The organism is Absicoccus porci, from assembly GCF_003725415.1.
Classification (GTDB): Bacteria; Bacillota_I; Bacilli_A; order Erysipelotrichales; family Erysipelotrichaceae; genus Absicoccus; species Absicoccus porci.
Window position 1 is genome coordinate 782,445 of record NZ_RJQC01000001.1, and the last position, 57,671, is coordinate 840,115.

At 37.5% G+C, this 57,671-nt stretch carries 53 protein-coding genes and 1 pseudogene (2 of these 54 cut by a window edge); 4 read left to right on the top strand and 50 right to left on the bottom strand.

Going from position 1 to position 57,671, the window contains the following annotated elements:
• From EDX97_RS03945 to EDX97_RS03995, 10 genes and pseudogenes are all read right to left on the bottom strand, one after another.
• Positions 1–203, bottom strand: the 5' portion of a protein-coding gene (locus EDX97_RS03945) for a competence type IV pilus minor pilin ComGF (RefSeq protein WP_183164257.1). 193 nt of this gene lie to the left of the window's left edge; the window shows 203 of its 396 coding nt (coding positions 1–203); it begins with the start codon at positions 201–203; the stop codon falls past the left edge of the window.
• A 116-nt stretch (positions 204–319) separates the two neighbouring features.
• Positions 320–703 carry a type II secretion system protein gene (locus EDX97_RS03950; protein WP_128519877.1) on the bottom strand — a complete coding sequence of 128 codons (384 nt, stop codon included), beginning with the start codon at positions 701–703 and terminating at the stop codon, positions 320–322.
• On the bottom strand, positions 681–980 hold the full coding sequence (comGC, locus tag EDX97_RS03955) for a competence type IV pilus major pilin ComGC (protein WP_128519878.1): 300 nt from the start codon (positions 978–980) through the stop codon (positions 681–683). The genes EDX97_RS03950 and comGC overlap by 23 nt, the downstream gene beginning before the upstream one ends.
• A 912-nt stretch (positions 981–1,892) precedes the next feature.
• The gene (locus EDX97_RS03965) at positions 1,893–2,876 is read right to left on the bottom strand and encodes an ATPase, T2SS/T4P/T4SS family (RefSeq protein WP_128519880.1); all 984 of its coding nucleotides are present in this window, start codon (positions 2,874–2,876) and stop codon (positions 1,893–1,895) included.
• Positions 2,877–2,925: 49 nt separating this feature from the next.
• The gene (locus tag EDX97_RS03970; protein ID WP_128519881.1) at positions 2,926–3,534 is read right to left on the bottom strand and encodes an MBL fold metallo-hydrolase; all 609 of its coding nucleotides are present in this window, start codon (positions 3,532–3,534) and stop codon (positions 2,926–2,928) included.
• A gap of 39 nt (positions 3,535–3,573) precedes the next feature.
• Positions 3,574–3,723 (bottom strand): 50S ribosomal protein L33, encoded by a 150-nt coding sequence (gene rpmG / locus EDX97_RS03975; protein WP_128519882.1) that lies wholly within the window; start codon positions 3,721–3,723, stop codon positions 3,574–3,576.
• 125 nt (positions 3,724–3,848) lie between these two features.
• The gene (locus EDX97_RS03980; protein WP_128519883.1) at positions 3,849–10,958 is read right to left on the bottom strand and encodes a DUF7507 domain-containing protein; all 7,110 of its coding nucleotides are present in this window, start codon (positions 10,956–10,958) and stop codon (positions 3,849–3,851) included.
• A 689-nt stretch (positions 10,959–11,647) separates the two neighbouring features.
• Complete coding sequence (locus EDX97_RS03985) at positions 11,648–12,766, bottom strand: carcinine hydrolase/isopenicillin-N N-acyltransferase family protein (protein ID WP_128519884.1); 1,119 nt, start codon at positions 12,764–12,766, stop codon at positions 11,648–11,650.
• 110 nt (positions 12,767–12,876) lie between these two features.
• A complete protein-coding gene (locus EDX97_RS03990) occupies positions 12,877–13,878 on the bottom strand; it encodes a response regulator transcription factor (protein WP_128519885.1) in 1,002 nt (333 codons plus the stop codon).
• A gap of 231 nt (positions 13,879–14,109) precedes the next feature.
• Positions 14,110–15,425 (bottom strand): annotated as a pseudogene (locus EDX97_RS03995) (IS1380 family transposase).
• Between the two features lie 668 nt (positions 15,426–16,093).
• Here EDX97_RS03995 and EDX97_RS04000 point away from each other — a divergent pair.
• On the top strand, positions 16,094–16,702 hold the full coding sequence (locus tag EDX97_RS04000; RefSeq protein WP_183164259.1) for a hypothetical protein: 609 nt from the start codon (positions 16,094–16,096) through the stop codon (positions 16,700–16,702).
• Positions 16,703–16,820: 118 nt separating this feature from the next.
• Here the strand turns inward: EDX97_RS04000 and EDX97_RS04005 are convergent, their stop codons facing one another.
• The 3 genes from EDX97_RS04005 to EDX97_RS04015 all read right to left on the bottom strand — a co-directional run bounded on the left by EDX97_RS04005 (position 16,821) and on the right by EDX97_RS04015 (position 20,116).
• On the bottom strand, positions 16,821–18,893 hold the full coding sequence (locus EDX97_RS04005) for a peptidoglycan D,D-transpeptidase FtsI family protein (protein WP_128519887.1): 2,073 nt from the start codon (positions 18,891–18,893) through the stop codon (positions 16,821–16,823).
• Positions 18,894–19,125: 232 nt separating this feature from the next.
• Entirely contained in the window at positions 19,126–19,572 is a 447-nt protein-coding gene (locus tag EDX97_RS04010; RefSeq protein ID WP_128519888.1) for an HD domain-containing protein, read from the bottom strand.
• Between the two features lie 10 nt (positions 19,573–19,582).
• A complete protein-coding gene (locus EDX97_RS04015) occupies positions 19,583–20,116 on the bottom strand; it encodes a guanylate kinase (RefSeq protein ID WP_128519889.1) in 534 nt (177 codons plus the stop codon).
• A gap of 64 nt (positions 20,117–20,180) precedes the next feature.
• Between EDX97_RS04015 and ispG the strand changes: the two genes are divergently transcribed.
• The gene (gene ispG / locus EDX97_RS04020; protein ID WP_128519890.1) at positions 20,181–21,239 is read left to right on the top strand and encodes a flavodoxin-dependent (E)-4-hydroxy-3-methylbut-2-enyl-diphosphate synthase; all 1,059 of its coding nucleotides are present in this window, start codon (positions 20,181–20,183) and stop codon (positions 21,237–21,239) included.
• Between the two features lie 5 nt (positions 21,240–21,244).
• On the opposite strand, the gene EDX97_RS04025 is transcribed toward ispG, so the two are convergent.
• Genes EDX97_RS04025 through EDX97_RS04045 form a run of 5 tightly spaced genes read right to left on the bottom strand, consistent with a single transcriptional unit; the run spans position 21,245 to position 26,166 of the window.
• Complete coding sequence (locus tag EDX97_RS04025) at positions 21,245–21,532, bottom strand: hypothetical protein (RefSeq protein WP_128519891.1); 288 nt, start codon at positions 21,530–21,532, stop codon at positions 21,245–21,247.
• A 10-nt stretch (positions 21,533–21,542) separates the two neighbouring features.
• On the bottom strand, positions 21,543–22,652 hold the full coding sequence (locus EDX97_RS04030; protein ID WP_128519892.1) for a DHHW family protein: 1,110 nt from the start codon (positions 22,650–22,652) through the stop codon (positions 21,543–21,545).
• Positions 22,653–22,661: 9 nt separating this feature from the next.
• Positions 22,662–23,993 (bottom strand): MBOAT family O-acyltransferase, encoded by a 1,332-nt coding sequence (locus EDX97_RS04035; protein ID WP_128519893.1) that lies wholly within the window; start codon positions 23,991–23,993, stop codon positions 22,662–22,664.
• Positions 23,994–23,995: 2 nt separating this feature from the next.
• Positions 23,996–24,841: a deoxyribonuclease IV gene (locus EDX97_RS04040; protein ID WP_128519894.1), complete on the bottom strand. Its 846-nt coding sequence runs from the start codon at positions 24,839–24,841 to the stop codon at positions 23,996–23,998.
• The gene (locus EDX97_RS04045) at positions 24,838–26,166 is read right to left on the bottom strand and encodes a DEAD/DEAH box helicase (RefSeq protein WP_128519895.1); all 1,329 of its coding nucleotides are present in this window, start codon (positions 26,164–26,166) and stop codon (positions 24,838–24,840) included. The genes EDX97_RS04040 and EDX97_RS04045 overlap by 4 nt, the downstream gene beginning before the upstream one ends.
• Positions 26,167–26,244: 78 nt before the next feature.
• Between EDX97_RS04045 and ispH the strand changes: the two genes are divergently transcribed.
• Entirely contained in the window at positions 26,245–27,141 is an 897-nt protein-coding gene (ispH, locus tag EDX97_RS04050; RefSeq protein ID WP_128519896.1) for a 4-hydroxy-3-methylbut-2-enyl diphosphate reductase, read from the top strand.
• On the opposite strand, the gene EDX97_RS04055 is transcribed toward ispH, so the two are convergent.
• The 23 genes from EDX97_RS04055 to fmt all read right to left on the bottom strand — a co-directional run bounded on the left by EDX97_RS04055 (position 27,136) and on the right by fmt (position 50,077).
• Positions 27,136–27,777 (bottom strand): class I SAM-dependent methyltransferase, encoded by a 642-nt coding sequence (locus EDX97_RS04055; RefSeq protein WP_128519897.1) that lies wholly within the window; start codon positions 27,775–27,777, stop codon positions 27,136–27,138. The genes ispH and EDX97_RS04055 overlap by 6 nt on opposite strands.
• Positions 27,774–28,904 (bottom strand): RNA polymerase sigma factor RpoD, encoded by a 1,131-nt coding sequence (gene rpoD, locus EDX97_RS04060; RefSeq protein WP_128519898.1) that lies wholly within the window; start codon positions 28,902–28,904, stop codon positions 27,774–27,776. The genes EDX97_RS04055 and rpoD overlap by 4 nt, the downstream gene beginning before the upstream one ends.
• Positions 28,873–30,645 carry a DNA primase gene (dnaG, locus tag EDX97_RS04065; RefSeq protein ID WP_128519899.1) on the bottom strand — a complete coding sequence of 591 codons (1,773 nt, stop codon included), beginning with the start codon at positions 30,643–30,645 and terminating at the stop codon, positions 28,873–28,875. Before dnaG ends, rpoD begins: the two co-directional genes overlap by 32 nt.
• A 6-nt stretch (positions 30,646–30,651) precedes the next feature.
• The gene (locus tag EDX97_RS04070) at positions 30,652–32,031 is read right to left on the bottom strand and encodes a glycine--tRNA ligase (protein WP_128519900.1); all 1,380 of its coding nucleotides are present in this window, start codon (positions 32,029–32,031) and stop codon (positions 30,652–30,654) included.
• Between the two features lie 54 nt (positions 32,032–32,085).
• Positions 32,086–32,826 (bottom strand): DNA repair protein RecO, encoded by a 741-nt coding sequence (gene recO / locus EDX97_RS04075; RefSeq protein WP_183164260.1) that lies wholly within the window; start codon positions 32,824–32,826, stop codon positions 32,086–32,088.
• The gene (gene era, locus EDX97_RS04080; protein WP_128519902.1) at positions 32,816–33,709 is read right to left on the bottom strand and encodes a GTPase Era; all 894 of its coding nucleotides are present in this window, start codon (positions 33,707–33,709) and stop codon (positions 32,816–32,818) included. The genes recO and era overlap by 11 nt, the downstream gene beginning before the upstream one ends.
• A gap of 13 nt (positions 33,710–33,722) precedes the next feature.
• Positions 33,723–34,067, bottom strand: coding sequence for a diacylglycerol kinase family protein (locus tag EDX97_RS04085; protein WP_128519903.1), 345 nt, complete (start codon positions 34,065–34,067; stop codon positions 33,723–33,725).
• Complete coding sequence (gene ybeY / locus EDX97_RS04090) at positions 34,048–34,503, bottom strand: rRNA maturation RNase YbeY (protein WP_128519904.1); 456 nt, start codon at positions 34,501–34,503, stop codon at positions 34,048–34,050. Before ybeY ends, EDX97_RS04085 begins: the two co-directional genes overlap by 20 nt.
• Positions 34,504–34,544: 41 nt before the next feature.
• Positions 34,545–36,980 carry an FtsX-like permease family protein gene (locus EDX97_RS04095; RefSeq protein WP_221175877.1) on the bottom strand — a complete coding sequence of 812 codons (2,436 nt, stop codon included), beginning with the start codon at positions 36,978–36,980 and terminating at the stop codon, positions 34,545–34,547.
• Positions 36,981–36,985: 5 nt separating this feature from the next.
• Positions 36,986–37,690 (bottom strand): ABC transporter ATP-binding protein, encoded by a 705-nt coding sequence (locus EDX97_RS04100; RefSeq protein ID WP_128519906.1) that lies wholly within the window; start codon positions 37,688–37,690, stop codon positions 36,986–36,988.
• A 141-nt stretch (positions 37,691–37,831) separates the two neighbouring features.
• Positions 37,832–38,389 (bottom strand): DUF3793 family protein, encoded by a 558-nt coding sequence (locus tag EDX97_RS04105; protein ID WP_128519907.1) that lies wholly within the window; start codon positions 38,387–38,389, stop codon positions 37,832–37,834.
• Between the two features lie 84 nt (positions 38,390–38,473).
• A complete protein-coding gene (locus tag EDX97_RS04110; protein ID WP_128519908.1) occupies positions 38,474–39,487 on the bottom strand; it encodes a LacI family DNA-binding transcriptional regulator in 1,014 nt (337 codons plus the stop codon).
• Positions 39,484–40,032, bottom strand: a complete 549-nt coding sequence (locus EDX97_RS04115; RefSeq protein WP_128519909.1) for a hypothetical protein — start codon at positions 40,030–40,032, stop codon at positions 39,484–39,486. The genes EDX97_RS04110 and EDX97_RS04115 overlap by 4 nt, the downstream gene beginning before the upstream one ends.
• Positions 40,032–40,478, bottom strand: coding sequence for a DUF948 domain-containing protein (locus tag EDX97_RS04120; RefSeq protein ID WP_128519910.1), 447 nt, complete (start codon positions 40,476–40,478; stop codon positions 40,032–40,034). Before EDX97_RS04120 ends, EDX97_RS04115 begins: the two co-directional genes overlap by 1 nt.
• A gap of 113 nt (positions 40,479–40,591) precedes the next feature.
• Positions 40,592–41,908 carry a UDP-N-acetylmuramate--L-alanine ligase gene (locus EDX97_RS04125; RefSeq protein WP_128519911.1) on the bottom strand — a complete coding sequence of 439 codons (1,317 nt, stop codon included), beginning with the start codon at positions 41,906–41,908 and terminating at the stop codon, positions 40,592–40,594.
• Positions 41,909–41,919: 11 nt separating this feature from the next.
• The gene (locus tag EDX97_RS04130) at positions 41,920–42,606 is read right to left on the bottom strand and encodes a hypothetical protein (RefSeq protein WP_128519912.1); all 687 of its coding nucleotides are present in this window, start codon (positions 42,604–42,606) and stop codon (positions 41,920–41,922) included.
• Complete coding sequence (locus tag EDX97_RS04135) at positions 42,593–42,937, bottom strand: thioredoxin family protein (RefSeq protein ID WP_183164261.1); 345 nt, start codon at positions 42,935–42,937, stop codon at positions 42,593–42,595. The genes EDX97_RS04130 and EDX97_RS04135 overlap by 14 nt, the downstream gene beginning before the upstream one ends.
• Positions 42,938–42,941: 4 nt before the next feature.
• Positions 42,942–43,574, bottom strand: a complete 633-nt coding sequence (gene trmB / locus EDX97_RS04140) for a tRNA (guanosine(46)-N7)-methyltransferase TrmB (RefSeq protein WP_128519914.1) — start codon at positions 43,572–43,574, stop codon at positions 42,942–42,944.
• A gap of 99 nt (positions 43,575–43,673) precedes the next feature.
• Entirely contained in the window at positions 43,674–45,821 is a 2,148-nt protein-coding gene (gene pnp, locus EDX97_RS04145; RefSeq protein ID WP_128519915.1) for a polyribonucleotide nucleotidyltransferase, read from the bottom strand.
• 85 nt (positions 45,822–45,906) lie between these two features.
• On the bottom strand, positions 45,907–46,173 hold the full coding sequence (gene rpsO / locus EDX97_RS04150) for a 30S ribosomal protein S15 (protein ID WP_128519916.1): 267 nt from the start codon (positions 46,171–46,173) through the stop codon (positions 45,907–45,909).
• Positions 46,174–46,255: 82 nt separating this feature from the next.
• Positions 46,256–47,329, bottom strand: coding sequence for a radical SAM family heme chaperone HemW (gene hemW, locus EDX97_RS04155; protein ID WP_128519917.1), 1,074 nt, complete (start codon positions 47,327–47,329; stop codon positions 46,256–46,258).
• Positions 47,329–49,131 (bottom strand): translation elongation factor 4, encoded by a 1,803-nt coding sequence (gene lepA / locus EDX97_RS04160; RefSeq protein WP_128519918.1) that lies wholly within the window; start codon positions 49,129–49,131, stop codon positions 47,329–47,331. The genes hemW and lepA overlap by 1 nt, the downstream gene beginning before the upstream one ends.
• A 10-nt stretch (positions 49,132–49,141) precedes the next feature.
• On the bottom strand, positions 49,142–50,077 hold the full coding sequence (fmt, locus tag EDX97_RS04165; RefSeq protein WP_128519919.1) for a methionyl-tRNA formyltransferase: 936 nt from the start codon (positions 50,075–50,077) through the stop codon (positions 49,142–49,144).
• A gap of 113 nt (positions 50,078–50,190) precedes the next feature.
• Between fmt and rpsT the strand changes: the two genes are divergently transcribed.
• Complete coding sequence (gene rpsT / locus EDX97_RS04170; protein WP_128519920.1) at positions 50,191–50,454, top strand: 30S ribosomal protein S20; 264 nt, start codon at positions 50,191–50,193, stop codon at positions 50,452–50,454.
• 30 nt (positions 50,455–50,484) lie between these two features.
• Here rpsT and holA read toward each other — a convergent pair whose 3' ends face one another.
• From holA to alaS, 9 genes are all read right to left on the bottom strand, one after another.
• Positions 50,485–51,423, bottom strand: a complete 939-nt coding sequence (holA, locus tag EDX97_RS04175; protein ID WP_128519921.1) for a DNA polymerase III subunit delta — start codon at positions 51,421–51,423, stop codon at positions 50,485–50,487.
• Positions 51,420–53,306 (bottom strand): MBL fold metallo-hydrolase, encoded by a 1,887-nt coding sequence (locus EDX97_RS04180; RefSeq protein ID WP_128519922.1) that lies wholly within the window; start codon positions 53,304–53,306, stop codon positions 51,420–51,422. The genes holA and EDX97_RS04180 overlap by 4 nt, the downstream gene beginning before the upstream one ends.
• A complete protein-coding gene (locus EDX97_RS04185) occupies positions 53,303–53,785 on the bottom strand; it encodes a ComEA family DNA-binding protein (protein ID WP_128519923.1) in 483 nt (160 codons plus the stop codon). Before EDX97_RS04185 ends, EDX97_RS04180 begins: the two co-directional genes overlap by 4 nt.
• 48 nt (positions 53,786–53,833) lie before the next feature.
• Positions 53,834–54,313: a transcription elongation factor GreA gene (gene greA / locus EDX97_RS04190; RefSeq protein WP_128519924.1), complete on the bottom strand. Its 480-nt coding sequence runs from the start codon at positions 54,311–54,313 to the stop codon at positions 53,834–53,836.
• A gap of 43 nt (positions 54,314–54,356) precedes the next feature.
• A complete protein-coding gene (gene mltG, locus EDX97_RS04195) occupies positions 54,357–55,436 on the bottom strand; it encodes an endolytic transglycosylase MltG (protein ID WP_128519925.1) in 1,080 nt (359 codons plus the stop codon).
• Positions 55,429–55,683 carry a DUF1292 domain-containing protein gene (locus EDX97_RS04200; RefSeq protein ID WP_128519926.1) on the bottom strand — a complete coding sequence of 85 codons (255 nt, stop codon included), beginning with the start codon at positions 55,681–55,683 and terminating at the stop codon, positions 55,429–55,431. Before EDX97_RS04200 ends, mltG begins: the two co-directional genes overlap by 8 nt.
• Positions 55,684–55,723: 40 nt before the next feature.
• Positions 55,724–56,149 (bottom strand): Holliday junction resolvase RuvX, encoded by a 426-nt coding sequence (gene ruvX / locus EDX97_RS04205; protein ID WP_128519927.1) that lies wholly within the window; start codon positions 56,147–56,149, stop codon positions 55,724–55,726.
• Positions 56,149–56,400, bottom strand: a complete 252-nt coding sequence (locus tag EDX97_RS04210) for an IreB family regulatory phosphoprotein (RefSeq protein ID WP_128519928.1) — start codon at positions 56,398–56,400, stop codon at positions 56,149–56,151. The genes ruvX and EDX97_RS04210 overlap by 1 nt, the downstream gene beginning before the upstream one ends.
• A gap of 65 nt (positions 56,401–56,465) precedes the next feature.
• Positions 56,466–57,671: the end of an alanine--tRNA ligase gene (gene alaS / locus EDX97_RS04215; RefSeq protein ID WP_128519929.1), read on the bottom strand. Its footprint extends 1,422 nt past the window's final position; only the last 1,206 of its 2,628 coding nucleotides appear in the window; its start codon lies off the right edge, out of view; it ends in the stop codon at positions 56,466–56,468.

The following is a 57,671-nucleotide window of genomic DNA, read 5'->3' on the forward strand; positions in this document are numbered from 1 at the left end:
ATACCTTCTTGTACATGGCAAGTGGCTAAAGCACAGCGTTGTCGTAACTGAAGGATAGCAACTTCTATCTGAATGGTTTGGCGAGATGTATACATATGATACACACTCAGAATCAAAACAAACGCCAACATACTTACTAATAGCGATACATACAAAGACAATAAAGCTTCAATCAGCGTAAAACCATTTCGTTTCGATTTCATCATCGATCCTGCTTTCTGCATTGGATTTGGCTAAACCCGCCATCATTACCACCAACAATACACAAATGGTTACAATCAAAAAAGCCAAGAGAGCTTCGGCCAAAGTGAAACCATTTTTATTCAAGGCGACCACGTCCAGATCCCAATTGAAAAATCAAACGACTCGATGTTTTTCCTTGATAACAGGTAATGGTTAACGCATTCGAGATATTTCCTTTCGCATTGTAGTGATAGGTAGCCGACTCACAAGATACACTAGATGGATAACGAAGCGAATGTCCATCGAAAGAAACCGAATGATCCGACCAAATTACGGATACTTCCCGTTTTTCACGCATGGCTCTTTCTTGCATGAGGATGCTTTGATCCAACATTTGTTTCATAAACAAACGCAAACTCGGACGATAGGGTCTTACTTGTATGGCCAGGATACAAAAAATCATCAATACAAATAGAGTTTGTAGCATAGTAAATCCATTATTGGGCTTTCGCATCTCCATTCACGATCACCACCTGCTTGCCATTGGGACATGTATCTTGTCCTTTTTTGAGATAGCCACCCGAAATTAGATCCGATACAGAAGTCGGTGTTTTATCGTGATCAATTTCATACAATAGGATTTGCGAGTTCACAATATCCAATAAGGCATTACATCCTTTGGCACGAATAATTTTTTCTTTTTGCTGGATATTAGGTAAAGTAATCAATAAAAGAACCGCAACAATCAACATGACAATCATCATTTCTAATACCGTAAACGCATTTTTCTTTTTCATGCAACCTCCTAGAACGTCTGTAATAAATTTAACGGTAATAATAAAACTTGATAGAAAACCAACACCAAGATAGCCACACTAGTATAAGAAAACAATTGAACAAATAAAATATATTTTTTGATGTGTGCTTGTATGTCATATAATCTACGCGATTGATAGATGGGTAAAATATGTAGCAAATTGGAACTGTTCATTCCCAATTGAATACAACGCATAAATAATGGATCCTTTCCAAATTCGCTATGAAGTGCATCCAACAAGGATACCCCTTTTTCTAATTGCGATTGAATATGTATCGCATTGGTCTTGGTTGCTTTCATTTTGGTCATCGTTTGAATGCATACTTGAGTCGAACAACCATTTTCTAATAGAGCACACCATATTAAAGAAAACGAATAATAATCAATGGATCGAAACAAGGGCAATGTTTCGATTTTATTCTGTAGGAATGGAATCCAATGTCGACAAATAAAACCAAGAATCAATAAAAGTAACAGCACAAATAAAAAGGTATAGCCAATCTGAAGCGCACGGACCAATCCCATGGATGTAGAGGAGGAATCATAAGTCAACAAAGACGGTATGATCGTTTGTGAAAAGAAGAGAATGAGTCCATAGGAAAAAAGAAAGAGAAAGGTTGGATAGGCCAGTGCGCGTAGAACTTTTGTCGTTAATTCAGATTGAACTGTATCTAAAGCATCCGCACAACGGATGGCTTTATCAAAAGGCAGTGATTGGCATAAAATATGTAAGGTTTGAAAATATGGTTCTTTGGTATTGACACACAACATGTCAACCAATGATTTTCCTTGAGCCAAACCAGCTAATATTTTTTTGTGTTCTTTAAAACTTAATTCAATCATGGTTGCCGTATCCAAACCATGTTGATTCAATAACGCAAATTGTTTGATTTCATCCTTTGAGATCTTGTATGTCCAATTCGGCTTGTTTGTCAGTGATATCTCCTTGGATAAGAGCTTTGCGAATGGCTTGATCCAAAGTGATATGCGTCGGTGAATAGGCATCGTTTTCCAAGACATAGCGCAGTTCCTTTCCTGTCAGCAATTCATAAATACATTGTTTGGAAGAAGCAGAAGACATATATAATCGTTGGGCTAAGATGGCTGTTAGCGTTGTTTTTAACTCGTATTTGGCAATACCAAAATCCATCATACGTGAAATACTTTCTTTTCCATTTTTGGCATGTAACGTTGTAAAGACCATATGTCCCGTCAACGCCGCGCGTATGACCATCTTCGCTGTATAACTATTACGCGTTTCTCCAATCAAAATCACATCGGGATCGTGTCGTAATAATTCTTCGATTCCGCATTCATACGTAAATCCTTGAGATGGATTGATTTCCAATTGTAGATAGGATGGATCGTCAATTTCAATGGGATCTTCTAAGCTCACCACTTTATAACGTTTATTTAGAGCAATTTCATGTAGAATGGCATGCAAGGTAGTGGTCTTTCCTGAATTGGTGGGTCCTACACATAAAACCAAACCTTGACGAATGGTTGTTAATTGATGTAAGAACTGTCGTTGTGATACATCCAACGTTAAATCTTCAATTTTCAGATCCATTTGCGTATGAAGCAAGCGCAAAACACCTGTTTGGATATCGTGATTGTAGATGACACTGAATCGACAAAAAATATCATGATAGACAAATTGTCCACTTTGCGGTATCCATGGATTGGTCAAATCAAAACGAGCATGAAATTTCAAGAATTCAAAAAAAGCAGGTTTCCATACATTTTGATAAATATCTATTAATCCTTGCATCGTACGTAATTGAATATGTAACTGTCCATGACTACAAGTAAAATGAATATCACTGGCTCGTTTATCAAGGGCTAATTGAATCAATGCATCTAATAGTTCTTCCATGTACTCTAATACGGACAGAAAAAAAAGAAGTACAAAATATGTACTTCCATTATTCCATCATGGAATTCCATTGTTTTTCATGTTCCAGGGTCGATGCCGGTCCATGTCCAGGATATACGATATAGTTGATATAGAGTTTCTTTAGGGTATGAAGCGATTCATTCATTTGTGAATACGAACCAGTTGGCATGTCTACCCTTCCACAAGAACCCATAAATAGTGTATCTCCCGAAAACATATACTGATCAATCAAAAATACACAAGAACCTCGTGTATGTCCTGGTGTATGAAGAACTTCCAATTCAAAGGCACCAATTTTACATTTTGGCAGTGTTAGAGCCGTTGGTGAAACTTTGCATCGAAAAGGCATACCAAAGTAAGATGATACGTTCAATTTGTCATCATCAAAGAAATCAAATTCACTGGAATACACATAAACAGGTACGGGATGTTTTTCTAAAATACTGGGAATTCCACCAATATGATCAAAATGTGCATGGGTCAATGCGATGGCATCCAATACGGCATTCTCAGATTTTAAAATGGCATCCAAATCATCAAATGGTCCACCCGGATCAATAACCAGTGCATGTCCTTCATTAATCAAAACATAGCAATTGGTATCGATGGGACCAAGCATACGTGTAATTACTTTCATAACGTTCACATATATAAAAAAGACCGAAAACGGTCTTTTTTATCTTTTCTCCTTATGTTCAGTCATTTTATTGCATTTTGGACAATATTTTTTGATTGTCATGCGATCAGGATGTTTCTTTTTATTACGAGTACCAATGTAGTTTTCTTCTCCACATACAGAACACTTAAAAGTAATACGATCTCTCATTCGTCTCACACCTTTCCACGTTAACGATAGAATTGTATCAAAATTGCTTTCATTGTGCAAGAACAATTCATCATACATTGAAAAAGTGGGTCAAACCCACTTTTTCATTCGAATCAAAACAATGATTATTCATCGTCTCTTCTTCGTTTTAGACTCATCAGTAATCCGGCAGCAGCTAACATCGCAGCGGCATATGTGCCTCCAAAAGTAGCTACACCTGTATTTGTCGTGTCGTTATTCTTGGTTTCTTTTGTCACTTTCGCAGGTGTTAATACTTTATCGGATGTATGTCCTGGAACGATGATTGGATCATCGCCTTTTGATGTTTTTGCGGTTGCGGTTACATCATTCACAACCGAACCTTTGACTTGATCTGCTTCGGTTACAATATAACTTGTTGTCCATGTCTTCGATTCACCTGGTTGTAAGGATTCGATCGACCAAATATCCTTTGTGAGAGGATCTTCTACCTTAATATCACGCAACTCAACATTACCATCATTTTCGGCTTTTATACGATATGTGATTGTTTCACCCTTTGTATAACCGTCTTTATTTTGTGGTGTGCTTGTTGTTGTCTTCGTTAAGGTCAGATGAGGCTGACTCTTTTCCGTTTCATTCATTACTTCACCTGGAGTCACATCTGGTTTATCACCAGTCGAATCTCTACCATCCGCGGTAGCTACATTAACGACTTTTCCTTTGGCTATATCTTCCGCTTTCACTGTATATTGCGTATCGAATGTTTTGGACTCACCTGGCTTTAATGTACCAGCTTTCCAATGATTATCAGTTAATTCATCATCCACTGTCACATTTTCAATCGTAACATTACCATTATTGGTTACCGTAACCGTGTAATGAATCGTTTCATTTAATTTAACTGGATGATCTTTATCGGATGTCTTTTCAACGATTAAGCTTGGTTTCGCCGTTTCTACTGGTGTATCCACTTCATCTTTTACTGGATCATTGCCATCAGAAGTAGCTGTAGCCACATTCTTGATATGACCAGCACGTACGTCTTTATCCGTAACAACATACGTTGTATCAAAGGATTTTTCTTCCCCAGCACCTAATTCATCAACAGTTTCATTCAATCCTGTTAAGTCATCAGTAACATTTACATTCTTCGCTACCGTTGTACCAGTATTCTTAACCGTAATCTTATACGAAATCGTTTCACCATTTCGATATAATTGACCATCCTTAGGTGTACTTGTAACCGTCTTCGAAATTTCTAATCGATCAAATTGATCTTCCTTATCATGACCATCAAAGTCTTTACCACCATCGAATTTTGCCGTAACAACATTCTTATACTCTTTGGCATCTACATCTTCTTTTGTTACAACATGGGTCGCCGTTGTCTTAACGGTTGCTCCTGGTGCAACATTTGTAAATACCTTTTCACCTGTAATTTGAACGTCATCTTGTTCAACAATCGTAATGGTTTTTGCCTTGTCGTAAATATTCGTTACTTCAATCGTGAATGTAATCGTATCGCCGACTTTATATGTCTTTGAATCGTGTTTCTTCGTTACAACTAAATCCGAAGGAACATCTTTATCCGTAACGGTCAATTTACCTTTATTTAATGTGATGATGTAGTTCTTATCTTTGAAGTTCTTTTCCTTCTTGTATGTAATGTCATTATCTGATGAACCAACATACATTTGCGAACCTGTTGCCTTGATATCACTGACTTCACCTTCGACAAAGCCATCGCCACATACTGTCACTTTTGAGTTGGTTAATGGCGTACCATCATAGGTCTTGCTATCACTTTCTGATGTTAAAGTAACCTTTCGAGGATTCACAGTTAATGTTCCATTTTTCGTCTCGATATTCGAGAACTGATCCGTTACATCTTCGTCACCCTTCAGGATCTTGACAGATGCAATCTTGTTTTCTGTACTACCAACATCTGTGATACTGCCTTCTGTTGTCACTTTTACAGTGAATCCATCTGGCAATCCAGTGACTTTATAACCATCTTGACTTAATGCTTTGCCATCATACGTCTTTTCATTACTCTTAGCTGTAACAGTAATTTTATCGGTATTTGGCGTAATCGTTAATGTACCTTCATTTTTGGTGATTTCGTAATTCCTTTCTTTGAAACCATCATGTGTATCATACGCAATCGTATTCGTTGTAGAACCAACCTTTGTGATTGATCCAGTCGCACGAATATTATCAGCTTCACCTTCGACAAAACCATCACCTGTTACTGTAACATCAGATGATTTCAATGCCGTTCCATCATATGCCTTGCTTGCACTATCCGATGTCAAGTTCACTTTACGTTTGTTGACAGTTAATGTTCCATTTTTCGTCTCGATATTCGAGAACTGATCCGTTACATCTTCGTCACCCTTCAGGATCTTGACAGATGCAATCTTGTTTTCTGTACTACCAACATCTGTGATACTGCCTTCTGTTGTCACTTTTACAGTGAATCCATCTGGCAATCCAGTGACTTTATAACCATCTTGACTTAATGCTTTGCCATCATACGTCTTTTCATTACTCTTAGCTGTGACAGTAATTTTATCGGTATTTGGCGTAATCGTTAATGTACCTTCATTTTTGGTGATTTCGTAATTCCTTTCTTTGAAACCATCATGTGTATCATACGCAATCGTATTCGTTGTAGAACCAACCTTTGTGATTGATCCAGTCGCACGAATATTATCAGCTTCACCTTCGACAAAACCATCACCTGTTACTGTAACATCAGATGATTTCAATGCCGTTCCATCATATGCCTTGCTTGCACTATCCGATGTCAAGTTCACTTTACGTTTGTTGACAGTTAATGTTCCATTTTTCGTCTCGATATTCGAGAACTGATCCGTTACATCTTCGTCACCCTTCAGGATCTTGACAGATGCAATCTTGTTTTCTGTACTACCAACATCTGTGATACTGCCTTCTGTTGTCACTTTTACAGTGAATCCATCTGGCAATCCAGTGACTTTATAACCATCTTGACTTAATGCTTTGCCATCATACGTCTTTTCATTACTCTTAGCTGTGACAGTAATTTTATCGGTATTTGGCGTAATCGTTAATGTACCTTCGTTTTTGGTGATTTCGTAATTACTTTCTTTGAAACCATCATGCGTTGTATAGGTAATCGTATTGGCTACATTACCAACCTCTGTTATAGATCCAATGGCTTTAATATCACTAACTTCGCCCTCGACAAAGCCATCGCCGCCTACAGTAACATCTGGTTTAGTTAATTCTTTACCATCATATGCCTTGCTGGCACTCTCAGATATTAGGGTCACATGCCGTTTCGTAATCGTTAATATACCATTTTTTTGTACAATATTCGCAAATTGATCCGTTACATCCTTGCCATCGCTATCTTTGATTACAACCGTTTGAATCACATTATTGATTTCACCAAAATCTGTGATACTACCGCTTGTTGTCACTTTTGCTGTAAATCCATCTGGTAATCCCTTTACCTTATAGTTTGATTCAGTCAAAGGGGTACCATCATAAATCTTGGATGCATTGTGCGCCGTAACCACGATTTCATCTATATTTTGTGTAATCGTTAATGTACCTTCTTTGATATTGATATCGTAGTTCTCTTTATCAAAGTCACTATTTTCTGTATAGGTAATCGTATTCTTGGTAGAACCTACTTTGGTGATCGAACCCGTCGCTTTAATATTTGAAACTTCATCATCAACGAATCCAGCCCCACTTACTGTCACATCTGGTTTCGTGAGTGCCTTACCGTCGTATTTCTTTGTGGCACTTTCGGAAGTTAAAGTCACCTGACGTTTTGTCACCAACAAATGACCATCACTGACTTGAATCGAAATCGAATACTTATTCAAATCATTGCCAGTTACTTCAAAATCACCAGCCGTCAAGCCCATCGCATACGTGCCGGCTTTTTTACCAGTAGCTGCTTTTGCTTGGGCAGCCGATTCATCCAATGTCAATCCAGAAGGTAGACCCGAAGTAGCTTTTCCATCTACCGTATAAGATAATGTATAACCACTAGCAGAATGACTCTTTCCATCATAGACATGAGATGCCTCATTTCCAGTGACTTGGATCACGAGTGATTTTTTCTTTTTCCATTGTGCATACAAGTCGTTATCACTTGTATTGTCGACCAAAATAGTTTCACCGGCTTGGATTGATTTTCCACTACTATCTTTCCAGCCATCAAAGTAATATCCATTTGGAACTGCAAATCCAGCTTCTGTATTGGTATAGGCCTTGAACGATACGTTGTTTTCTAATTCATCCGAATTATTGATCGTTTGTTTTTTTGTTAATTCAACACCATCTGGATAATTCGAATGATACGTCAAACTTGTTGTCTTGGCAGGATCGCCATAGATTGCATACAACGTCATATTACCAGTCACTTCTATTTTATCGCCTGGATAATAAGTAGTGCCAGATCCGTTTTTATCTGTTGCCCAATATAAGAATGATTTCTTATTTGGTGCCGTCAAGCCTTTGCCCGATTGAATGTCTGCATACGTTCCATTTACATAGTGTTTAGGATCGGTAACGCTTCCGCCACCACCATTCGCATCATAGGTGATCGTATACTTTTGCGTACTTAGATAATGTGGATACAACACAAGATCACTATAGAGTTGAGTATCCAAATTAAAGGTCGTGTAGTTATTGCCATCTTTGGTTGCCCAACCAATCCATTCCGTATTTTCTGGAATCATGATAATGGTGCCAGATCCTTCCGATAGAATATTTCCATCTGCATCTTTTACCGTTGGTAAAAGCGAAGGATTGATTTTTTCTCCATACTGGACATCGATTGGAATTGTCATTCCATCACCACTCATTGTCGTATGAATGGTTGCCGTATACGTCGGTGCTGCCCATTTTGCATACAGGGTCAACCCCGCTGCTGGCATCACCGAATGGAAATCAAATTTTTGTGTCGTTTCGGGATCTTTATACCATCCCTGGAAAGTAAAACTATCTGGAATTCCCGAAGGACGAGCTGGTGTATAGTTCGCAAACGAATTTAATGATTGTTCATACAGAACGGATTCCTCTCTCGATACACCATTATAGTTATAGAATGCCAATTCATAACTATTTCTTGTATACCGCACATAAAGATCTTGTCTGCTTCCACGTACCGATTGACCTGCACTGGTATTTGTCCATGAACCATTACTTCCTAAACGATATTGGGAAACCGTAAATCCCGTATATTTATTCGTGAACGTAAAGCTTCCATTACCTGCCTGCGTAGAATTGGTAGGTGTCGTATAGGAGCCATTTAAATTTTGTTTGTAATGGTGAATGGTACGTACTGCAGAGTAATCCTCTTTTGTTAGCGTTAATGTTTGATTTCCGTTTCCATCCGTTGTATGTGTCAGCTTGTCAAAAATAAACGCATCCAAGAAAGTAAGTATAGTATTATCACTCTCTTGCCAACATTTTCCATTACCTGGTGATGGCCAGCTATATCCATTCTGTTCCAATGTCTGGCCATATAAACCGGTAAAGGTATAAAGCGTCGTAGTACCACCCCAAAAAGACCGTTCTTGGAAATGGATGGTCATCGAAACACGATCGTAATAAACATTTAATACGGTTGTCCCATCACCATTGATACTAACGGACGTGGATTTCGATGCATTGTAACGGAAACCCGTATAGTCTTGATTTCGATCCGAATAAGATGGAGAAACCACATCTCCGGTTTGGCCTGTACGTGTTTCGGAATTTTCGTAATCATAGGTCTTACTGCTATCGGTTGCATCCTTACTATCATTGATGGATTGTTTCCAATAGATGACTGTATAAGATGTATCCGTATTGGCAGACCATACGGCATAGATCGTTTGATTATCACTCATCATTTGTCCAAAATGATAGTTTACGGATCCACCCTCTGTGGTCGACCACCCTTTAAATGTATAACCTGGACGCGTTGGATCGTTTGGTTTTTGGGTTTGTTTTCCAGCGGCTACAAATTCCGGTTCGATATATGAAGCATTATCTCCGGTTGAAAAATATAAATAATGACCTTTTTCAATTTTCGGATATAATGTCACATTGTGATCCGATAAAGTTACCTCAGTAACTGCGTTGGTCAACGCTTTATCTGTATACCAACCAGTTACGGATTCTTCTGATCCCAATGGTACCGAAACATCGGAAGTCGTAATGACATCACCAGGTGCTCCCTCTTTGGTATTGAAAACACGACCTGTCTTATCTGTAAAGAATACATATAACTTTTGTGAAAAGACAGGATATACGTCAACTGTCGAAGTCTTCTCAACCGTGACCGGTTTCGTAATATCAAAGTTGGCTTCACTCGCACCTTGACTGGTTGCCCATCCTTTAAAAATATTACCTTCTTTTTCTGGTGTTTCTGGTGCTGTTAAAATTTCACCATTTTTCACCTTTTGAGTAGAATATACATCACCATTGGCATCGTGGAATTGATACGTCGCCACGGCAGGATCTTCATCCTCCGTTCCAATACCAGTAATTACATAGATAGAAAAGGCATTGGCTTGAAAAGTTGCGCCTTGTGCGGAAGCATTCTGAGATACGGTTTGAACGGTACCATTGTCTTCTTGATGGACAACGGTAAAATCTTTACCCTTCAAACTCTCATTTAATTGCATGTTTACTTGTACACCCTGTCCATCTTTTGGCTCGATTTCTTTGCCCGAAGAATCATAGAATGTAATATCTACACCAATCGCATCTTCTACTTTTTCATTTCCTGTAATCGTTTGTTTCGCAATTTGTGTTGCTTTCGTACTCGATACAGGCGTGATTGTCATTGTCGTGCCTTCCGGGAATATTCCTTCCACCGCACTGACATGAACCGTTATTTTCCCTGCACTCTTCGAAAAATTTTGTGCGGGATAGGATACTTTTTCTTCTTCATTGCTTGTTGTGTTTGTATCCTCTTCATTGGTTGCTGTTTGGGTTGTTGGTTCTTCCTGTGGGGTTGTCTCAACTTCCGTTGTTGCCTGTGGTTCTGTTGTCGTTTGTTCAGACGGAGATGTATCTGTCTTTTGTGGAACATTCGATTCAGTTGTTTGATTCGCCTCCTCGGTCGATGGCGTTTCTGCCGTTGTTGGTTGTTCTTTAATATCTTCTCCATACGTTGGTGTAACGGAAGAAGTGAACGTTGAAACGACCATACCGAAAACGATCAAAACACTGAGCAGTTTTTTAATACCTTTCTGCATCAGTAGTCCTCCCTCTTAAAATTGTTGTTCAAAAAATAATACAAAAATACGCTCTTTCATTGAATGATTGTTCTGTTCTTTTTTACTGAATCTGAAATAGGATACACTTCGAATTTTTGGTTTTCTTTCGATATCTTTCTATTGTGTATTTTGCATACACCATATGGGGTTGATTCTATTTTTTTTACAATTCATTGATTTAATTTCATTTTTAATTTTGATTTACAGCTATTTTTTTGCCGATGTGATCAACCAATTTTTTTCACTTCATTGTGTTCTTATTTATTGTTTCTATTTTACTTAACGATATCTTCTCTGTTCATTTGTTATTGCAATCCATTGGATGCTCTATATCTGAATTCGAAATCGTAACCTGCCGATTCTCTTTCATCGCTCCTTTCTCTTTTTCGTATATATAATTGCGGTAGGAATTTGTACTTTATTTATTTTCACTTATTATTTTAGCATACATTGATTTTTTTGATAAATATTTTGGCTAAATTCACCATAAATGTTGCTAGATAAGTAAATGACATCATATATGTCAATATTAGATCTATGATTGAGTTGTAAAGAAGGTTGAGGTGCCTGTTATGACTCAAAGATCCAGATTGATCGATAGGATATCCAGTATTCCCTCAAGAAACTTTACAAAATGCCGTTTGGTTCGCTATTCTTCTCTAATTGCCTCAAAGTTTTCTTATACCTTTTAATGAATCATAACTCCACTTGTTTCTAAAATCTCTTTTTAAAGCGATTTGTGCAGTAGCGTTAAAATCAGAAAATGGATTAAGAGCAGAAATATTTTCATATACAACAGACCATTGTGTATTACTTGTCGCATCGTCTCCAGGAAGCTGTGCGCTTGCTTTTAAAGCTTCCCAGACCTCATCATTTCCACAATTATTATTGTGTTTGTCTATGATATCCAACACAGCATTATACCTGTCTTTTCCATGTCCATAGATGCCATTTTTCTTTCCCGGTGCAACTTTATCTATATAGTTTATAAAGAAATTCGTAGCACACTGTAATTCTTCTTTGTGTCCATAGCTTTTAACTTCATATATAGATTTAAACGTTCGATTTCCAGATTCATCATCATAAATATATTCAACAACACGGCAGTTGCCATCTGCATCAAGTATAAAGAAATGATAATCTCTCCCTCCTGTGGCATACATATTATATCTTTCTAATATTCTTACAGCATGATCCGCACTATCTGCTTCATCTAATACAGCTCTAATCGCCAATGTTGTCGCAATCGTAGACTTATTATCATCATGCTCAAATACTGGCTCACTATCAAGAGTCAGGACGGCTATAGAAACTCCTGCACTGTTTATCCCATCCAAACAAATAAAAGGAGCCGCTAAACATGCATATTTTTCATAGTTATTGTCCAAATGATTTGCATGAATATTATCTAATGCTGCAAAGGCAACAGAAGAATGCATGCCTTTTGGATGGCACTTAACAAGCATACACGAAGTATCATTTTTAAAATCATAGTTTCTGCCCATTCTGACGGTGTTATTATCTACCATTTTAAAAGCAGTACATCCAAAAGAATTAAAATCAATTTTTCCAGGAATTCCCATTGCTTCTCTGAAAATAGCGGCACTTACTATTTGGTCATTCAATATTGGATGCTCCGAATGATTATACGTGCTAATCTCATTAATAATCTGAATCAAATTGTATTCATACCTTATGTCCATTTGAAACAAATTATAGTTAGCATAATCCGTTACAGGCTTAATGCTGTTGACCGTAGATTTACGTTCATCATCTAATTTCAACATAATACCCCCTATAAATATCAAATTTTGTTGGTGATTTCTGTATAAAAAAATTTTATCATATTGACTTCTTCAACGTAATCTCCGTTTCGATACCAAAAAGTATATTCTGCCTATTTCAGCATATGATTTTTTAATTCATCCCTCTTTTTTATATTCAGTTTCACATAAATCCTGCTCAGATAAGTTTTAACCGTATTTGGTGAAAATCCCAGATAATCGGCGATTTCCTGGTTATTCCAGTCACGGCTTGCCAGCATGGCAATCGAAAATTCCACGGTGGATAATGCGTCCGTTACTGAATTTTCTGACATCGGATTGTGGATTGCCATCCATCCCCTGCTAAATGCAATGACTTTATCAGATAATTTGTTATACAGTTCTGAATCTTCCTTGCGGATACATGACTCAAGAAGTCCCTGCAGCAAACCATGATGTTCAATAAAAGGTTCCAGAAATTCGTCTTCTTTCGCCATATTCCATGCCACCATCAATGCATCTTTTGCTTTCTGCTGATATTTCAGATTCATTTGACACATTGCAATCATACAATACAGATAAATCATACTAATAGGATATGTACCATTCCTGAACATTAGTACCGCCTCACAAATTCCAAGTGCTCTTCCATACTCTCCTTTTAAATATGCCATGTGGGCTGTTACATAAGCAGAAAACATCTTAATTCCAGGCGGCAATGTTGGTGCATAAAGCCCCACATCCGGAAGTTCATTTACAGGAAGATGTAAAAGTACAGAAGACATATATCCCGCAAATACACTGATAGCCCTATTCTCAGCGGATGAAGGATTTTTCATTTCTTTTTCAAGACATTCCTGAATCTCCCTCATCCCTTTTCTGGAAGCAACTGCTCTGCCAAGTGTCATATTAGAATATACATATAACAGGCAGGATGACATCTTCAGTTTTATATTATGGCTCACCAGGTAACGTTCTGCTATATGACTGCATTTTTCTGCCTGTCCGGTAAAATAATAATATTCAGCACGTGCAATCTCCTGAAAATCCCTGTCTTCAAAACCAGCTACTATCTTATTCGCTTCACCCGGTTGAAACGATGAATTGATCAACGGAAGGATACTATACTCACTCATGATTATGCACCTCCAACAATTTCTTACAAATAACTTTTATACTCAGCATAAGATTATCTCCTTTCCGAATATTTTACCTGAATTATTCATGAGCATATAAAAATGCTCAATACTGCAAAGCCTTGAAACAGTTTCCTTGAATTCAATCGAATCATCCCCAAAAATGTACAGACTACCCCCTGTGAAGCTTGATTAAGTTACTTTGGAACTGTCAAGGTACGTTAATAGTTTCTATTCCAACTGTACAAACAGCTGATGGATATTTGCCAATGTCCTGTAGAACTCCTTTTTATAAGGACAGCTGCTATACAGTTTAAATATGATAGATCTTGCTGAATGGATTGCCCTTGCAGCAATCTTTATTAGCTTTAAGCGAATGGTGTCCACCTGTTGCTTCCGCATACTGGCTGGCAGTACCAGTCGCTTGAACCAATTGAATAGGTTGTAGGCAAGCATATGAAGTCTCATACGGTTTGCATTTACTATTTTGGAATGACTGCTGACAGCAGCAAAGTCAAATCCACTTTTGCTTTTCTTAATGAAGTTTTCCATCTTTCCCCTACCACAATAAAACTGGATGATCTGATAAGGTTCCATATCCATGTTTGTAACAAAAAAGTGTACATGTGTGTCAGCTGTCCGTATGGTTTCTCAATTTTGAAAACTACACGTCTTGGATATTTCCATGAACCTGCCTGATACATAAATTCGCCATAAGTTAATGCATAGCTGATCTGATCCTTTTGAGTGGTTTGGTACAAATCTTCCTATTTGTCTGAAGCCAGGGCAATGAGTGCGAGATTCTGTTTTAAACGGATAGCATAGGAGCAGCCATTACTCTCACAGGTTTCATAAAGTTTTGGGGAAGAGAATCCGCTGTCGCCACGAAGATAAGTTTTAATGCCCCTTTCCAGGTATTCCTGAAAAATAGATTCCATAAATTTATCTGCCCCATTGCTGCAATGGAGCGTTCCATCTCGGAGTTCCGCTTTTAATCAGGTCTCCAGTCAGTCCGTCATAGCATAGTAATGGATGATATCCATGTGCCTGATAATGGAAGTTGAATCCTTCTCCTTCCTGCCTGCCATAAGTACCAAAAAGAGTGCTGTCTAAATCCAGAAGCACATGCTCCGGGCATTTTATGGAATAAATGATATCCCTAAGATTTTTATCAATGTCATTAAACTGTACCAGAGTATCTTCATCCATACGGTTGAAAAATCTTGATAATGTTGGCTACGATGCCAGACTTTCTTTATCAAGAATGACATTGAAAACAGGATCCAGAGTCAGTTCATCCGCACAGTCATCCTGAAAATATGCAGAGATGATCTGATAGATCATCTGTAATAAGTTTTCATGGTCTTTGTGAAACCGGATAGACTTATCATTGGTTTAAACTTTTTTTTGATCAGCTTTGTAAAGCCGATCTTTGCAGCGAATTCTTTTATCAAAAGAAGACCTGCATCGGAGGATAGATCACCTCCATCAAAATTTATTTTAATTTGCCTATTGCTTTGAAGTGAAAAGGGGTTTACAAAATAAATATATATAATTGCGATTGGAATTTGTACTTTATTTATTTTACCTATTATTTTAGCATACATTGATTATTTTGATAAATATTTTGGCTAAATTCACCATAAATGTTGCTAGATAAGTAAATGACATCATATATGTCAATATTAGATCTATGATTGAGTTGTAAAGAAGGTTGAGGTGCCTGTTATGACTCAAAGATCCAGATTGATCGATAGGATATCCAGTATTCCCGAAAATAGAATTCATCCTGTATACGATGAGATTTATCTGATATTGAAACAAAATCTTACAGATGATGATAAACCAATTACCATTGTTTGCTGTCCTCATNTCAATATTAGATCTATGATTGAGTTGTAAAGAAGGTTGAGGTGCCTGTTATGACTCAAAGATCCAGATTGATCGATAGGATATCCAGTATTCCCGAAAATAGAATTCATCCTGTATACGATGAGATTTATCTGATATTGAAACAAAATCTTACAGATGATGATAAACCAATTACCATTGTTTGCTGTCCTCATAAGAGTTTCAGCATGAATACAAATACGTTTTTTTTCATAACCGCATACCAGAAAATCTGTGGCTCCAATTTTTTGACTATGAATTGTCCGGTATGGCGCTTCGACATGAAGCACATTTTCTTGGCTTGAGCATTCACACTTGTTTTCGCATGCGGCATAAACTTTATGCTGCTGTTAGTGAACTTGCCAAAAAAAGAGTAACTGGCAAAGTGCAATTGGATGCTGCTTATTCCGGAATTAGCCATCATAAAGTTTGTATCGTATCCGCTATAGACAGTCAGGATAACATGTTCTTGAATATCGTCGGTCTAGGTGTGGAGACCTTTGAAAAATATAAGGACTGTAAATACAAATTTGATGATCCTGAACTCATCGTTGCTGATTCTAAACCATGCATTCGCTTGTTTGCGAATGATCTAGGTGTAGAGATCGATCAAATCAAAACAGATCCTAGAGGCACACGATATACAACAGATCTGGGCAATCATCTAGGAGATCTCAATCAACTGGATGCAGAGATCACATCCTTGATAGCCCGAACCCATGGTTGTGCTACAAGGTATTTTCAACAATACCTTGATTTCATCACGTATCGAAAGAAAACCATGTACGATATCGATAGAGATAAAGTTGCCAAATATGTATTTGATGATATACGGCAGACAAAAGCATATAAAGAGGAAGAGCTTGTATATGCAGAACTGCCAATTTCACTGAAGGATGCCTATAATGAATATCGTTATGGAACATTTGCTTAAAACAGTCTAGCAACAAATAAAGTTAATTTAGCGAATATTTTTGTGCATATCTTTCTTTTTGTCTATCTCTATACTCTAAAAAAGCACAGCTTCCATAATGGAAAGTTGTGCTCTTTTTTTATGATGCCGGATATAATTCAAAATACTTTTCTAATACAGTAGGAACCACATCATACGTACATGTATTTTCCGATACGCTTTGTAAGTTGACAGATGATGTTGGTGCTACACACGCAAACGATACCGTTGGATTTTCATATGGTGCATACCCTACAAAGTCGACTGTTGTCCATTGATTGACCTCGGCTGTACCAGTCTTACCAGCAACTTCTACATCCATATTCTGTAGATCATCACTTGCATTACCCTCCGAAACAACCGCTCGGAAACCTTGTTGGACACGATTCAAATACGCCTTGTTCTTTTCAGGTAACGTGCTCTTTAAGACACCTCCACCTGTTTGAATGACTTGATCACTATTGACTTCTTTGATGTATTTCATCAAACTTGGCTGATACATCTTACCACCTGTCGCAATGGTTGATACATATTCCATCAACTGTACGGGTGTATACATATCCATCTGACCAATCGCATAGTTTAGAAGCATACCTGGTTCAAAGCCAACACCCATGTACCCACTCACTTCATCAGGTACATCCAGACCGGTCTTATTGCCTAAACCAAACATCGAATAATACGATCGCATCTTGTTCAAGGTACCGGTGACATCATTGATATGGAGTGATTCACCTTCCTTATACGTATCTCCACCGAGTCGAATCGCAATGTTGGCCATATAAACGTTACTTGATACAGCCAATGCCTGAATATCATCGACCGGACCATGATCTTCATAACTACTGAATTCCTGACCACCAATATTCATTGTCTGGTCAACGGTGATCTCGCCCGGTTTCACAGCGCCTTCACTCAAACCCATATAAACCGTTGCGCCTTTCACACTTGAACCCGGATTGGCTAAAGATGCATAACAACCCGAAGCAAAATAGGTCATTTTTCCAGAATCCAAATCTTTCTGATAACCCGACATTGCCAGTACTGATCCTGAATTTGGATCCATCATACACATAAATAGCGTTGAGAAATTCTCACGATTGGGCGAACCACCTTTTTCTTGTAGGACAGATTTCACGGTTTCATCTAATTTTTGCTGCAAATCAATATCAATGGATAAATACACATCATCCCCCTTGACAGCAGATTGTACAACCGTTTTCTTAGCCAAACCATTGGAATCATATGTGATCTTTGATACTTGCGCTTGACCGGATAAGACATCATTGTATTCATACTCTAATCCAGATTTACCAACCGTCGCATTGTATTGGAAACCTCTCTGCAAATAATAATTCGCATTTTCCGAAGGTAAACCTTGAGTACTTGTGGAAACCGTTCCTAATACATCCGATAATGTTTCACCATATGGATATTCTCGTTTCCAACCACCAAAGTCCACATCAAAGCCAGGAAAATCACTCTTATGCTCAACTAAATATGCGACATCATCATCCCCTACATCTTCCAAGATTACATTTTCTTGTCCAGTAGAAGCATTTTCCGTCATTCGTTGATAAATAACCGCAATCTTTAATTGCTTCGCCGACATTTCCTTGATTTGTTTCTTGCCAATTCGTTTCATCAAAATCTGATGTCGCCGTGTTTCTGCATTGGTTCCCCACAATCCAGATTTATATGCATTCAACTCTGATTTCGTCAATAAATTATTGGCAGCATATTCTGAATTCGAAGGGGATAAAAACGATTTCCACGTAATATAGGCTTCCTTTTTATCGGTTTCTGAAAAATCATCGGTATCAATATTAAATACTTCGACCAAACGTTTCGCATATAATTTATAATCTTCACTCGACATATTTTTGGGTGATGTATAAACAATATTATGGCTAACAACCGTTTTCGCTAATACACGCCCTTTACAGTCATAAATCTGACCACGCGGTGCATTCACATATTGACGAATCGATGTATAGTCATCCTTTTTCTGTACATAATCATTGTATGAAAACACTTGAATATAGATCAAGCGAATAAAAACCACCAAAAATATAACCACAATAAAAGAAGATAATAAGAGAATACGGTGGGATATTTCTTCATCCATGCCACGTATCTTACGTAAATGGCTTGGTTTTCGCAAATGCGGCATACCACTACCTCCTCTACTTTGTCTATTATACACAAAACAATCATGGCACACCAATTAAAAAGTCCTCACATCATTTAACATGTAAGGACCTCTTATATAATGAATCGATTTCTACTATAATCCAATTTCATTTCTATCCCCTTTCTGGTATTGAAGTAGTTGAACTACTTATAGTATATACAAGAACAGAATAGGATCATACATATCGGCTTCTTTTGCCTAAAAATTGGCATTATCGTGATAAATAATCCGATGCTGGTTGATACTTGGTGGCAATCCGATGTCGAATCGCTTCTTTTTCTTGGCTGGTGAGTGATACCCCACGAAACCGGCTGACATCCATATTATGTTTTAAATCGGCCAACTTTACCTTTTTCGCAATCGGATTAGACTTCAAATTCTTTACATACGACATATACGGTACATGTTTATCATGTGTTAATAATTCAACCGCATCGGCGACTTCGCGCGGAAACATCTTGCGAATCGCTTCTATGGTCACATTGGCATCTTCGACCGTATCATGTAAAAGAGCCGTACAACAAGTGTATTCATCATTCATTTGTTCCGCCAAATGATACGAATGAAAAATATACGGCTTGCCCGCTTTATCTAATTGATCCTTATGTGCTTTGTACGCAACCATTAATGCCTTTCTTGTTAACTCCGTATAAATCACGATCTTCCTCCTAGACTTTTATTATACGCTTTTTCTTGATTTTTTTCACAACATCTTCTACCGTATCGTTTTCTTCGATTGGAATTAAAATGATCCGATTCCGCAAAGAATTCAATTGTGCAAAAGCTTCTTCATCTTTGCATCGACGTTTTTCGATATTTTCTTTTCGTTGTTTCAATCGTTTAATTGCCAATTCTTTTGAAATGCATAATTCAAACACCATGCAATCTGGATCCATTTCTACTATCTTTTTAACACCCGTCGGATCTAAAATAACAACCGCCTTCTCTTGTTGATAATCCCTTTTCAAAGATCCATAATAGGCATCATTAAAATACGTCCATTCAAAAAAGAAATCTTGATGGATCATTTGTTTAAATTCCTCTTCTGAGATAAAATGATAATCTTTTCCATTCACTTCCTGTTCTCTTTTCGGTCGGGTCGTATATGTAATGATCCGATGATATCCGTATTTTTCTTGAAGAACATTCGCAATGGTTGTCTTACCACTACCAGAATAACCACATAAAACGATCAGGGACATAAAACCACCTTTCCTTAACTTTCTATCTAAAACTATGTATACTAAAAAAGAAATGAGGTAAATTATGAAACGAACAGAAACTCTTCAAGTTCATGTGAAAGATTTAGCCATTGGCGGCAACAATCACGTTGTGATTCAATCAATGTGCAACATCAAAACCGAAAAAGCCGATGAAGTCATCACCCAAATTCGTCAACTCGAATCTTTGGGATGTGAACTCATTCGTGTTAGTTGTATGGACATGAACGATGCCAAAGCCATCAAAACCATTGTTCAAAACATTCATATTCCTTTGGTTGCCGATATTCACTTTGACTATAAACTCGCCCTTGCCTGTATTGAGGCCGGTGCCAATAAAATTCGTTTAAATCCAGGAAATATTGGTAAGAAAGAAAATGTCGAAAAAGTCGTAGAAGCTTGTAAAAAATATCATGTTCCCATTCGGATTGGCATCAATGGTGGTTCTTTAGAAAAAGACATCCACGAAAAATATGGAAAACCAACTGCACAAGGTATGGTTGAAAGTGCCATGCGCCATGTCAAGATCTTAGAAGAACATGATTTCTATAATACCGTACTGTCTTTTAAATCCAGTGATCCACTTCTTTGTATTGAAGCCTATCGTTTAGCTAGTGAAACCTTTCCCTATCCTTTACATCTAGGTGTAACCGAAGCCGGTACGGCACTGACCAGTGCCATTAAATCCTCTTTGGCCTTAGGCAATTTATTACTGGATGGCATTGGCAATACCATTCGGATATCCGTCAATGGTGATCCAGGTCAAGAAATCATCATGGCCAAAGAACTTTTAAAAGACTGTCATTTAATTCATCATGTGCCCAATTTGATTGCGTGTCCTACTTGTGGTCGTACCCAATGGAATATGGAACCCGTTGTCAATGAAATGGAAGACTATTTAAAAACCGTTCATAAAAATGTCACCGTTGCGATCATGGGATGTGCCGTCAATGGTCCCGGTGAAGCAAAACACGCAGATATTGCGATTGCCGGTGGAAAAAATGAAGGCCTATTGATCAAAAAAGGTGAAATCATCGAAAAGATACCGCAAGATCAAATGGTTCAACGTTTAAAACAAGAAATTGATGCATTTAAAGAGGACTAGATCATCTAGTCCTCTTTCTTTTGGGCATATTGCACCATTAAATACGAATGATAACCAATACAAGCAATATACGCCACACTCAATAAAATCAATAAGATAAAATGATTCGATGTCGCACTTTGTACATATGTATGACCTGCATAGGCCAAACCCAAAGCCACAACGACCATTAGGGCAATATCTGTCTTCACATTTTTTTGACCTTCATCCGTTAATTGAATGGCTTTTAAGCTCATGCCATATACTACTGCCGCCAATGCATATAAAATCACTACAAAAATATAAATTCGCATACTCTTCCTCCTACTCCAAGCAATCTGCCAATGAATCATCCTCAATGAATGTATTTACATTATAGACATACATCATCGAATCAATTTGATCTTGTTCGATCAATTGATGCAAATTTCCATAATAATAGCGCGGATCCACCACAGTGATGGATTTATAATATGGAATTAAGAAAGGAATCAAGGCATTCGCATAACTATCTTTGATCAACAACAGATGTCCCGTGGCATTTGTATCCATTTCCAATCGAACCAAAGCATGATTGCCATTGCCAAATACAGCATATTGATCATTGGATGCGATGGCTTTGGAATGATACCACGTACGAGATTGCGTTCCATCATCTTCATTGGTCACTAAATAATCGGGTTGATTTTTAGGCACAAAAATATGAATAGAATCCGTGATGCCCACGCTACCTGTTGTATGAGACAGTGTACCATGAAACGAATTAGAAACAAGCATTTGTTTATAATCTGATTTTTTTGTTTCTGGATACAAAGCTTGGAATGCATAAAATGCACCTAAACTCGTCCAATGATGATCGGTTTTATAGTAAATATATTCTTGTGCATGTTTTTTCAATCGTTTACGAACATCAACGGTTTGAATAGAGGTATCCAATTTCTTATCAATGCGATCCGTCATCGCATTTTGATCATACGAGATTGCTGCTGGATCGATCTTATCTTTTTGGATGGATAAAGCTGTTGGTGCTAACACAAACGAAGTTGGAATACCTGTATTCTGCGCTAGTGTATTGATGGCTTTGATATTGCGATTGATCTGTGACCAGTACGGCTTGGCGCTATCCTGAATCAATTGTCCTTTCGCAAGAAAGACATCATTGATTTTTTTATTTTGGGTTGCTTTCAAAAAAAGATAACGACCATGGATCCATACATTCCGACCTACAAATTGATCCGCAAACCACGTACTGATTGAAGATTGATATTGTCCATCCCATACATTTTGCCATGACCAAGTCGGAAATTGCTGCAACGATCGATTTTCAATCGTAGATTCCTTGGTATCTGGCCAAAGTAGATTGATTACCAACATCAAACAAAGAACAACGACAAAACATGTTCCCCATCGTTTCGCAAATTGTTTCTGTTTCATTTCTCTCTCCTAAAAAGCTGCATACAAAAAGGTTTGATAGGTACTACCAACCATCATACAAACACAAACAATAAAACTCAAACCATAGAAACCAACCATCCACCAGGTATTGACTTTATGAATACATACATGCTCGATATGATCCCAATACGGTAGCATAAAAATAAAACAAGCCACATACAGAAGCCAATGCGAACGAAAGATAAAGGCATCCATCCCTTGGATCCAAGAAACTTGTCCAATATGAAACATCAAAGCCAATAGATGCAAAGCATGAGAAAGACTCGGACTAAAGAAGAAGACCCAGCCAATCATCACCAAAACAAACGTATACAAGTGGCCAATCAATGGATGATCCTTTAAATACGGTTTCAAATAATAATGTTCCAATAATAAAAGAGCACCATAATACAATCCCCATACAATGAAAGTCCAATTGGCACCATGCCAAAAACCAGTACAAAACCAAACAATCCATATATTGCGGATATAATGACTTCGATTACCGCCTAAGGGAATATACAAATAATCCCGAAACCAGGTGGATAAAGAAATATGCCAACGACGCCAAAAATCCTGAATGCTGGAAGCGATATACGGATGGCGAAAATTCGGTTGAATATGAAAACCTAACATTTCACTCAAACCAATGGCCATATCACTATACCCACTAAAATCAAAATAGATCTGAAACGTATACGTTAATGCCAGTAACCAGGCTCCAAAAAGTGAAGTCGTTGTTTGCAAACTCGTAAAGGCCAATGCCAAAGAATCCGCAAAAATCACTTTTTTGACCAATCCTTTTAAAAACCGAATACTTCCCTGACCAATATTTGTCCATTGAATCGTACGATCTTGGAGTTGATTGATCATCTCGTGATACGGTACGATGGGTCCCATACTAATCTTACCAAAGTAGCTTACATAGACGGTATAATCTAATAAATTGTGACTTGCTGGCGTACGTGTTTCATATACATCGACCAAATAGGATATTTCACTAAAAGTAAAAAAGGATAAACCAATCGGTATGCTCGATGGCTGGATTCCAAAGAAAAAATGCGTATATTTAAAAGCCATCAATACCAATAGATCCACTACGATGCCACTGATGAGAACTGATTTTTTCTTTTCTGACTGTTCCATCCAAAGACCCGTCAAATAGTTCCATACAATGGATAAGATCAACACACCAATGTGGGTAAAATTCGCCCAACCATAAAAAAACAAACTAAAAATGACAAGCCATATATTTCTTTTTTTCATGTCTTTGGTCAAATATTGACTGATAAAAGCCAAAGGAAAAAAACCAAAGAGAAAGAATAACGTTTGAAATCCCATAGTTATTCCTTTCGTAACGCCACAATCTCTTCTTTATACGGTGGCTGCCCTTCGATATAGGGCGTTTCCAATATTTTGGTGATATCTTTTAACTTTGGATGATGAACGATGGCATGCAAACAATCCAACCCAATATATCCTTTACCAATATTGGCATGTCGATCCTTATGCGCGCCTCTTTCATTCTTGGAATCATTGATATGCATACAGGCTAATTGATCCAATCCCAAAATAGCATCAAATTGCTCTAAAATCGAATCAAAAGAGCGGACATCATAGCCCGCATCATGAATATGACACGTATCCAAACAAATCTTGATACGTTCTTGTTTATGGATACCTGCTCGAATTTGGGCCAATTGCTCAAATGTAGACCCCAATTCGGATCCTTTACCAGCCATGGTTTCTAAAGCGATACAAACGGAAGAATCATCCGCATCCAATACCACATTTAATCGATCAATCACCGATTGAATGGCTACTTCCACATCGGCTTTTAAACTAGCCCCTGGATGCAAGACCAAAATGGTAGCACCAAAAGCTTGGACACGCAGCATCTCTTTAGCAAGAAATTCTTGACCAAACTGTGCCGTTTCTGGTTTGATCGTATTCGCTAAATTAATCAGATAAGGAGCATGGACGATGACCCGTTGCGGATCCCATCCATTTTCTTTCATCAATTGATGGGCGGAATCAATCTTTAAGGCTTCAATGGGTTTGCGTCTTGTATTACTTGGCGCACCCGTATAGATCATACAGGCATTGGCACCATAAGAGAGTGATTCCTGAATGGATCCATAAAAATAATCCGGTGCTTTCATGCCTACATGACTGCCCAAATAAATCATGAACGATTCGCCTTCTCTCGCTGTTTCTGTTTTGCCCGTTCCTTTTTCTGTCTCTGAATATCTTTTTGAATCATTTGACGCTTTCTCTTTCGCTTCAAACGATCAATTTCCTGTTTTTGTTTCTTCTTATAGCCCGGTTTGACCTTTTGTTTTTTACGATGAACAATTCGTTCAATTTCTTCATCAAATTCATCTTTTTGATGCGGTTTCTTTTTCGGAAAATAAGGTTTTAATTCTACCCATTGTCCTTTTTTCACATCTTCATGATGAAATTTTACTTCTTTAGATAAGGTTTGAATGGCTTTTGCATCTTTGTCTTGGTATAAAGCAATACAAATACCATCTCGATTGGCTCTTCCCGTACGACCGGCTCGATGAATATAATATTTCAAGTCTTTGGGGAAACCACACGAAATGACATGGGTCACGCCATCAAGATCAATCCCTCGTGCCGCAATATCAGTTGCCACAATATATGATTTTTTCTGGGCATTGATCAAACGGATGGATTTCAACCGTTCCCGTGATTCCATCGAACCATGAATTTCAACAAGATCATAATCATGCGCACGTAAAACCTTCGCAAGTTCTTCTGCTTCTTCATTGGTATTCGCAAAAATCAAACACACATAGGGTTGAATAGCCGGTAAAATATCCAGTAGTTTCTCGCTATATGTTTTATGTTTACATGGCACCAAAATATGTTTCACATTGGCTTGGAAATTTTCTTTTTCATCGATTTGGATCATGTACGGATCATGAAGATATTTCTTTAAGAATGGTTTTAAAGCTTCAGGTACAGTGGCTGAAAAAACCATCAACTGGATCTTTTTGTTCATATGCGAAAGAATCGTATCAATATCTTCTAAAAAGCCAAATTCCAAGGTCATATCGGCTTCATCGATAACCATGACTTTTGCGGTATCGAGACGTAAGATCTTATCTTGTAGAAAGACATCTTTCATCCGTCCGGGTGTTCCAATCACAATATGAGGTAATAGCGTACTCGTTTTCTTTTCACTGCCACCAGTTACTAATTTAACGCGCATGCCTAAGACATCGGTTAATTTTTTGCAGCGTTCATACAATTGATAGGCAAGTTCTCGCGTAGGTGTAGAAATGACGGCTTGTACCTCATTTTTATTTGGATCAATTTGTTCCATGATGGGCATAAAAAACGCATGAGTTTTTCCAGAACCTGTAGATGATATACCAATCACATCACGTGTTTTATTTGACATATTTAAGATTTCACTTTGAATGGGGGTCAATTCTTTAAAATGTTCGATTTCCATGATACGTTGTACAATTGTGCTGTATGTCATGTTGAACCTCCTTTAAAACGTGTCTATCGTAACACACAAAAACTTTGAAAACAAATCACGAGTTCGTATAATAAAAGTATGCGAATCATTAAAGTAAAACCACAAGGATATTGTGGTGGTGTATTGAAAGCTATCGACATGGCTAAGCAAGCTCGAAAACAATATCCGGATGAAAAAATTACGATATTAGGTAATTTAGTGCACAATGCCTATGTCAAAAAAGCCCTAGAACAAGAGAATATTCAAACGATTGAAGATTCTTCGAAAACGCGTCTTGAATTATTGGATGCAATTCATGAAGGCATCGTTATTTTTACAGCCCATGGAATTCATCCGCAAGTAAAAGAAAAAGCTATCCAAAAAGGCTTGCATGTGATTGATGCAAGTTGTCCTTTTGTGTTACAGACACAAAAAATCGTCCAACAAAAACTACAAGAAGGATTCGATGTGTTATATATTGGTAAATATCGACATCCAGAAGCAGAATCCATTTATACATTGAGTGCAGCGGTCCATTTGGTCCAGAATACAAAAATTCCCAATATTACGAACCCTCATATTTTTGTGACTAATCAAACAACCATGTCCATTGAAGATATTGACCTTATTTTTCAAGCTATCAAAGCCAAATATCCACAGGCCGTATTTCATGATGAAATCTGTAATGCGACACGCATTCGTCAACAAGCCATCTTAGACTTAAAAGATCAAGCAGTGGATGCTTTGATTGTTGTGGGTGATCCGTCCAGCAACAATACGCAAAAGCTATTGGAAATTGGTAAAAGTGCCAAAATTCCTTTGCGCATGAAAGTACAAACATTTAAAGATATTGATTTGAAAATTTTACATTCTTGTTCTACCATTGCCGTAACTTCCGGTGCAAGCACACCACCCTATTTGACCAATCAAGTCATTGCATATCTACAAGGTAAAATCACCAAAAAAGAAGAGATACAAATAGGAAAGATCCTATAATGTATCTCTTTTTTGTAGAATTTCTAGTTCTTTTTCGAACTCTTTTCGTTTTTTTGGAACCCGAAGGAAAAGTTGTTGATACTTCATCTCTTGTTTTTGCAGATAGGATACATAGTCTTGTGAAGATTCTACCTGATAGCCATAGCGAATTTGAAAATCCGATAAAACTTGTTCGGATTGCGTATAGGTACACGCAAGGATGGGATAATAGTGTTTATCATAAACCATCTTTTCTTTTTCTATGGTAAAACCATGCGAAATCAGAAACTTACGAACTAGCTCCGTATCCGAATGAGGAGAAATCAAGAAATGCATACCCCGATGCAAGGTTGCCTTTTCTAAGATATCGATGATCGTATGACCACCCATTCCAGCAATCACCACTATATCAACATCTTCTGGTAAACCAACCATACCATCTAATAATAAACATTGGATCTGCTCTTCTAGATGAGCAGATTTGACTTCCGCTTGTGCCCGAGCCAAAGGCTTTGGCGCAATATCACACGCATAGGCCTTTGTTACCTTGTGCTGTTTGATCGATTCGATACATACGTACCCATGATCACAGCCAATATCCGCTAACACATTTCCTTCTACCCAATCAACCACATGCTCCAAACGTTTTGAAATCATGATTTCATGAAATCTTTCAAACGTTTTGCACGATTTGGTTTTTTCAATTTACGAATCGCCTTGGCTTCAATTTGACGAATACGTTCACGGGTTACATTGAATTCCTTACCAACTTCTTCCAATGTACGGGTACGACCATCTTCCAAACCAAACCGTAAGCGCAATACCTTTTCTTCTCGTTCGGTCAAACCTTGCAAGATATTATCGATTTCATCTTTTAATAACTGATTGTTTGTATAATCATCTGGCGATAAGGTTTCTTTATCTTCAATGAAGTCACCCAAATGAGAATCGTCTTCTTCACCAATTGGTGTCTCTAAGGATACGGGATCCAAAGCAATCTTTTGAATTTCACGAACCTTGTCGGCGGTAATGTTTTCCATCTTTTCAGCAATTTCTTCTGGTAATGGATCACGGCCTAAATCTTGAACCAATTGACGTTGAATACGCGTTAACTTATTGATGGTTTCCACCATATGTACGGGAATACGAATCGTACGTGCCTGATCGGCAATCGCACGCGTAATACTTTGACGAATCCACCATGTTGCATAGGTAGAAAATTTAAAACCTTTTTTATAATCAAATTTGTCGACGGCTTTGATCAAGCCACAATTGCCTTCTTGGATCAAATCCAAGAACAACATGCCACGACCGACATATTTTTTCGCAATCGAGACAACCAAACGTAAGTTGGAAGAAATCAAAATTTGTTTGGCTTCTTCATCCCCTTCTTGGATTCGTTTGGCAATGATTGGTTCTTCCTTTGGATCCAAAAGCGGAATTTGACCAATTTCCTTTAAGTACATTTTCACAGGATCATTGATCTTTGAATGTGATGAGTTCGCAAACGTTTTTTCCAATTGAGAAATGTCTTCGCTGACAGAATCATCATTTTCGTCTTCTACGGGTTCTAATTCATCTTGGGAATCATCAATGAACTGAATATCGTTAGCATCACACCAATCAAAAAGATCATCCATCTCTTCATCGGTTAATTTCAAATCATTGATCGCATCCATGAACTCATTTTGCGAAATGTCTTCATTGTTTTCATTGGCCTTCAATAAATATGCTTTACTTTCGTCAACGGATTTAAATGCTTTCATTTTGCTTTTCGTTGCCATAACTTATCCTCCCTTGTTCATGTAACAATCGTTGTTTATCGACTGACAGTTTGGCTTTTTCGATGGGATCGGCCACCGTTTTGATCTTCGCGTTGATCGCATCGATCCGTTCTTGCAGAGTGCATAGTTTGATCTTTTTCATACTATCGTTAAAATACGCTTGGTCAAAAGCAGTTTTTCGATAGGGGTCATTCCATATCTGCATCAAAAACGAGCGAATTTCTTCATCGGTAATCTGTGCCATTAATTGATCCATGTCCAATCGATCATAGGTTCGATAGACATCATAAATATATAACGATAATTTCTGGCATTTCGGATCTTTAAAAAAGCCAATTTCATCACGAAATCGCTGACATGCCGATTTGCTCAATAATATACAATTGACTATTGCACGTTCTGCGATATCTCGTCCCGACATGGGTTGTGTGAGATGGATAGGCATTGAACGTTGTTTTTTTCTTTTTGGCTGCACAGGCTGTTTGACCATCGTATGAAAATCAAAGCCTGTTTTTTGTTTCAATTGTGCCAAATAAGTTTCTTTTTCAAAAGAATTGGCCATTTTTTCAATGGCTTCAAAAATTTCTAGCGCATAGGCCTTTCTATCTTCGTAGTTATCCAGATTATATTTAGTCAATAAATAATCAAAAAGAAAATCAATAAAAGAAATGGTTCGGGACACAAAAGCGGATAATTCGGCTTTTCCCCCTTGATCAAAGATTTCATCGGGATCCTTATTGGTATGGTTTTGAACAACCACGATCTCCATGTTCTGAGCAAGCGCTTTTTTACCAAATTTGTACGTGGCATTTTGACCGGCAGAATCTCCATCGTAACAAATGGTCACTGGTACCCGCAATCGTTGAATCAATTCCAGTTGTTCTGTCGTACATGCCGTGCCTAAACAAGCAATACTTTCATGGATATCGGCTTTTTCAAAAGCCAACACATCCATGGCTCCTTCTACCAAAATAACACGATGGGCTTTGTGCGCAAACGTTTTGGCACGATGATAATTAAAGATCACGTGGCCTTTTTCATACAGTTTGGTTTGCGGACTATTGATATATTTGGGCTCATCTCCTGTATTGGTTAATTTACGAGCCGTAAAACCAATCGGATGGCCATTCGCATCGTGAATCGGAATCACAAATCGATCATGAAATAAGGCGTGTCCATTTTGTATCAAACCTAATTCTTTTAAAGTTTTGGCATCGTATTGTTTCGCATCAAAATACTTTTGCGAAGCCTGGATATCCGGAGCATATCCAATCTCAAAACGATATAAAACATCTTCATTGAGCTTACGACGATGCAAATAGTCCAAAGCAAGCATACCTGCTTCGCTTTTTAGTTCATACTGCATATATGAAATATAAGCCTGCAAGATATCATAATAGGATTGGTTGGGATCGGCTTTAGGCTTATAGGCACTTGTCGGCATCGTCAATGGATAACCAATCATTTCGGCTACTTTCGCAACTGCTTCCGGAAAAGAAATATTCTCTATTTTCTGTACGAATCCAAATACATCACCACCGGCACCACATACAAAACATTTAAAGATTTGTTTGTCCGTAGAAATCGAAAGACTTGGATCATGATCATCATGAAACGGACATAGCGCCTCATAGTTTTTTCCTTTTTTCGATAGCGACAAATACCGCGACATGATATCTACGATATCGGCTTGTGCACGTATCGCTTTTAAATCTTGTTCATTGATCCAACGCAATCCCATCACCTACTATAATTGAATACGCTTTGTGATATAGGTTTCCAATTCCGTCAATGGAATTCGAACTTGTTCCATCGTATCACGATCACGAATCGTTACACATTGATCTTCTTGTGTATCAAAATCAACGGTTACACAGAATGGTGTTCCAATCGCATCTTGACGACGATATCGTTTACCGATGCTTCCCGTTTCATCATAGGTACAGCTGCATACATCGCATAATTGTTTAAAGACATCCATAGCTGGTTCTTTTAATTTCTTAGATAATGGTAAAATAGCCACTTTATATGGGGCTAAGAATGGATGTAACTTCAATACCGTACGATCTTCTTTTTCTAAATGTTCGATTTCGTAAGCTTCTGACATGACAGCCAAGATCAATCGTTCAACACCAACACTTGGTTCAATAACATATGGAATATATTTTTCATTGGTTTGTGGATCAAAATATTCTAGCGATTGTTTACTATGTTCTTGATGGGCTTTTAAGTCAAAATCCGTACGATCGGCAATGCCCCATAGTTCACCCCAACCAATTGGATCATGGAAGTTGTATTCAATATCACTTGTACCATTGGAATAATGCGCTAATTCTTCTGGATCATGGGCACGCAAACGAATATTCTTTTCATCCAAGCCTAAATCCTTTAAGAATTGTACACAGGCTTTACAATAGTAATCAAACCATTCTTTATCCGTTCCTGGTTTACAGAAGAATTCCAATTCCATCTGTTCAAATTCACGCGTACGGAAAATGAAATTTCCTGGAGTAATCTCATTACGGAATGATTTACCAATTTGGCCAATGCCAAATGGAATCTTTTTACGCATGGAACGTTGCACATTTTTGAAATTCACAAAGATACCTTGTGCGGTTTCTGGACGCAAATAAATGGTATTTTTAGCATCTTCCAAAACACCTTGGTATGTTTTGAACATCAAATTAAATTGACGAATCCCTGTAAAGTTTTTAGCTCCACATTTTGGACAGGTAATATCATGATCTTTGATAAATTGTTCCATTTCTTCATTGGACATACCTGCTGCACTGACTTCATTGTGTGTAGCTTCTTCAATCAATTGATCCGCACGGAAACGGGATTTACATTCTTTACAATCCATCAAAGGATCACTAAAACCACCAACATGACCACTGGCTACCCATACTTCTGGGTTCATCAGAATGGCTGATTGAATTCCGACATTATTTGGATCTTCATGGATGAAACGTTTCCACCATGCTTTTTTAATATTATCTTTGAGCTCGATTCCTAACGGACCGAAATCCCATGTATTGGACAAGCCACCATAGATCTCTGATCCTTGGTAAACGAATCCGGCATTTTTCATGTGTGCTACCACATCATTAAATGACAATCCACTCATTATTAGTCTCCATTTCTATTTGTACCATGACAAAAAAAGGTACAAAGATGTACCTTAATAGTATATACCAATTTCATCCGAAATTGAAGTTAAAAATCGTAAGCTTGGTAGTTTTAAATTTAAATGATATCCAATCCAAGAAGCCCATTGGATAAAATCAGATAATGTCAATGTATACAGTTCACAAAAGGATGCATAGGCCGTTGGCTGCACATGAAATAAGGAATGAATCTGAATTAAATCCGCTTTGGATTTTTTACCCACATGCGATGGATTACAATATGAACATAGAAAACCACCTTGTTTGATGGATAGCGCTTCAATATGATCGGTTCGCTCACATTTCACACAATGATCCACACAAGGATCAATACCTTGATAGTGAATGATTTCTTTTAAACAAAGACAGGCATACGTATATCCATTGGTATGGGTATTAAATGCTTGCCAACAAGTGTTCACCAAATTCATAAATGATGTATGAATCGGGCCTAAATGCACCAGATCATTGAGAACCTGACACGTAGTCTGTATTTCGAGATCTTCCAAAATATGGAAGTAAAAGCGTTTGGTTGTTCCATACAGCAACAAAGGAAAACGATTGGCTTTTTCATCGATGGTGATATGTACCCAACTATATGGTTGACATATTACACGATTTTTGGATTGCAGCGATTGTACGCCACGTGCTCGTATGCGTAAAATTTCCTGAGATGTCAATACCGTGACAATAGCATCTTTTTCCCGATATTCTTCATTTTTTAAAACCAAGGCATCGATGTCTCTAGTCGTCATCAAATTCATCCAATCCGAATGCTTTGATCTTATCTTCGTGGTTTCGCCAATTTTGTTCGACACGAACGTATAATTCCAATTCCACACGCTGTCCCAATAAGTCACTTAATTCTTTTTGGGCTGCCAAACGAATGGAACGAATCATTCTTCCCTGCTTACCAATCAAAATACCCTTTTGACTTTTCTTATCGACGATTACCAACATTTGAAGATGATAACCATTTGGTTTTTGTTCACTTTTTTCTAATAAAACCGCTACACTATGAGGAATTTCTTCATGCGTACGCAACAGGATCTTTTCACGAACAATTTCACACATGCGAAAATTCAAATCATGATCACTTGTCATTTCTTCTGGAAATAAGGCCGGTCCTTCTTTTAGATACGATTTCATGACTTTTAAAACCTCCATCAAATTATCTGCTTTTTTCGCACTGATTGGAATGATTTCATCAAAATCATAAACCTTTGACCAATTTAAACAAACTTCCATGAGTTTTTCTTTGTTCATTTGATCAATTTTATTAATCAATAAGATGACTGGTTTATGAAGAGCTTGAATGCGTTCTAAAATAAACGTATCTCCGGCACCATAGTTTTCATTTCCATCGACGATCCATGCCAAGACATCACAATCTTCCATCGCCGAATACGCATTCTTATTTAGGACGCGGCCCAATTGTTGCTGGGGTTTATGGATACCGGGTGTATCCACAAACACATATTGCGCATCGGGCTTAGTCAAAATACCCGCAATATTATTTCGTGTCGTATTGGGCTTATCCGACATGATGGCAATTTTTTCTTTCAGTAATTGATTCATCAATGTGCTTTTGCCTGCATTAGGACGACCAACGATCGCAATAAATCCTGATTTATACATATAGTATTACCTCCTAGAAAATTTTAGGAACAAAGATCATGAGTCCTGTGATGGCTGCACAAATACTGATGATCAATACCCCAAAAGCAGCCATATCTTTGATGCGCTTGGCTCGTGGATCACGTTTTAAACTAATATAATCCACACATCGTTCAATACAAGAATTGGTCACTTCGGCTGCAATCACAAGACCAATACACCAAATGACTTTGAGCCATTCTTCTTGATTCAAATGAAAGAGAAAACCACATAGGATGACGATCAAACCAAAAATCATTTGGTAACGAATACTGCGATCTTTCAAACACGTTAAAAAGCCACAATAGGCATAGTAAAATCTACCGAGAAACCATTTCATCCAAAATCACATCCTGTAATCCAAACATTTCTTTTTCATCTTCAGGCGTCATATGATCATATCCCATCAAATGCAACAGTCCATGACAAAATAAGAAACAAGCTTCACGACGAATCGAATGTCCATATTCTTTTGCTTGCGAACGAATGGCATCGACATTGATAAAGATATCGCCCAGTTCGTATTGATCTTCTTGTGTATAGGCATCGTCCAGATCATCTTGCAAGGCAAAACTAATTACATCGGTTGCCCGATCGATGTTTCGATAGTCTCGATTGATTTCATGAATTCGTTCAGGCGTCACATAAATCACCGATAAAGACCAATCACCGGGTCGATGTAATACCTCACAAGCTTTTTCTAAGATGGCTTGATAATCTTTTTTAAACCGATACATCATCGGATCTTTTGCTTCATTGATAAAAATAATTTCCATACATAGAGAGTATATCATAAAAAGGGACATTCTCCTGTCCCTTAGCTATTATTTTTTAATACCGAATCCATCGGTATTTTACGGATACGTTGGATATCCAGCATCATCACGAACAGATAGCCAACAAAAACCAAAAGTATCATATAGATCTTTCCGTAGGTGCTTAATACAAATGCGAACCAACCATCCATCCTTTGCATCATTGCTTTCCAAATCCAGATCATAAGCCATTCACTCATGAACGTGCTCACCAGAACAGAAAGGAATACGACAATGGTTGTAGGAACAATGTAGATCTTCACAATTTCCTTGGTGGTATACCCCAATATCTTGGTCATCGAAATCGCTTTTTCATTTCGTTCAATAATCAGTTTTGTCAACAAATACAATAAGATGACTGCACATCCCGTACATAGATATTGGAAATACTTCATAAAAGAACCCATGGAATGATCGAGTTGTTTCGCAACTTTTATGACATCTTTTTTCGTGATGGTTGTCGCTATCGAATCACGATCGATCTCATTTATTTTTTTATTAGAGAACCATCCTTTTGCATATTCATCAAACATAGATCTAAATTGGGTATTGGACATAAAAATAGCCAAAGAGCCGGAATAATTATAGATACCAGCAACTTTTAATTTGTAGGTGGAAGAATCATATTTACCGTGTAAAGTGATTGTATCACCTACCTGAACGTCATATTTATCATGAATGCTTTGACTGATCAATATTTGATGTCTTTTTAATTGTTTGATTTGTTTCGATTTTACATAGGAACTATTCGGCTGTACGCCAAATACGGATACATCTTCTCGAAAAGAATCGGTTTTATATTCCAGTGTCTTTTGGAAAAAAGATTCAGCGGACGCAACATGGGTCTGTATATTTTCATCGTTTAATATGGTTTCATTTTTTGCCAGCATCAAAGAAGAAACATTGTTTTGATAATACGACAAGGTGTCTGGTAAACCAATGGCTATGGAGAGCATGAGCATTACGAAGAAAATACCAATAAATAAAATCAAATAAGCTGGGATATTTTGTAGGAAAACACGCGCACGGATACGATGCATGAACGAACCATGACGCAAAGGGATGGTATGGGGTTGTTTGGCTTTGCTTAAATCATTTCTTAAAAAGGATAAAGGCGACAACTGCAGCTTTTTATGGATCATACATCCATCAATCACCAACATCAAACACAAAGGGACGGCCGTCGTCTGGATAAACGCATCCCATGAAAACAATGTATGATACGTTGGTAGACTGTAACTGTTGTAATATAACTGGACCACTACATTTTTTAAGATTGTATAGCCTAAAAGATTTCCGATGCAACAAGCAAATAACATCACCAGCATGGGCATGATCATAAAATGGTTCCATAGTTCTTTTTTCGTATAACCCAATGACCGTAATGTACCAATTACGGAAGCTTCTTTTGTGATGGTACTGCTGATGGTGATAGCAAAGATAAAAGCCATCACCACAATCAATATATAGAGAATCATCCCACACATAGCACGGTCAGATCCCATATCTTCTTGCGTGAATTGAATGGCTTGATTGATATAAGCCGGTAAAAAATCTTCGATTTTATTATTGTTTGTTTCGGTTTGTGTTATCAATGCTGCTAAAAAGTCATACGCTGCCTTCGAATTCGATCCTTTTTGGTTGGTAAACTTGTATGCGTAATTATAATGTATTGTCGTATCAATGGAAGCAAAAGCACGGTTAGTGACCAGTCCTACGTCGAAGGTCAACGCATCAAACATAACATCACTATTTTTTTGAAAAAGTGCCGTATAATCGACATTAGCTACTAAACCACTTACGATAAAAGTTTGATGGCCAATTTTCAAAGTATCACCGACTTTTATACCCGCATTATCTGCATGCATGCGATCAATCGCAATTTCATTATTCTTTTTTGGAAGGGAGCCTTCCATTACACAAGCCCTATTAATAGATTTTCGAATGGTATAAATACGAATGGTACTCGATTTATGATTTATTTTTTCGGTTGTTTCTTTAAAGAAATTAGGATATATCTTTACTTTTTGTGACATAAAAGCAGAATCATTCAAATCGTATTCATCAATTGCTTTCTGATATTCCGAATCAATTTCTTGCTCGGCTTGTTTGTAAGCGGCTTGTCGATCGGCTTCAGGAATTGTGGCATCTATTTTTTTATAAGCTTGTTTTTGATAATAAGCTTTTATATCCGCTTTTTCTCCGCTCGCAATCTTTTTTTGTAACACAGCACTAGCTTTCTTTTTCAATTCAAAATGGCCATCTTCTAAATGATAGATGGATTGACTGTTTTTTGCGGTAGCTAATATACTGCCATTAGTCACATATATAGCCGATACAAAACCAATGGTCAAGATCATAAATACACTCACTACAAGATATTTTTTCCATTCCGTTCGCAATTCTCGTACGATGCGTTTTTGTAAGGGATTTCTCATGACCATCACCATTCCAATTCAGCTGCAGTTACTTTTTCATGATTGACCGTATCACTACGTATCTGACCATCATGCAAATGAACGATATGATCTGCCATTGGACAAATGGCTTCATTATGGGTGACCATCAATATGGTGTTCCCATATCGAGCATTGATTGTTTCGATCAATGCAAGAATTTCTTTAGATGTATGATAATCCAAAGCACCAGTTGGTTCATCACATAATAATAAACTAGGATTTTTAACAATTGCACGCCCAATGGATACACGTTGTTGTTGACCGCCGGATAATTGATTGGGAAATTTGTCTCGATGATCCCATAAACCAAGAATTTGGATCAATTCACGAACGTCCAATGGATCATCGGCAATATAGGCTCCCGTTTCAATATTTTCTGTGACGGTTAGATTGGGAATCAAATGATACATTTGGAATACATAACCGACATATTTCCTTCGATATTGGGTCAAATGCTTATCATCCATCGTTTCTAATACGGTATTGCCAATTTGGATAGTTCCGCAATCGGCTGTATCAATGCCACCAATGATATTGAGAAGGGTTGATTTTCCAGAACCGGAAGGACCTAACAACACACAAAATTTACTTTTATTCAAAGAAAAACTAACTTCTTTTAATACTTGTTGTAAAGAATCGCCATTCCCATATTCTTTACATAAACCTTCAACCTTTAAAAACGCGTTCATCCTTTTCCCTTTCCTTCTTTTTGCTTCATTGTAAGATATGGTGCTTGATGAAAAACAAACCATTTACAATAAGCAATACAATAAATAAACTGATTAGACCAAACTCAAAAGATTCTATTGTCATCGTAAACCGATGCATGTTTATCGCCTCTTTTCATCGGATACAATAGCCGATTGCATGGCAATGCCATGTTGTACCATTGTTCGATACGATGTCATACATTGATGGATTTGATCAAATTGTCGTTTGGCTTTTTGTACATCACCATACACTTTCCAACAACCAATCCATTTACATTCTCTTTTTTCAATAAAACCAATCACATCTTCAATGGGATATCCTAAAAAGATACCTACTTCATGAGGAAAACTACTGTCTTCTTGGAGTCGATGCACCAAATGAGCCACACAATGAGTGGGTTGTTTATTGGTGTATCCATATTGTTCTAATACATGTTCTACTTGTTTATCGGATAAGATTTTTTCAATGTCTTTGGAACGATAGACATAAACAAGTACACGATCATTTAGAATGCGTATCGGAACCAACCGAATTCCTTTAGGTACTAAAATACGGTTCAGTCGTACACAATCTTCCACTAACGATTGGTGATCGTGATAGGGACAGTTAAATAAGCTACCGGCTTTGATCCCTGCGAGTGTCGGCGCTGCCTGATGCATGATATCGATTTCTGACATAATCTCTCCTATTAGTGTTAACTAACTATATGTTAGCAGGAACTAACTATAGAATCAAAAAAAAGCCGAATCCAACGATTCGACTTACTTCACAGAACTTCGTTTCAAGAAACTATAGGTCATCTCAATTTCTTTATTTAATGGTTGTTTCTTATCTTTATCTTCTACCAACATCTTCGTCAATAAACGCATCGCTACAGCACCCATATCATATTCAGGAATATTATAGGATGAAATATGCGGACGAACCATGTTTAGATATTTATTATTCAGAACACAAATCAGTTCATAATCATCGGGTACTTTATACCCGGCTTCACTAGACGCATTCAATACCGCAATGGCTTGTGAATCACGCAAGGTGATGACCATTTGACTTGGTTTCATCTGCTTGAAATGCTCTGTTAAGAAGACATACGAAGATTTATATGAATCATCGTAAGAAATGTATTTTTCAAATTTCTTTCCCTTTTCTTCATATGCTTTATCAATTCCATTTTTTAATTGCTCCATCATGGAAAGATTCAGCTTATCTTCTACTAAGGCAATATCCTCAATTCCTTTTTCGAAACACGTATTGACTAGATCATAGGCCATTTGTTCAAAATCAACATAGACATTTCCAACATTGGCAATATTCGTTTTCGGAATCTTGCTGCCAACAATGACCATAGGAATTTGATATTCATTTAAAACTTCCAATTCATCTTCAGAAAAATTGTCATTAAATAAGATAACACCATCTACTCTAGATTTAATAATAGATTCAATGACATCTTGCATCTTAGAAATGCCCTTGGATGTTGTATGAAACATAATATTGTAATTATAAATCTTTGCCACATCCATCAAACCATTTAAAATCTTTGCATGATAAGGGAACATTTTTTCGCCCATAACGATGGATACGGTCGTTGTTTTGGATAAAGCCAGTCCTTGTGCAATCGCATTGGGTTTATAGCCTAATTTCTCAATGGCTTTTTGAACACGGATCCGCGTATCTTCACGAACAACATTACTGTCGTTGATTACCCGGGATACCGTGGCCAAAGATACATCCGCCTCTTTTGCGACATCGTATATCGTTATTCTTTTCATTCGCTACCTTCGTCTTTCTTATCAAAAAATTTCTGGATACCACCAAATACAGCTTTATTGAACTTATCCGTTAGCTCTTCGGCTGCATCGACACCTTTCTTTAATCCTTCGCTTTCACGAACAATATCCAATCGTTTATCAGCCTTATCAACCAAATCGGCAATCTTATCATTAGACATTAAGATATCGGTTGTTGTTTTAAAACCATCCACGATCAAACCCGTTGCTCCTTCAATCAAATCTTTGCTGGCAGCAATGGTTTGTTTGAAATTATCACTATTGGATACTTCTACCGCTTTCTTACGTGTTGTATCTACGATATTTAAGACATTATCTTTTGCATTCGTCAGATTTTCTTTGATCTTTTCCGGATCCGAATTTTCCTTTAAGATTTGTCGCAGATCATCAAAAACATCTTTGATTTGTTTCTTTCCTTCATCGACGACTTTTTCGTTTTCTTCATTATCTTCTTCGCGGAACGAATCCAATTCTTTTAATGACTTTTCTTCGAGTTCATCGACTACATTTTTCTTTTCTTCTGCCATTATTCTTCCTCCTGACTATGATACACTGGAAATTCACGGCGATCTTCTCTTTTCTCATTGACTTTCTCAACGACCGTGTCCTTTACATCATTGGCCACTGACTTCACTTTTTCCACATTTTCTTTGATGGTACCATCTGCTTTTTTGTCAGCTAACCATTCCTTTACTTGCTTCGATCCTTTATCCAAGGATTTTGCTGTTTCGACAACGACTTCACGTGCCTTCGCATTGACATCATCCACACTCTTTGACACATTCTCGATGGTCTCCAATGGGGTATCTAATTTACGTACCTGTTCATTGACGATGGCAAGCGTTTTATCAAATTCTTTCAAAGTTTCGATGACCTTTTTAAATAAAATGGCTAAATACACAAGAGCAACAACGCCAGCAACGGGTAAAAGATATCGAAATAATTGAGCAATAGCTCCTAATAATTGATCCATTGTCACATCATCACCTCGAATGCATTATAACACTTTATTTTTGGTCTATCCACCGTAAATGAAAAATTTTTTCATAATTCTGAAAGCTCTTTCGAACAAAAAAAAGAAGAGGACTAATCCTCTTCCAAACGTTTCTTTAACATATCTTTTAATAAATAGATATCTTTACTTGACATAAATAAGTAAACAGCTGGTCCCATGGTTTCTAAGACTTCAGCAGAAGGTTCATCAACATCCAACAAGCGTCCCTTTGGACACAAGGCCAATAAATCTTGAATCGTTACGGTAATATCTGGTGTTTCACGAATTGCATTTTTAGGGAAATCACACAATACAACTTCATCGGCCATATTTAAACTATCGGCAAATCCCTGCAAGAAATACTGTAAACGACTATATCGATCCGGTTTATACAAAGCAATCACTTTCTTGCCTGGATATTTTTTACGAGCAGCATCAATCATATAGCGAATGGCCGTTGGATGATGGGCATAGTCATCGACTAAAACGGAGTCTTTTACTTCTTCAATGACGCTTCGACGAGCAATACCTTTAAATGTTTCCAAACCATCAACGATATCTTCCACTTTCATACCTAAAGTGTGGGCCATCGCAAAGCATCCCAATGCATCTTGTAAGAAAGTCGAAGACGTTTCATGTAAAGAAATGTGGGCAATCTCTTTTCCTTCATGTTTTACATCAAAATGCATACCAAATGGACCTTGTTCAATATGAATGGCTTGATAATCGTTGCCATCCTTAAGACCATAAGTAACTGTTGGTACTTTATACTTTAAGGTTGGTAGCCAAGGATCGTCACCATAATAAACGATCTTCTTTTGAACTTGATCGGCAAATTGTTGAAAGGCGGATACATAATCATCCATATCTTTATAGTAATCGATATGATCCAATTCCACATTGGTGATCAATGCATAATCGGGATGATAGCACAAGAAATGTCGCTTAAATTCACAAGATTCAAACACAAAATATTCACTGCCCTTCGGCATATGGCCATGTCCATCCCCAATCAAGTAACCCGTTTTCGCATAACGCGGAAGGATCCATCCTAAAAGTCCCGTTGTCGTGCTTTTTCCATGTGTTCCTGCTACACTGATGGATTCATAATTTTTCGCAAATTCGCCAAGAAAGTCAAAGTACCAATAGGCTTGTACATTTGGATTTTCTTGAGCTGCTTTAATTTCTGGATTGGTTTGATCAAAGGCACCACCCATGATCACTATATCGCCATCATGAATATTCTTGGCATCAAAAGAGCCAAATGGAATACCGCGTTCGGTTAATCCATCTTGCGTAAAAATATATTTATCGATATCTGAACCAGTAACGGGATATCCTTCATCGTGTAAAATACAAGCTAATGCCGCCATTCCAGTTCCTTTGATTCCTACAAAATGATATGCCATACTTTCACCCCTTAGTTTTTCGAAGCAAAAAGCTTCTCTTGTTTTGGCTTTTCTTCATCTGTTTTTTCTAAGATGTCATCTAACGCAATCGCTTCGGTTGCATCGTTTACTTTTTGACCAACCGTATCGGGATCCTTGCGTGGAATCTCATTTTCTTTTCGATAACTTGGAATGTCTTGGCCAAACATTGGAGAAATGACTTGTTCCAAAGCCGAAGAAACGACTGGTTTTTCCAATTCCACCGCATTATGGATCTTATCGTAATCTTTTTTATCATCGGAGGTATTGCCAAAGATTGGACTCATAATACTTTGATAATTATATTCTGGTTGTTTTTTCCGTACTGGTTTTGCATCTTGATTCAATTTACTGCGATCAAAATGATACGGTTTTTTATATGTTGGACTCGTATCTTTCTTTTGTACTTTTTGAATATCTAAAGAACCAAATTGTGTCGCTTTTTTCTCAGGTACAGGATCCAAAACAACATCCGCTAAAGAAATCGGATTGGGTTGTTGCACAGGTTGTGGCTCCACTGGTTTTTTTGGTTCTGCTGGTGCTTCCGGTTTCACGACCATTGGTTGTGGAGCAGGCTCCTCGACTTTTTTGGGTTCTTCCTTTTCCTCTTCCATTTCTTCTTGATCCACATCAATATCTTCATCAAAAATAGATTTCATTAAATTCTTAAATTTTGGCATTTCCATACTCCTTTTCCACCGTCATCGCTACATAATCCATCACTTCTTGTTCGGTTTTTCGAAATGGTGTGACATATCGACTGATTTCATGACCATCTCGATAAGCAATAAAACTTGGGACGCTCATCACTCCAAGGTCTCTACATAAATCAGATAATTCATCTCGTTCTACTTTATAAAAGGATACATTCGCAAATTTTGGTTGGATATGTGCAATGATCGTATCCATTCCTACACAATCGGAACATCCAAATCCTGTGAATAAAAAAACCGAAATCGAATCTTGCAGCATGACTTTCACATAATCTTCATTTGTATGTACCGGCTTCATTATATCACCGTTTCCAAACACAACGATAAATTGGTTGTCCTTTTGCGATAAATTTTTCTTCGTATTCGGTTTGTACATCTTCTGGATGTGGTTCCTTACGGTAATCCACATTCACATCAATCATCTGAAAACCCGCATTCTGAAATTCAAGTAAAGAATATGCAAACAGTTTCGCATTGTCTGTTTTCATTTGAATTTGCCCATCCAAAGCTAACACTTCTTTATATTGTTCTAAGAAACGTGTATTCGATAAGCGCCGTTTTGCATATCGTTTTTTTGGCCATGGATCCGAAAAATTCAAATGAATGACATCGATTTCCTGTTTGTCAAACCATTCATTCAAAGCTTGTGCATCACCACGAATTAAACATAACTTGCCTTTTTCGGTGTCGGTATCATATTTTTTAGCTGCAACACCGGCTGCACTATCATTTTTTTCAATAGCGACAAATCCCTCTTGTGGATAGAGCTTTGACATACCTAAAGAATAATTGCCTTTGCCACAACCAATTTCTACATGAAGAACCTCGGTATCTAAGAATTGCTTCCATTTCCCTTTATATTGTTCTGGCACTTTGATACGACATTGCGCCTGCTCTAAATATTCAACAGCCCATGGGATCTTTCGCATTCGCATGATGAGTCCTCCTTATACACGAGGCTTATTTTATCATAACTAACGATGAAAACAAACTGAATCACTCCGTAAAAAAAGACTTGTATGTTTCAACAAGTCTTATGCCTCTTCTTTCTTTGGCTGATCTTCGGTTTTTGGTTTTGGCAATAATGCCTTCGCACTTACATTGATACGACCTTTTCGATCAATTTCCGTTACTTTGACATCAATGGTATCGCCAATCTTCAATACATCTTCAACTTTATCAATATGATGATGACTGATCTTAGAAATGTGAAGCAAGCCATCGGTATTGCCAAACAAGTTAACAAATGCACCAAATTTTTCAATACGAACCACTTTGGCTGTGTACACATCTCCGACCTTGGCAACTCGTACGATATTATTGATCATTTCTTTCGCTTTATCGATAGCAGCTTGATCCATATGATAGATTACGACATGACCATCATCATCGATATCAATCTTCACATCATCGCATTTTTCGATGATTTCATTGATCATCTTTCCACCTGGACCAATGACATCTTTGATCTTTTCTGGATCAATTTTCATTGTACCCATTTTTGGTGCATACGGACTCAATTCCTTACGAGGCTCTGGAATGGCTGCCAACATATTATCAAGAATTTCTAAACGTGCTTTATGAGCTTGTGCTAACGCTTCTTTAAAAATATCTCGAGTAATACCTGTTGTTTTGATATCCATTTGTAGTGCTGTAATACCATTTTTGGTTCCAGCTACTTTAAAGTCCATATCACCAAAGTGATCTTCCATACCTTGGATATCGGTCAATACCGTATATTTTCCGGTTTCGTCATCCATGATCAATCCCATTGCAATACCTGCGACTGGTGCTTTGATTGGAACGCCAGCTGCCATCAATGACATCGTACCGGCACAAATACTTGCTTGTGAAGATGATCCATTACTTTCCATGACATCAGCAACCGTACGAATCGTGTATGGGAATTCTTCTTCCGAAGGTAATACTTGTTTTAGAGCACGTTCACCCAATGCACCATGACCAATTTCACGACGTCCAGGACTGCCCATACGGCCCGTTTCACCGACACAATAAGGTGGGAAATTATATTGATGCATGAATCGTTTGGATTCATTGGTTGTTAGGTCATCAATGATCTGATTTTCATTTAAAGCACCCAATGTGGTAGTGGATAATACTTGTGTTTCACCACGTGTAAACAGAGCCGAACCGTGAACACGAGGCAACAAATCTACTTGTGAATTCAATGGACGAATCTCATCAATTTTACGACCATCGGGACGAACCTTATCTTCAATGATCAAACGACGAACCTCATCCGCTTCAATACCATGACAAATTTCACGTGCTTGCTTAACGGCATTGGCTTGTTCTTTTTCCGATGCATATTCTTTGGCTTCGATCATCGCTGCAGCTTCATCGGTCAATTCATCAATTTTATTGTATCGATCCAATTTTTCTTTAATGGATACAGCTTCACGAATCTTGGCTTCAAAGCCTTCACGTACAGCGGCATCGACTTCTGGATCCACCTTGTACAATTCGATTTCTCGTTTTGGTTTGCCGCAAGCTTGAATGACTTCTTCTTCAAATGCGCACAATTTCTTTACTTGTTCATGTCCAAACATCAGAGCAGCCAACATATCTTCTTCACTGACTTCTTTGGCTCCGGCTTCGACCATATTTAATGCTTTAGCTGTTCCAGCAACCGTTAAGTCAATATCACTTTGTTCTTGTTGCGCAACTGTTGGATTGGCAATAAATTCACCATTGACACGACCAACATGCACACCAGCAATTGGACCATTGAATGGAATATCCGAAATACACAAAGCTAAACTAGCACCAAGCATAGCTGCCATTTCGCTTGGATAATCAGGATCCACACTCAATACCGTATTGACAACTTGTACTTCATTACGGAATCCTTCTGCAAATAAAGGACGAATGGGACGATCAATCATACGTGCTGTTAATGTCGCATGTTCACTTGGACGTCCTTCTCTTCGTAAAAATCCGCCTGGAATTCTTCCAACCGAATATAATTTTTCTTCAAAACTTACTGTTAGTGGGAAAAAGTCAATACCTTCCTTGGCTTGATGACTCGCACAAGCTGTGGATAATGTAACCGTATCGCCATAACGAACGATAACAGCGCCATCCGCTTGCTTAGCGATTTCCCCTGTTTCGACTGTGATCCCCCGACCACAGAAATCAAAATGAAACTCTTGTTTCGCCATATTTTTTATTTTCACCTCATTTAACCTAATGAATCGTATCATAGAAATCTAAAAAAAGATAGAAAAAAAAGCAATCGCCAAGCGATTACTTTCTTAATCCTAATTCAGCAATAAGTTTTTTATAACGATCCAAATCCTTACGTTGTAAGTAAGCCAATAAGTTTTTACGACGTCCAACCTTTTTCATCAAACCACGTTGTGAATGATAATCATGTTTGTGTTCTTTGAAATGTTCTGTCAAACGATTGATTTCTGCGGTTAAAATCGCAACTTGAACTTCTGGAGAACCTGTATCTCCTTCATGAATCGCATACTTTTTGATAATTGCATCTTTTTCTGATTTCAGTAACATAATATCCTCCTCGTACTGTCCTTTTCTACCAAGCAAAGGGTCGGATGTTCCCTGTTCCTAGTACAAAAGCAAAACTATAATATCATGAATCTTCTAAGAATTCAACCAAGATTGTGTTTAATATTTCTAAGCCAGAAGGTGTACAAACACATCGGCCATTCCGAATTTTTAATTGTTTCGCATACTTCTTTAAGACGCGTTGATATTCTTTTTCAAAATCACGCTGATATTTTTGATTCCATGTTTGTATGTCCAATCCGAAAGCCGTACGCAAACTCATCATAATGGCTTCAAATGGCGGATTGGATTCCACATATTCCCGTATCGATCCATTTTGGATATAGGCTTGTAACGATTGGTTCTGATCATATCGTTTGCCATGGATTCGTCCCGAAGCGCCACAACCAATCCCAAGAAAATCGGAATCATCCCAATAACATAAATTATGTCGAGAATACATACCTTCTTTACAATACGAACTAATTTCATATTGTTCATATCCTGTTTGGGTCAAATCTTGTCGAATCCTTTCATACATATCGGCTTCTAAATCTGGATCACATGGTTGCACGCCTTGTTTACCAAAAATCGAATTGGGTTCTATCTGCAAGGAATAAATCGATAAATGAGGAAGATCCAGCTTTAGAAAGATATCAATATCTTTTTGTAGATCTTTCAATGTTTGATGAGGTAAACCATACATCAAATCAATAGATATATTATGGATACCATTGTCTCTACATTGTTGGATACATCGAAAGATATCTTCTAGTGTATGTTTTCTGCCTAATGCATGCAAGATATCCAATTGAAACGATTGAACCCCTAAACTGATACGATTGATACCTAAATTAGCGTATAATCGTATTTTTTCTTGGGTCAATGTTTCTGGATTGCATTCTATTGTCCATTCATACGATTGAGCAAGATAGGGAATGAATTTTTCCGCTATTCTTACTAACATATCATTGGCTAAACTGCTGGGTGTTCCTCCACCAAAATATAATGTATCAATAGACGAAAAAGACAATGCGTCAATTTCTTCCAGGATACGAGTAAACCATTGTTTCTGGATAGAAGCATTGGTTTTATATCGATAAAAATCGCAATACGCACAAATGGATTCACAGAATGGAATATGCACATATACATGCATTAGTCATCATCCATGGAAAGAACAGCCATGAAAGCTTCCTGTGGAATTTCGACCGAGCCAACCATCTTCATTCGTTTCTTTCCTTCTTTTTGTTTTTCCAGCAATTTCTTCTTACGCGAAATATCACCACCATAGCATTTCGCTAATACATTCTTACGTAAAGCTTTGATGTTGGTACGCGCAATCACTTTACCACCAATTGCCGCTTGGACGGGAATTTCAAATTGTTGGCGCGGAATCAATTCCTTCAACTTGATGGCCATTGCATTACCACGATTAAACGCAAAATCTTTATAAACAATGGTAGATAAGGCATCCACCACTTGACCATTCAACAAGATATCCATCTTGACTAGATTCGATGGTCGATATCCAATGAGTTCATAATCCAAAGAGGCATAGCCTTTGGTAGCACTTTTCATCTTATCGAAGAAATCAAAGATGATTTCACTCAATGGTAATTCATACACCAGTTGCATACGAATATCATCTAATACTTGTAGATCCACATATTCCCCACGTTTTTTCTGGCATAATTCCATCATAGGTCCTACATATTCATTAGGTACTAGAATTTCAGCGCGAACATAAGGTTCCTCGATACGATTGATCTTTTGTGCTGGTGGTAATGCGCTTGGATTATCGATGGGTTCCATCGTACCATCCGTTTTATAAACATGATAAATAACCGAAGGACTGGTGGCAATCAGTTGCAGATTGTATTCGCGTTCTAGACGTTCTTCCACCACATCCATATGAAGCAAGCCTAAGAAGCCACATCGAAAGCCAAATCCCAACGCTTGAGAGGTTTCGGGTTCAAAATGAAGCGAGGCATCATTCAACTTTAATTTTTCTAAGGCTTCTTTTAAATCATCATAACGAGCATTATCAACTGGATAGAGTCCACAATAGACCATAGGATTCATTTCTCGATAGCCTTGAAGCGGTTGATCAGCTGGTTGATTGGCATTGGTGATCGTATCACCCACACGAACATCTTCAATATTTTTGATAGCCGCTGAGATCCATCCAACATCACCTGTATTTAATTGAGATTCTGTCACTTCTTTTGGAGTATGAACACCGACTTCTAAGACTTCATATTCGGCTCCTGTAGCCATAAAGCGAATCGTGTCATGCGGTTTGATTGTTCCATTTTTAATCGATACAAACGCAATCACGCCACGATAAGAATCGTAGAGTGAATCAAAGACCAACGCTTGAAGCGGTGCTTGTGGATCGCCACTTGGTGCCGGTAAATCATGAACAATGGCCTCTAAGACTTGATCAACATTTTTTCCGGTTTTTGCAGATATTTCAACAGCGTTGGAACAATCCAAACCAATCAAATCTTCAATTTCTTTTTTGACAACTTCTGGTTGTGCACTTGGTAAATCAATCTTATTGATGACAGGAATAATTTCCAAATCATTTTCTAAGGCTAGATAGACATTGGCCAATGTTTGTGCTTGCACACCTTGGGCTGCATCGACAACTAAAATAGCTCCATCACAGGCTGCCAACGATCGAGATACTTCATAAGAAAAGTCCACATGACCGGGTGTATCAATCAAATGAAAGAGATAGTCTTCCCCATTTTTCGCATGATAACGAAGTTGTACGGCATTTAATTTAATAGTGATACCGCGTTCTCGTTCCAAATCCATGGAATCCAGGATCTGATCTTTCATTTCGCGTTTTTCAACGGTTTGTGTCAATTCTAGAATGCGATCCGCTAAAGTGGATTTACCATGATCGATATGGGCAATAATTGAAAAATTTCGTATATGTTTTTGATCCATGTCCACTCTCCTATTCTGCTATTTTGCCAACTAAATTTCGTCCTTGACCATTATAAAAATCTTTGGCCTTCATTTGTGGTTTTCCTTCCATTTGACACACACCACACAACAAGATACCTTCGTGTAAGGCAATGGCATATTGATCATCTTGTAAACCAAGAATCGTTCCCAAAGGATGAACAGCTCCTCCCTTTTTATAGGTTGGTTGAAATAACTTCAACTTTTTCTTTCCTACATATATATATGCACCGGGATGATCGGATAAAGCACGAATTTGATTGATGATTCGTGTATCTTCTTGATGGAAATCAAGATGTTCTTCTGCTTTTGTGATAATAGGTGCATAGGTGACCTGGCTTTCGTCTTGTTTGATATATGTTGCGTGCTCTGAACATATACGATCAAAATCTTTGATCAATAATTGTCCAGCGGCTTTTCCCATTTTTTCAAATATGGTAGTGGATGTATCTTCAGGTTGAATTTCAATCATTTGTGTATCAAAAACCGGTCCAGCATCCAATCCCGAAACCATTTTCATCAATGACATACCACTGATTGTTTCACCATCCCAAACAGCTCTTTGAATGGGTGCGCCACCACGATATTTTGGCAATAACGATCCATGTAGATTGACACAACCATACGTAGGTGCCATCAATACTTCATCGGGTACGATTTGTCCATAGGCACATGTAACGATCAAATCAGGGTGTTGATCTAATATAGGTTGAAAGTCTTCCTTGATTTTATAGGGTTGAAAACAAGGAATACCATATTGTATAGCTAATTCCTTTACAGGAGAATATTGGAGTACGTGTTTACGTCCGACGCGTTTATCCGGTTGGGTAATGACCATAGCTACTTCGATCTTTGCATCGAGCATTGCTTGCAGAACATCGGCAGCAATTTGTGGTGTACCCATAAATAATACTTGATTCTTTGACATAGAGCATGCTCCTTTCAACTTGCCTATTATACCTTATTTTTACACTCTTGTGTTGCAAAGAAGAATAGAATTTGCTATAATCCTTTTGCGAATTATGTCAGGAGGTGCAGTCCATGCCACAGATTCAATCAAAGAAAAAACGTGTAAAAACCAACAACAAAGCGCATAAGTTGATGGTATCTAGAAAATCAGCATTGAAAACAAGCATCAAAAAAGTATTAGCTGCTGTTGATGCTCAAGATAAAGAAGCTGCGATTGCTGCTTATAGCGAATGCTGCTCAAAATTAGATAGTGCTGTAGCCAAAGGGGTACATCACAAAAACTATGCTTCACGTCAAAAATCACGTTTGGCTAAAGCAATCAATTCGATTCAATAATGTAAAAAGCACCATCATGGGTGCCTTTTTTTATGCCTCTAACATTTTTAATACAAACTGTTCAAATCCATCGTCTTTATCAACTTGTCCTCGTTTCATTTCTTGATCAAATGTCGCTAATAAAACCAATTGATCCATTAATTCTTGTGAAGTAAAATTTTGTGCCCGTTGCGCATTGATCTTTACGCGATAGGGATGCGCATGCAAGATCTTGGCAATTTCTGCTTGTGATTTACCAGATTCTAAATATACGTGTACTTGAAATAAGAAACGAATTTGACCGGCCAATAAAGCAACAATGGCAACGGGTTCCATGTTTTGTTGACGAAAATTACGATAATAAGATAATAGTAATAACGCATTTCGTGAAAATAAAGCATCGACCATCTTAAAGATATTGTCAGTTGGTTCCGGAGTGATCAGTTGTTGACAATCCGCAACAGTTGGTTTTTTTGAATAGATGCTTAACTTCTCTATTTCACTTTCAATATGCAATGAATCATAACCAATTCTTGAACAAATCCAATCCAAAGTTTGACGATCGAGCTGCATACCTTTTGCTTTTGCTTTTTCTATCACAAACGATCGTCGTGATTGATCATCCAATGGCATGCAGGCATATACCGTTGATAGGCTCGCCAGTTTTTTTACGGTTTTGCGTCGTTCATAGAGTTTTTCACAATCCGCACAAAAAACCATGATCAATTGATCGGATGCATCGGTTCGTTTGATAAAGGCTTCGATATCATACTTTGTCGTATCTTTCATTGCCAAAAAGGTGCAATGATGTAAGACTATCATTTTCTTTTCATCAAAAATCGAAAGACTATCCATTTCATGAAGAATCATTGCTTGTTCTGTTTGTTGACAATCAAAATCCAAGGCTTGTTGGATATCATGTTTCCGTTTAATGGCTTCCATTCGTTGTTCGATTCGACTAGTATCCGTTCCATGTAAAATGTAGTTCATGGTTTTATTATACGTGTCTTGACGATACCAATCAAATGTGTTGCGGTTTCTACGCAAAGTATTCCTTTAAAACTGAAAAGATGGATCATTCCATGTCGACGGGTTTCAAAGATATGAATGCCTAACGTATGGCAATTACTGATGACCATACTGGATGGATGTCCATAATGATTCTTTTTACCAACCGAAACCAAGCCAACAGTTGGTCGTAACTGATCTAAGAATGTCATACTGCTTGAGGTATTGGATCCATGATGACCTAGTTTTAAGACATCCACTGTCAAATCATATTGATTCATCAATGCTTGTTCTACTTGCATACTGGCATCACCCATCCATAAATATTGAAAACCATCATAGGAAAAATAAGATACGATGCTTTCGTCATTGGTATCCGACGCATCTCTTTTGGGTAATAAAGAAAAAAAGGGATACTTCACCTTTGGGATTTCATCACGTGAACGAATGACTTGTTTGATTGGCATGGATTTTTCAAGTTCAGAAGCTCCACCATCATGATCAAAATCGGAATGCGTTAAAATTAATGCATCTAATTGTTTGACTTGTAGGTCTTTTAGAACAGGAATAATAATTTCTTTTACATTGTCTCGATAAAAACTTTGACCACAATCAATCATAACAGCACTTTGATGAAATGGTTCGAGAATTAATGTGCAATCACCTTGTCCAATATCAATCATATACACATGAAAAAAGGGATCCATATAGGGTTGTATCCATGGAAGTATGCAGAGTGCAATACAAACCATTTTGCGTTTTTTGGGAATTATCACAAACAGGATCACAAGAATATAAAACAATAATCCAGGTACATAATGAAAATGAGACAAAGGAAATTTTTGAATCCAATCATACCATAAATTTGAAAAACTTTGTCCAAATGGGAGCAAAGAAAATAAGACAATATAACTATGGATCATTCGTATCCAAGAAAAACAGAGAAGCAAGGGAATATTGAGTTCATGAAAATAAATCAATTGACTGATTGCCAGCACAAAAGCACGATGTTGTTTTCGCTTTTTGGTATAGGAAAGCAAACGATAAACAATAGGAAATACGAAAACAAAATCCGTAGCATATCCTGGCAAAAAACAGAGAAACGTGACAATCGATGCAGATAATGCCCATTCACGTTTTTTAAAGATGCTTGTATAAAAGAACAGTAAAAAGAAACGAACGAAAGAAACAGTAAACAGAAATAGATATCCATACCCTAACATAAGGATCAATAATAGAATTTGGGCTTTTTCTTTAGAAATATACTTTTGTATTCTTCGTTTCAAGATATAGAAAATACCAATCACGGGTAAGCCGAGTCGTGTCACGATAGAAGGCGTTTCTTCTTGATAAATGCCGTATAAATTGGATTGAATCACTTTATTGTCTTTCCATCGACTATATAGCTGACTTTTCAAAGAATGAGAACTGGATACAAACTGTTTAGAACTAGAATAGCCACAATACTGTATATTTTGTTTGGCCATAAAGTCTGAAAAAGAAAATTGATGGATGTTTTTTAAATGATCAATGCGTTCTACTCTGGAAACATAGTAACAGTCATAGAAATTAGGATCTTCAATACCATACACAATGATGGATGTTTTTTTATTTCTTGCCAACACATAATTTTGTTTGATTTGGTAAATGTGATAGACACCTGGATGAACTTCTTGTTGAATGGGCCGACATAACCACAATGATAAGGCAATCAGTCCTACCCAAATCCAAAGAAGTCCTCGTTTATGAAAGCGAAGCCATAAAAAAAGGAAAAAGAGAATGCCTAAAAATCCAATACAAAATGAATCGTGCGTAGCCATTAATGCCCAAAAGCCGCAAGATAAAAACAAACTGGCTATCTTCATAAACAAATCCGATCCTTGATTTTTTCATACATCTTATCACCAATTCCTTTGACTTCTTTGATTTCTTCTAGGGAAGTGAAAGATTTGGTTTTGCGATATTCGATGATTCGACTAGCCATGGCTGGACCAATGCCTGGTAAGGTTTGTAGTTCTTGTTCCGTGGCTGTATTGAGCGATACCTTCTTCAAAGTGGTAGCTGATTTTCGAGGAATTACGATCACTTCTTTGGGATTCATTTCTTTTAACATCGCAATAGATGAGGTATCGGCTTCCGGACACAAACCACCAGCTGCTTGAATGAGATCTTTGATAGTCCCATCCCATTTGATTGTATAAACACCTGGTTTTTTAACTTCTCCCTTAATTTCTACGGTCTTTGTCGAAGGAGAAACCAAATCTAAGGAAATGGGTTGATAGCGACCTACATACGCAAATACAAAAAACGCAAAGATACAAAAAAAGAGAAGCGTTCTTTTCATACAAATCACCCTTCTCTATTACGTTTATTAATGACAAAATGACGAAAATTATTTAATTTCCAAGATTTTCACATCATATGGCTCTTCCACATGATGAACGGTTACAGTTTGACCAACTTTGGCACCAATCAAAGTTTCTCCTAGTGGTGTTGCATTGGAAAGTTTTCCTTTTAGTGGATCGGCTTCTTGACTACCAACAATTTGGAATTCTAATTCGGTATTATCAGATAAATCTAAAATCTTGACTGTAGATCCAAATTTCACCTTTTTTTCACCGGATTCTTTTTCTACATCATTGACAATGACCGCATTTTTGATCATTGCTTCCAATTCTTGAATACGTGCTTCAACACGAGCTTGATGATCACGGGCTGCATCATAATCGGCATTTTCGGACAAGTCACCTTGTGCACGTGCTTCTTGTAGCTCGATGATGACTTCATTTCGTACATTATGAATTAAATTATTTTGTTCTGCAACTAATGCATTATAACCTTCTTGTGTTACATAATTTTTTTCTTCTGCCATGTTACCACTCCTTATTTTTTTGCACAGTGATTATATCACATATCTATTGGTTGTCCAAATTCAGACCTAATTCTTCCATCTTTTTTTCATGCTCTTCAAGAGTCTTGGAATAATATACTTTTCCATCTCCATTGATGTCAGCTACAAAATATAAATAATCCGATTTGGTTGGATGTAAGACCGCATCAATCGCATCTTCACCTGGATTTAAAATAGGACCAATTGGCAATCCATTGTGTTCGTACGTATTATATGGTGAATCCACATCGGTATTGACTTCGCAATCTTGTGCATCTTTAAAATCATCATATAATGCATAACATACGGTTACACTGGATTGCAGCTTCATATTATCATCCAATCGATTATAGAAAACACCCGCAATTTTTTTCATATCACTTTTCGTTGCGGATTCAAATTGAACAATACTTGCAAGCGTCAGAATCTGTTGCAAGGAATATCCACTGTTCTCAATATCTGACTTATAGGTTTCATACACGTCTTGAAATCGATCAAGAAATACACGTGTAATTTCATCTATGGTCATATCTTTATTTAAAGCATACGTATCTGGGAATAAATAGCCTTCTAATTTTACTTTATAATTGGAGTTATTGAGTGTATCCACATCTAAAAAGGAATAATCTTTGGCCAATTTCTTGATATAACTGATATCATTCCATTTTTTCAGAATCTCTTCAGTAGAATACTTTGGATATTTTGCAGCGATCATAGCAGCAATTTCTTTGGCCCACTTTCCTTCTGGAACTGTAATTTTGATTTGTTCTTTATTCGTATTCTTAACATTCGAAATATATTGTAAAACTGCTCCTGTATTCATGCCGTTGTTGATTTCGTAATCACCGGCATAGTAGGATTCTTGTGTATGAATCTTAGAATAAAGACTCGCAATCCGAGCGGATCGAATCAGACCTTTCTTTTCCAGATTATTTAATACATTGTCATAGGATTCGCCTTCTTGGATCGCAAAATCAATGGTTTTCGAACCATCACTAATGGGTGTCAATTCATAAAAATAATAACCACCACAAGCGACAACGAAAATTACAAGAATCAAAACAACGATGATCACCGGTCGATGTTTATTCTTGGATTTACGCATTTTCTTCATCCTCCACAAAGGTGTTGATGACTTCTTCTACCATATCCCATTCTTCATCACTTTCAATTGGGAGTAAATTGCCCTCAGAATCATATCGTGAAGCGTAGACTTGGCCATCTTCTAGATTTGGATCTTGAAAAACAACATATTGTTGTCCATAATCGGGCGAATCAAAAGTAAACAAGATAATCATCTTTTTTTCTTGTCCATTTTCATCAGTCACATATAAGCAATTTGAATCTAACATGATAGAATCCTCCTTCTACAAAAAACACGGGGGATCAAAACTAACCCCCGTTACGTTGTCGATCTAAGTAACTCTGTAAAATTTCTACAGCGGCCATTTGATCAATGATTTTCTTGCGCTTTTTACGCGAAACATCCCCCGAGATCAACAATCGCTCAGCACTGACAGTCGTTAATCGTTCATCCCAAAGATGACACGTAATTCCTTCCTTCTCAAGCTCATTCGCAAAATCAATGGAAAGTTGTCCTCGCTCACCAATATCACCATTCATATGTTTCGGTAATCCTAATACAACCTCTTTGACTTTTTCTTTCTCTAAAAGTTCTAAAATTTGATCAAAACAATCATCATAATCATCTGATTCAAATCGAATGGTTGTGAGAGCTCTCGCAATAAAACGTGAAGAATCACTAATTGACACACCACATGTTTTGCTTCCTAAATCTAATCCGATAATGCGTTCCATTACTTCTCCAGATAGGCGCGCACTAATTCTTCAATGATTTCATATCGTTCAATACGTTGAATCAAGTTACGTGCATTCTTATGTGAAGAAATATAAGCAGGATCATTACTAATTAAATAACCTGCAATTTGGTTTACAGAACTATATCCGCGTTCTTCTAGCGCATCGCTGACTTCACGCAAAATGGTTTTGATGTTCTCACGACGAATTTCTTCAGTAGTGAAAGTCATTGTTTCTGTAACGTCTTTCATCATCATCACACTCCCTTAATAAATATATATAATTATACACAATATTTTTCTATAAATAAACCAGTTTACGCAAATGTATGCAAGCTAGCTTTTAAATTTTCTAAAGCTTCTTCTACTTTGCTAGCATCTTTACCACCGGCTTGTGCCATATCTGGTTTTCCACCACCATTTCCTTGGCAGATTTGTGCAGCAGCTTTCAAAAGTTTTCCAGCATGAACACCCTTTGCAACAGCTTCTTTTCCCGCACCAGCGACAAAGACAAGTTTTCCATGGTTCTTATTCACAAAGAAACATACAACCTTTTCATCTTGTGCCTTGGTATTGGAAACGATATCTTTCAAAGCTTTGGCATCCATACCTTCTACTTCCTTGATCAAAACATGAATAGCGCCCCAATCTTCAATATCGTTTGCCCAATCTTTGGCTTTTAAAGCAAACATTTGATTCTGCAAATTCGCAATTTCTTTTTGAAGCTCTTTCATTTGTTCATAGCTTTGTGCTACTTTATGATCGATATCTTTAATGGTCTTTTGTTTTGCACTCATCGCGATATTTTCCAACATGCGATGTTCTTGTGCAAATTCATTGTATGCGGCTAATTTCGTTTTAGCAGTAATACGACGAACATCGGATCCAACCGATTCTTCGCTAATAATCTTACATACGCCAATTTCCGAAGTATTGTTGACATGACAACCAGCACAGAATTCTTTGGATACATCACCCATCGTTACGACACGTACGCGATCTCCATATTTTTCATTAAACAATGCCATCGCACCTGATTTTTTAGCTTCTTCAATATCCATGATTTCTTTGGTAACTGGATAGCCAGCCGCAATATACTCATTCACAAGATCTTCGACTTGAGCTAATTGTTCGTCACTGACTTTTTCATAGTGGTTAAAATCAAATCGTAAATAATCCGCACAGTTATAGGATCCGGCTTGATGAATATGCGATCCTACAACTTTTTGTAGAGCCGCCTGCAACAAGTGAGTAGCCGAGTGATTGGCAGTGGTATTTTTTCTTTGTTCTACATTAATTTGACAAGTTACCGTATCGCCGATGGATAATTGACCGGCATTGATTTTTACGGTATGCAATGGTTGTTTATTTGGTGCTTTTTGTACATCAGTGACATCCAATTCCACACCATCACCAGTCATTGTTCCCGTATCAGCTGTTTGTCCACCGCTTTCTGCATAGAAAACCGTTTGATCCAGAATGACTTGACCTTCATCACTCAATGAGTCCACTGATTCACCATC

Coding starts and splice junctions, on each gene's coding strand:
- EDX97_RS04120 (WP_128519910.1), bottom strand. CDS start 40,478: ATGGATCAATTATTAGGAGCTATTGCTCAATTATTTCGATATCTTTTA.
- EDX97_RS04070 (WP_128519900.1), bottom strand. CDS start 32,031: ATGAGTGGATTGTCATTTAATGATGTGGTAGCACACATGAAAAATGCC.
- EDX97_RS04035 (WP_128519893.1), bottom strand. CDS start 23,993: ATGGGATTTCAAACGTTATTCTTTCTCTTTGGTTTTTTTCCTTTGGCT.
- EDX97_RS04055 (WP_128519897.1), bottom strand. CDS start 27,777: ATGATTTCAAAACGTTTGGAGCATGTGGTTGATTGGGTAGAAGGAAAT.
- EDX97_RS04030 (WP_128519892.1), bottom strand. CDS start 22,652: ATGAAACAGAAACAATTTGCGAAACGATGGGGAACATGTTTTGTCGTT.
- EDX97_RS04200 (WP_128519926.1), bottom strand. CDS start 55,683: ATGTTAGATTCAAATTGCTTATATGTGACTGATGAAAATGGACAAGAA.
- hemW (WP_128519917.1), bottom strand. CDS start 47,329: ATGCATGTATATGTGCATATTCCATTCTGTGAATCCATTTGTGCGTAT.
- EDX97_RS04085 (WP_128519903.1), bottom strand. CDS start 34,067: ATGAAATGGTTTCTCGGTAGATTTTACTATGCCTATTGTGGCTTTTTA.
- EDX97_RS04210 (WP_128519928.1), bottom strand. CDS start 56,400: ATGAAAGACGTTACAGAAACAATGACTTTCACTACTGAAGAAATTCGT.
- rpmG (WP_128519882.1), bottom strand. CDS start 3,723: ATGAGAGATCGTATTACTTTTAAGTGTTCTGTATGTGGAGAAGAAAAC.
- rpoD (WP_128519898.1), bottom strand. CDS start 28,904: ATGGCAACGAAAAGCAAAATGAAAGCATTTAAATCCGTTGACGAAAGT.
- trmB (WP_128519914.1), bottom strand. CDS start 43,574: ATGCGAATGCGAAAGATCCCATGGGCTGTTGAATATTTAGAGCAGGCG.
- EDX97_RS04005 (WP_128519887.1), bottom strand. CDS start 18,893: ATGCCGCATTTGCGAAAACCAAGCCATTTACGTAAGATACGTGGCATG.
- EDX97_RS04040 (WP_128519894.1), bottom strand. CDS start 24,841: ATGATTTATTTGGGCAGTCATGTAGGCATGAAAGCACCGGATTATTTT.
- EDX97_RS03970 (WP_128519881.1), bottom strand. CDS start 3,534: ATGAAAGTAATTACACGTATGCTTGGTCCCATCGATACCAATTGCTAT.
- EDX97_RS03985 (WP_128519884.1), bottom strand. CDS start 12,766: ATGTTGAAATTAGATGATGAACGTAAATCTACGGTCAACAGCATTAAG.
- EDX97_RS04025 (WP_128519891.1), bottom strand. CDS start 21,532: ATGCGAATTTATATTTTTGTAGTGATTTTATATGCATTGGCGGCAGTA.
- EDX97_RS03965 (WP_128519880.1), bottom strand. CDS start 2,876: ATGGAAGAACTATTAGATGCATTGATTCAATTAGCCCTTGATAAACGA.
- ruvX (WP_128519927.1), bottom strand. CDS start 56,149: ATGGAACGCATTATCGGATTAGATTTAGGAAGCAAAACATGTGGTGTG.
- EDX97_RS04185 (WP_128519923.1), bottom strand. CDS start 53,785: ATGAAAAGAACGCTTCTCTTTTTTTGTATCTTTGCGTTTTTTGTATTT.
- lepA (WP_128519918.1), bottom strand. CDS start 49,131: ATGGATCAAAAACATATACGAAATTTTTCAATTATTGCCCATATCGAT.
- EDX97_RS04095 (WP_221175877.1), bottom strand. CDS start 36,980: ATGAGAAATCCCTTACAAAAACGCATCGTACGAGAATTGCGAACGGAA.
- EDX97_RS04100 (WP_128519906.1), bottom strand. CDS start 37,690: ATGAACGCGTTTTTAAAGGTTGAAGGTTTATGTAAAGAATATGGGAAT.
- ispG (WP_128519890.1), top strand. CDS start 20,181: ATGAAACGAACAGAAACTCTTCAAGTTCATGTGAAAGATTTAGCCATT.
- rpsO (WP_128519916.1), bottom strand. CDS start 46,173: ATGTTACTGAAATCAGAAAAAGATGCAATTATCAAAAAGTATGCGATT.
- greA (WP_128519924.1), bottom strand. CDS start 54,313: ATGGCAGAAGAAAAAAATTATGTAACACAAGAAGGTTATAATGCATTA.
- EDX97_RS04000 (WP_183164259.1), top strand. CDS start 16,094: ATGCGGCATAAACTTTATGCTGCTGTTAGTGAACTTGCCAAAAAAAGA.
- EDX97_RS04135 (WP_183164261.1), bottom strand. CDS start 42,937: ATGAAGCCGGTACATACAAATGAAGATTATGTGAAAGTCATGCTGCAA.
- EDX97_RS03980 (WP_128519883.1), bottom strand. CDS start 10,958: ATGCAGAAAGGTATTAAAAAACTGCTCAGTGTTTTGATCGTTTTCGGT.
- rpsT (WP_128519920.1), top strand. CDS start 50,191: ATGCCACAGATTCAATCAAAGAAAAAACGTGTAAAAACCAACAACAAA.
- comGC (WP_128519878.1), bottom strand. CDS start 980: ATGAAAAAGAAAAATGCGTTTACGGTATTAGAAATGATGATTGTCATG.
- EDX97_RS03950 (WP_128519877.1), bottom strand. CDS start 703: ATGGAGATGCGAAAGCCCAATAATGGATTTACTATGCTACAAACTCTA.
- ybeY (WP_128519904.1), bottom strand. CDS start 34,503: ATGGAAATTATTTTTATCAATGAAGCAAAAGATCCGATGATGTATCGG.
- pnp (WP_128519915.1), bottom strand. CDS start 45,821: ATGGCGAAACAAGAGTTTCATTTTGATTTCTGTGGTCGGGGGATCACA.
- EDX97_RS04045 (WP_128519895.1), bottom strand. CDS start 26,166: ATGACATACAGCACAATTGTACAACGTATCATGGAAATCGAACATTTT.
- EDX97_RS04125 (WP_128519911.1), bottom strand. CDS start 41,908: ATGGCATATCATTTTGTAGGAATCAAAGGAACTGGAATGGCGGCATTA.
- recO (WP_183164260.1), bottom strand. CDS start 32,826: ATGACGACTAGAGACATCGATGCCTTGGTTTTAAAAAATGAAGAATAT.
- dnaG (WP_128519899.1), bottom strand. CDS start 30,645: ATGGGATTGCGTTGGATCAATGAACAAGATTTAAAAGCGATACGTGCA.
- fmt (WP_128519919.1), bottom strand. CDS start 50,077: ATGTCAAAGAATCAAGTATTATTTATGGGTACACCACAAATTGCTGCC.
- era (WP_128519902.1), bottom strand. CDS start 33,709: ATGTATAAATCAGGATTTATTGCGATCGTTGGTCGTCCTAATGCAGGC.
- EDX97_RS04130 (WP_128519912.1), bottom strand. CDS start 42,606: ATGCCAAAATTTAAGAATTTAATGAAATCTATTTTTGATGAAGATATT.
- mltG (WP_128519925.1), bottom strand. CDS start 55,436: ATGCGTAAATCCAAGAATAAACATCGACCGGTGATCATCGTTGTTTTG.
- EDX97_RS04115 (WP_128519909.1), bottom strand. CDS start 40,032: ATGGCAGAAGAAAAGAAAAATGTAGTCGATGAACTCGAAGAAAAGTCA.
- holA (WP_128519921.1), bottom strand. CDS start 51,423: ATGAACTACATTTTACATGGAACGGATACTAGTCGAATCGAACAACGA.
- EDX97_RS04180 (WP_128519922.1), bottom strand. CDS start 53,306: ATGAAGATAGCCAGTTTGTTTTTATCTTGCGGCTTTTGGGCATTAATG.
- EDX97_RS03990 (WP_128519885.1), bottom strand. CDS start 13,878: ATGAGTGAGTATAGTATCCTTCCGTTGATCAATTCATCGTTTCAACCG.
- EDX97_RS04105 (WP_128519907.1), bottom strand. CDS start 38,389: ATGTCAGAAATCGATATCATGCATCAGGCAGCGCCGACACTCGCAGGG.
- EDX97_RS04110 (WP_128519908.1), bottom strand. CDS start 39,487: ATGAAAAGAATAACGATATACGATGTCGCAAAAGAGGCGGATGTATCT.
- EDX97_RS04015 (WP_128519889.1), bottom strand. CDS start 20,116: ATGTCCCTGATCGTTTTATGTGGTTATTCTGGTAGTGGTAAGACAACC.
- ispH (WP_128519896.1), top strand. CDS start 26,245: ATGCGAATCATTAAAGTAAAACCACAAGGATATTGTGGTGGTGTATTG.